This window comes from Brevibacterium sp. OS20 (assembly GCF_056837565.1).
Window position 1 is genome coordinate 3,388,155 of record NZ_CM166367.1, and the last position, 57,291, is coordinate 3,445,445.

Sequence of the window (57,291 nt, forward strand, 5' to 3'; positions counted from 1 at the left end):
TGGCTGTGACGACCAGTGCGTAGGCCGCTCCGGCCTTGATGCGGTTCATTTCGATGTTGCCGATGACGCTGGAGAAACGCTCGTAGATGCGACGCCGGACACTCGGCTGCTCAGCGGCCATCGTCACCAGTGAGCCGTCCTGCCTCACCCCGGCCCCCTGCGGGATCTCACCATTCGCGCCGACCTGTGGCGGGGTGAAGTCGAGCGAGGGGTCGAGACAGTCCGAGCGGTCGCCGCGCAGGACCTCCGTATAGACGTCGACGACTTCCTGGTCGAGGTCGCTCACACTGGCACTGCCGCTTTCGACTGCGGAGCGGGCATCGTCGGCAGAACGGGTATCATCGGTGGCGCTCGCTCCGTCGATTGGGCGTTCGCCATCCGCGGGAGCGGCATCGATGCCCGCCGCATTCGCGCACCTGTCCTCGTCAGACTGAGAATCGGTTTTGATGCGCGAAGTCAGCAAGCCATTGAGAATCCCACCGGTCTCCTCGTCGAGGCGACCTTTGAGGGTCCACGTTCCGTCCTTCGCCTGGCGCAGGTTGACAGCGAAGCTGTCCCGGTCTGCCGTTTCTTTCGGTTCCTGGCCGTCGGGATCGATCCAGCCCAGGATCTCTTCGAAGAGTGCATGGATATCGCAGACGCGAACCGCCTGAGCCTTTTCGACGAGCAGGCTTTCAGCCTTGATCTTGTCGTCCTCCGATACGTTCACAGGCAGGTTCTTCAAGCATTTGGAGATCGTCGACGCCTGGTTTGCCGAGAGCACTCCTTCACGAAGGGCAGCTGCGAGAATCGGAAACTGCGCCTCGATCGATTCCCCGCTCATGCTGGTCCGCTTTCCCAGGCACTCAGCGAGCTGAGTGCGGCGATAGGCCTCTTGTGCAGACAGGTTGAGCCGATGTTGGACCAGCGCCTTCGTCGTTTTCGCCCCGTAGTCGCGGGGCGTGCCGACACGTTCGAACACGGAGAGGGTCACGACCGACAGGGACTCCGTCAGACGGTTCAAGGTCTCAAGACCATCGAGAAGAGTCACCGCGTCATCGGGCCCCATGGGGCGAGTGAAGTCGTGGAGCCCGTCGAGCAGGCCCTGCAGAGCGCAGATGCTTTCTGTGACTTCCGGGGCTGCGTGCTTCAAGTCTGACCAGCGAAACTCGTCGAGCAGGGGATGCGTGTCAGCTTCTGAGTCATAGCGTTCGGCGAGTGCCTTGTGTCGCTCCGCGCGTTCTACCTCAGCGATACGTTCGGCTTCTTTCTGCGCCCGCTTCTTCGCCTCGTACCGCTCAACGTGGGCGTTCCACTCCGCTCTTTCACGCGCGAGTTCTTCGTCCTCTGCGCGAGCCTGCGGGTTCTTCTTCAGGAACTCCTCACGCTCCGCAGCTCGCTGTGTCTCACGTTCTTCGCGCTTTGCTTTCATCCACGCGCTTTGGCGTGCTTCGATCTCTCTGATGCATGCCTGGACCTCTGCCTCGGTCTCCGGCATCGTCGTCCTGCTCGACCAGGGCCCCTGCCCGGCGTGGATAACGCCACCCGGAAGAGCAGGCGCCGCTGCGTCAGCCTCGATAACAGCTGCTTGACTGCTGCCTTCCGCAGCTACGACTCCGTCGACGACTGCATCGCTGCCATCCTCGACGGCGTCATCCTGTCCGTCACCAGCTTGGTCGGCGACCGCCTCGCCGTCGGCCAGGTTGTCGGCGATCCCGTCGAATCTGTCGGCGAGAGGATGACCGGTCAGATCGAATCCGGCCTCAGCGAGCAGCTCCCGGTAAGTCGACCTGGAGGAGTCACTGTCGGCAGACCGGGCAGAAGAGCCGGCCGCAGTTGGAGGGAGGTCACTGGGCGGTGAACCTTGAAGGGGTGGTGCCTGCGAAGCCTTTCCCGCTTCGCAATCATCGTGCTCGTCGTACCTTCGGTCGGGGATGAGAGCCATCTTCTTCGTATCCGTTCATCATCGTTGATGTCTTCGGCTTGGCTCCATTCTAATCCAGGAATAGAACAGAGTCTATAGTTCTGTACGATTTATTTGAAATATTTTCCCTGTCTTGCTATTTTGTACTATTTGCACTGGTCAATGGGAGATCTCACTCGGAGTGCGATGTTTGACAATGATCGCTGGCGGCGACCAGAAGAAGGGGCTCTCACCTACGGTGTCGACGAAGTGGGCCGAGACTACTCCTCGCCACTGACGCGAGGACGCGGGGCCAGGGCCCCGCCACAGCCACGCAGGCAGCACCCCGCCGCAGCCACACAGGGCCAGGGTCCCGCCACAGCCACGCAGGCAGCACCCCGCCGCAGCCACGCAGGACCAGGACCCCGCCACAGCCACCCGGGCAGAACTCACGTCCCGCCACGGTCACGCTTGCGGAACTCACTTCCCGCCACAATCAAGCGCGCGCAACCGACGCCCCGTCGTATCAACGAGCGCCTGCGCCGGCCCACAGCTCCACTCAGCTCTTCATATGAACGCGCTGTCCTTCGGGTCCGAACAGGCTGAGATACTCGACCCCGCCGTCATCGGCTCCCCCGAACCAGTGCGGAGTGCGCGTATCGAACTCTGCGGCCTCTCCAGCACTGAGAACCATCGTCCGGTCGCCGAGGATGAGGGTCAGGCGACCGCGGATCACATACACCCATTCGAATCCGGGGTGAGTCTTCAGCGCACCGAGCTTCGGTGTCTGCCGACCGTCGACGATGTGCTTGAAGGCCTGTACTCCGATCGCTCCGCGGCTGAGCGGCAGGATCGTCTGATCGTGGAACTTCCGCGGGGAGATATGAATGCGCGGATCGCCGATCGGCGGAGTCCCCACAAGCTCATCGAGCGGGAGCCCATAGACCCCAGCCAGCGGCAGCAGCAGCTCCAAACTCGGCTTGCGCTTCCCGGATTCCAGGCGCGACAGTGTGCTCGTCGACATTCCGGCAAGCTCAGCCACCTCGTCGAGGGTGCGCCCCTGCTCCTGCCGCAGCCCTCGCAGGCGAGCGCCGACACCCGCCAAAGACTGCCGGATAGCCTCCTGCGCCTCAACCGGGGCGGACCCATCGGAGAGGATCTCCGACATCCGACCCGTCGCATGAGCGGCGCGCTCCCCTGACTCTCTTGGCTCTTCCATGCCCTCAGCATGACACAATTTGCTGTTTCTGCAAACACGTTTGCACTTTTATACGGGCTAGGAACACACTCGAATAGACGCCGACCATCCATCAGCACACAGGAGAATCATGACCACCCAAACTGCACCCGTAAACTCCCAGCCAACTGCGCCCGACTCGTCGGCCGAATCCGCGCAGGATTCCTTCGATGTCGCCGTCATCGGCGGTGGGGCAGGCGGCCTCGCCGCATCGATCGCCCTGGCCAGGTCTCTGCGATCCGTCGTCGTCATCGACGCAGGCCAGCTGCGCAATTCCTCAAGCGCACACGCGCACAACGTCCTCGGCCACGAAGGCATCAGGCCCCAGGATCTCGTGGCGAAAGGCCGCGCCGAGGCCAAAGAGTACGGCGTTGCCTTCATCGATGCGACCGTGCAGCAAGCACGCACGATCGATTCGGAACCCCACCCCGCCGAGGCGGCTCCGCGGTATCGATTCGAACTGACCACCTCGGCGGGGGTCGATGTCAGGGTCCGACGCATCATCATCGCCACCGGTTTGAGCGACGAACTTCCGGACATCCCGGGTCTCGCGGAAGGCTGGGGCGACACCGTCCTGCACTGCCCCTACTGCCACGGCTTCGAGGTGCGCGGGCAGCGCATCGGGGTCATCGGCACAACGGCCATGTCATACCACCAGGCGATGCTGTTCTCCCAGCTCAGCGACCACGTCAGCTTCATCCGGCACAACGCTCCCGCCCCTGATTCCGAACAGACGGCAATGCTCGATACGCTCGGCATCGAGTTCATCGATTCCACCGTCACCGAGGTGGCCCGCACCGAGTCCGACACCGTCGTTTCACTGGCGGCCGCCGAATCCGCGGACGGAGCGGAATCGCTTACCTTCGACGCGCTCACCGTCGGTGCGTATGGTCGAGCAAATGCCGACCTGTTCGCCCAGCTCGGAGGCGAGGTCGTCGCTCACCCGAGCGGGATGGGCACCTATATTCCGACGCAGATGGCCGGACAGACCGATGTGCCCGGCGTCTGGGCGGTCGGCAACAGCGCAGACGTGTCGGCGATGGTCGTGGCCAGCACAGCCAGCGGGGTGATGGCCGGCGCTCATGTCAACGCCGATCTCATCATGGAGCGGCTCCGCTGAGACGTGCACGCAGCGGACACATGTCAGCCCAGCGAGCCGGGTTGCGTGTGCGCTGCGGTCAAGCCCTCAGTGCGCGGCTTTGACGCACAGCACCGGGGCTTCGGCGTCGAGGATGACCTTCTGAATCGTCGACCCGAGCAGAAACTTCCCGACCGGGGTGCGCTTCCGGGTTCCGAGCACGATCAGTTCGGCTCCCACCTCGTTGGCGGTGTCGAGGATCTGTTCGGCCGGGTCGTACTCGCTGCCCAAGGTCAGTACGCGGAATTCGACGTCCGCCCTGGTCAGGTAGTTGTTGACCGATTTGAGCTCCCCTTCGCCGAGGCGGTAGGAGTCGCTGCGCTGCGCCGACCGTGACGCATTGACGACGACGAGCTCCTTGCCGTCCTTCTTCGCCTGCGCGATGCCGGCATCGAGAGCAGCGTGTCCGGCGGGATTGTTGACGTAACCGACGAGTACTGTCATTTTTCACCTTCGTTGGATTGAGCTGTACAGATCCGAGCGCGCAGGTCGGGAACCCACCGTCCCAGCATATCGAGCGATGCAGACTTGGGTCGGCGGGCGGCCCCGGCCGCACCGCCTCGGCGAGGGATCGCACCGTCTCCGCAGTGGCGGGAGCCTCCTCGGCGAGGGACGACTCCGTACCGGGAATGGACGGCACCGTCCCGGAGAAGTGCTGCGCCGCCTCGGCGAGGGGATGAGCTCACGACAGCTCTTCGGGATTGCGGAATCGGGTGCTCGTGCCCTTCGTCGAACGGTTCCAGAACCAGGTCACGGCCCACAGGACGACACCGATGCCGACGAGCGCCGCCGCGATCTGATACTGGATGAGCTCATCGAGACGGGCCCACGGACCGACGAGGAACACGCAGGTGATGACGCCGATCCACGGCAGAATCGTCGGTGCCTTGAAGTGTTCGGCATTGCCGGACTTGTCCTTGCGCAGGATGAGCACGGCGACGTTGACGACGGCGAACACTGCCAACAGCAGCAGCGAGGTGGTGCCGCCCAGGGACGCGGTCACCGTCTCGGGCAGGATCGTGGACACGAAGAAGATGAGCGCGAAGGCGATCAGCGTCGTGAAGATGATCGACACCCACGGCGAGCGGCGTCCGGCCAAGACCTTCGCGAACACGGGCGGGAGCACGTTCTGCTTGGCCATTCCGTAGAGCAGACGGCTGGCCATGAGCATGTTGATCAGGGCCGAGTTCGCAACGGCGAACATCGTCATGAATGGGAAGATCGTATCGATCGGCAGGCCCGGAGCACCCTCCCGGACGACCTCGAGCAGCGGCGTCTCGCTCTCGGTGAGCACGCCGATGGGCACTGCTGCGACGGTGACCAGGGAGACGAGGACGTAGATGATGCCGGTGATCGTCAGACCAGAGAGCATGATCTTCGGGAAGATCCGTGGATCCTTCGTCTCCTCGACCATGTTGACCGAATCCTCGAAGCCGACCATGGAGAAGAAGGCGAGCGCAGTGGCACCGGTGACCGCGAGGAAGACGCTCTTGTCGCCCTCGGTCTCGAAGATCATCACGCGTGAGAAGTCGGCGTCACCCGAACCGAGTGCGAAGAAGCCGACGACGATGACCAGCAGCAGACCGCTCAGCTCGATGAGGGTGAGGACGACGTTGAACCATACGCTCTCGCCGACTCCGCGGAGGTTGATGAGCGCGATGAGAGTGAGGAACGCCAGCGCAATCCACATCACCCCTGTGCCGGAGACGTCCCAACCGAAGCCAGCCACGAGGTTCGCCGCGAAGACATTCGACGCCGTCGATGCCGAGGTGATTCCGGAGCTGAGGACGGCGAAGGCGACGAGGAACGTCACGAAGTGGATTCCGAACGCCTTGTGCGTATAGAGCGCTGCACCCGCAGCCTGCGGATACTTCGTCACGAGTTCCATATAGGAGAAGGCGGTGATCAGCGCGATGAGGAAGGCGAGGATCACCGGTGCCCAACCGGCACCGCCGACCTGCCCAGCCACCTTGCCCGTCAGAGCATAGACGCCGGTTCCGAGGATGTCACCGACGATGAACAGAAGCAGCAGCTTCGGCCCCATGACCCGCTTGAGGGTCTCGGGCTGGTGTCCGTCACCGGGGTCGATTGTCGTCGTGGGTTCTTTGTCGCTCACGATTCCTCCGTGTCCAATGCGGCGGCTGTGCCGCATACCTGGCAACCCTGACTGTGGTCAGAGCCTCGCCTAGTATGCCTCAGTCACGAGCCTGACACACAAGCTTCAGTTCCGAACCACCGTGAGAAACGCGGAGAACAGGGCCTTCGAATCACGTTCGCTCTCCGGCCCGAGCTCCATCGCTTCTTCCAACAGGGTATCTTTATCGAACCCCAAAGTCTGCAGTTTCTCCGCATCCCAGCGCTCGATGTTCGCCCGCGTCGACTCCGGGTGGAACTGCGTCCCCCACGCCCTGCCGACCCGGAACGCCTGGAATTCGCAGGCCTCGCTCCTGGCGAGCAGGGTCGCCTCCTCGGGGAGGGCGACGATGCGGTCGACATGGCTTTCGACGAACGAGGTCCGTGGCCGGATCGCGGAGAACACCGGGTCCGCGGCCGCCTCGGCGGTGGTGTCGATCCTCGTGTATCCCTTCTCCGGCGCCCCGGTCCGAGCCTGCACATCGCCCCCGATGACGTGGGCGATGAGCTGCCCGCCGAGGCAGATCCCGAACTGCGGCAGATCCGTGGCCAGGGCATGGCGGACGAGTTCGGCCTCATCGGCCAACCACGGGGCCCGGTCCGTCTCATCGGGCATGTACCCGCCGCCGAGCATGATGAGCCCGTCATAGCCATCGAGCTCCGAGGGCCCGGGCAGGGGTGAGACCCCGCCGATGCGCAGATCGAACTCGACGTTCTCGCTGATCATCCACCGTGTCAGCAGCCCCGGCTGGGACTCGATGTCATTGACGATGACGAGCAGCCGCGTCATGATTCCGCCCCCGCCGAGGCGGCCGAACCATTGCCTGCGGACCCGACGTTGCCGCCGCCGTTCACCGTCGCCGAGGCGGCCGTGCCGTTGGCCGCGGAACCGGCGTTGGCCGCGGACGGTGCGTCGACCGCCGAGCCGAGGAACGCCGTGTACGCATCCTCGTGCGCGTCGAGGACGCGCATCGCATTGTCGAAGCCGATCTTGCGCAGGTCGGTCTGCGACCAGCCGCGCGAGGCGAGCTCGGCGAACAGGTTCGGATACTGGCCGGCATCACCGAGTCCGGTCGGCAGCTCATCGACTCCGCAGATGTCGCCGCCCAGTCCGATGTGGTCGATGCCGATCCGTTCGCGAACGTAATCGCAGTGGTCGGCGACCTGGGCCACGGTCACCTCGGGGGCGGTTCCCTGTTCTCCGGCGTCGACCCATTCGCGGCGGGCGTTCGAGACGAACGAGGGCACGAACGTCATCATCGCCACTCCCCCGTTGTCGGGCACGCGGTCCAAGACGTCGTCCGGGATGTTGCGCGGGTGCGGGTTGAGACCGTACGCGCAGGAGTGGGTGAAGAGGACCGGCAGGGTGCTCTGGTCCAGCGACTGGTGCATGACGGTGGGCGCGACGTGGGAGAGGTCGAGGATCATGCCGATCCGGTTCATCTCCGCCACGACCTCACGTCCGAAGACGCTCAAGCCGCCGTGGACCGGTTCGTCCGTGGCCGAGTCGGCCCAGGAATGAGTGGTCGACCACGTCAGAGTCATATAGCGGGCCCCGGCGCGGGCGTACGACCGCAGCACGGCGAGGGATTCGTCGATCTGCTGACCGCCTTCGACGCCCATGAGGGAGGCGACCTTGCCGGCTGCGCGAGCCGCACGGACGTCGGCGGCGGTACGGGCGAAGGCAAGTCGTTCGGGGTAGGCGGTGACGACACGCTGGACCGCGTCGATCTGCTCCCATGTGGCCGTGATCGCGTCGGCGCCGGTGATCGAGGAATGAACGTAGACGGACCAGTACTGCGCGGCCACGTGTCCGGCCGCCAGCTGATCCATCGTGGTGAACGGCGAGACGGCCGGGTCGTTGAGCCCCTCCACGCTGTAGTCGCGTTCCTCGCGCAGGTACCAGGCGAGGTCGTTGTGTCCGTCGAAGACGTCGACGGCGGGTGCGGATGCTGCGTCTGGTGCGGATTCGGTGTCGGGTCCGGTTGCGGAGGCTGTGTTGGGTGCGGTCATGGTCGGGTCCTTCCGGTCGGGCGGATTGGGTCGGTGCAGGGGTGCACGCACGGAACGGTACTCTCGCGATGGGGAGGTCGGCCGCCTCGGCGAGGTGGGGTCGGTTCGTTCATCATGCCAGCCCGGACAGGATCTGGGCCGACCACAGGCCGAGGAACGTGCCGAGGAACGTTCCCATCAGCGCGAACAGCACACCGACGGGGACGAGCTGTCGGTTGAAGGCTCCCGCGACGACCGGCGCCGAGGCGATTCCGCCGATGTTCGCGGTGCTGGCCACGGCGATGCTGAAGAGCTCGGTGCGGGTGAGCTTGGCGTAGATGAGCATGATGGCGATGTGGACGAGGAGGACGATGATGCCCGCCACCAGGTAGAGCGGCGCTTCGGCCAGGGAGGTGAAGTCCGAGCCCGAGGCGATGATGCCGATGATGAGGTAGAGCAGGATCGTCGCGAGCTCATTGGATCCGGCGGTCCTGCCGAACCGAGTCGATCCGATGGCCAGCCCGAGGACGCTGACGATGAGGATCGTCCACGCGGTGCCGTCGATGACCGCTCCGACCTCGGGCAGCAGTTCGCCGAGGCGGATCGCCAAGGCCGAGGCCAACAGTGCGAATCCGATGAGTCCGAAGATCGACGACAGCGTCATCGGCTTCTCCTCCTCGGCCGAGACTCTGTCGGTGAAATCGAGCTTCGACATATCGGCCTTCGTCCACTTGTCGAACTTGGCGGAGACTGTGACGGAGGAGAAGATGAGCAGCAGCCAGAAGGAGTAGAGCACTGTGTCGACGATGAGGACGTAGCCGAACACGTTCTCGGGTGCCTGGAGGACCTCCTGCACCGCGACCATGTTCGCCGAACCACCCGTCCACGAGGCGTTGAGAGCGCCGAGGGCCTTCCACGCTTCCGGGTCGAGACTGGAGTGCAGGATGAGGTAGCTGATGATGAAGCCGATGATGATGCTCGCCGCGGTCACCGCAAAGGTGAGCAGCAGTTTGGGCCCGAGCTTGATGATCTGCCGGATATCGCACTTGAACAGCATGAGCAGGATCATCGCGGGCAGCATCACCTCGCGCAGGGTGTCGCCGACCGCGGTGATGTCTCCACCGTCGTGGTCGAAGACGCCGAACGTGTTGAGCAGCGCCGCCACGATGTAGAGGATGACGAAGCCGGGCACATATTTGAAGAGCTTGAAGCGCCCGCTCCGGTCCGCGACGACGAGCGCTGCGGAAATCGCCAGAAGCAGGCTGATGAATAGAAAACCGTCCGTGATCACTAACGACACTTCCTCATTGAATACGTCCATCCCGGCAGAGGCAGAGCCGACGGCGCCGCAGCTGGCTGCGCCGCACGGCGCGGATGGCAGCAGCACCGGTTGGGCCAGTGGCAGAGCCACGGGCGGCACCGAGGATGCCTCCGGGATGGAGCAATGTGCAGTTGTCGATCGGATCCGGTCCGGTGAGGGCCCGGGCAATCGGGGTGGTCGAAGGCGCTGCCTAAGCGGTGACCTCGCGGTACTTCTTCGCGGCGTTGTTCACTGCTGTGATCAGCGCCTTCTGCGAGGATCCGTGGTAGCGGCGCTGGATGCGCTCTATCAGTCGACCAGGGTCCGTGATGTCGGCATCGACGAACAGGCTCCGAATGAAGTTCCGGGTCAGAGCCAACGTCGCCGTGCAGTCCACATCGAGGATTCGGTGGGTGTCCGGCTGGATCTCGAATGCCACGTAGAACAGACCGAACTGGTTGGTGATCGGGTTGTTCGACGGAGCCTTCGCTTCGCCTGTGAGGTAGATCGTATCGGACATCGCCCACCAGACTACCCCACGGCTCTCGGCGCCGAGACCGGTCCGAAAGCAGCCGGGGCGCTCCCAGAGCGGCCGCGAGTCGCCCGGCAGGCGACGACTGCCGCCGGGGACATTCGTCAGGCGAAAGGCGAGTTCCCATCGACGGCAGTCGAACGCAGTGGACGCTCAGAGGAACCGGTGGATCGCGTTGCCGGCCTGCCGCATGATCGGCATGACGTCGACGACGCGGTCGGTGCCCGGTTCCCAGTTCGCGAACACCGCATAGGCGACGCGACGCGTAGGCGTCATCACGATCCCGGCATCGGCCCGGATCGTCCCGTTCGTGCCGGTCTTGTTCCACACCCACACGTCCCGCTGGTAGTTGTAGTGAGCGAGCGGGTCCAGATCGAACGCCGAGGCGACCATCGAGGTGTCCGCGCCGGCTCCCAACCAGCGCCGGAAGACCTCGTTCGTCGACTCGTCCCAGAATTCGTCCTTGGCGTGCCTGGCCATGAAATCACTGAGCTCCGCGGCCGTGCCCGTCGACAGTGTCCGCGGCGCTTTGGCCGGGCGCGGCCAGCGCAGAAAGTCGTGCAGACCCGAGTTCCTGTACCCGAGCTTCTCCACCTGATCCGCAACATTCTCCAGCCCGACCCTGCGGATGAGCACGTTCGTGGCGAAGTTGTCGCTGAAAGCCCCGATGAGCAGAGCGACGTCGAAGATGCTCAGATCGTCCTGCTCCATGAGGTACCAGATCCCCGATTCGTCGACCCTCTCCGAAGGCCGCCGATGCAGGCGTTCCTCCAGGTCAAGCGTGCCGTCCTTGTACATCTGCAAGGCAGTGTGGAGGAGGAAGACCTTGCCCATGCTGGCGGTGTCGAGTTCGTCGTTCTCATTGTGGGCGAACACCCGTTCCCCACTGTCGACGTCGAAGGCCAGAGCGCTGAATCGCACTCCGGGCAGTCCATCGAATTTCAGTTCGCTCATCAGCGTGCTCCTGTCAGTCTCGTTTCGTTCATGTCTGCGCGCCCGCGATTCGTTCGCCTCACCGAGCCGGGCCATCGGCACGTGGTCGGCACCATCATGCCTGCCCACCCGCGTGATCCACCCACAGCCGCGGCCGTTCCCCGGGCTCCGCCTTGAGCGTGACGTCGACGCCGAGTGGGGCGCTCGGCGCATCGGGATCGTGGCCGAAGCCCATCTCAGACACGATCGGGATTCCCAGACCGCCGAGGTAGTCGATCATCAGCGCCTCCACCTCGTGGACGGGCGCGCAGTCCTCCCACGAGCCGAGCACCACCGCATCCGCCGAGGTGAACCACCCGCCGCGGACCAGCTGCACCATGAGATTGTCGAGCCGGTACAGCTCCTCGTCGACGTCTTCGAGCATGAGGATGCTCGGACCCCGATGCTCGCGTCGTTCCCGCACGTCGATGAGCTCGGGACTGCCCATCCCCGCGGCGATGAGACTGAGATTTCCCCCGCCGAGGCGGCCCCTCGCCGACCCCGGAACCAACGTCTGCGCCCGGCTGAGCGGGCGGGTCGCAGCGGTCTGCTCCGCCGCAGCGGTGCCCTCCGTCGAGGCCTCTGCGGGGAATCCGAGTTCGCGCCCGCCCCAGGGATGAAACAGCCACGAGGCCACCTCGTCGGGCACGACCGTCGAGTTCTTGAACGGGTCATTGCCGACCATCGGGCAGAACAGAGTCGCGACGCCGAGGTGGTGTTCCCAGGCCTGGTGGAGTGCGGTGATGTCCGAGGAGCCGGTGAGCAGCTTGGGACGGCCGTCCCTGCGCAGCATGTGCCGGCGCATGAGGTCGAAGTCGATGCCGTCGAGCAGGCGCATGGCTCCGAAGCCGCCACGCAGCGCGATCACCGCATCCGTGTCCGGATCGCACCACGCGTCGACGAGATCGGCCCGGCGCTCGGCGTCCGTGCCGGCCAGATACTTCACCCGCGGGTGCCGGCTGCGGACGTTGGCCCCCGGCACGACGTCGAAGCCCCAGGATTCCAGCTGGGCGATGGCCCGCTGCAGCGACTCCTCGTCGGTGGGTCCCGACGGCGCAATGAGGCGAACGGTGTCACCGGGCGACAGCGGCGCAGAATCGAGATATGGGCTCGGCTTACTCATTCCTCACCAGACTCTGACTTCCCAATCGGGGAACCGCGGCGAGCAGCTCCTGCGTGTACTCGTGCTGCGGATCGGACAGCACCCTGTCGACCTCACCGTATTCGACGATCTCCCCTCTCTTCATCACCGCCACCGTATCCGCGATGTTCCAGGCCAGGCCGAGGTCGTGGGTGATGATGAGCGCGCTCATCCCGAAGTTCTTCTTCAGCGCGAGGAACAGCGAAAGGATCTCCCCGCGCACCGAGGCATCCAGCGATGCCACCGGCTCATCGGCGATGAGCACCTGCGGGTCGAGAGCCAGAGCGCCGGCGATGACGACGCGCTGCCGCTGTCCGCCGGAGAGCTCCTGCGGAATCGACTCGAGATAGTCCTCGGCAGGGGTGAGCTCGGCGGCTTCGAGCGCGCCGATGACCCTCTCGTACTCCCGGTCCTTGATCCCCTGAACCTTCAGGCCCTCGACCACGGCCTCGTACACGCTGCGTTTGGGATTGAGCGATCCGGCCGGGTCCTGCAGAATCATCTGCACCTTCTGCCGAAATGCTCGCAGCTCCTTCGCCTTCTTCGGCAGAGCCTTGCCCGCGAACGACAGCTGCGAACCCGCTTCCACCTCCTGCAGACCGAGCAGCGACCGTGCCAGAGTCGTCTTCCCCGAGCCGGACTGGCCGACGACGGCGAGGATCTCCGCCTTCCGCAGCTGCAGGTCCACACCGCGCACCGCACGTTCACGACCCCGCCGGGTGTCGAAGGAGACACTGAGATCCTTCGCCTCGAGCACTACCTCATCCGTCATGGTGAATGGTTCGGCCCGGACCACCTCGGCGGGTTTGAGTGTTCGGGGATTCAGCCGGGATTCGGGGTCCCCGATCTGCGGAAACGCACCGGCCAGCTGCTTCGTGTAGTCCTCCTGCGGAGACAGGCACACTTCGTCGCTCGGTCCGTATTCGACGAGGCGGCCGTGACGCATGATCGCGAGTTTCGCGCACACGGCCGAGAGCACGGCGAGATCGTGGCTGATCATCAGCAGGGAGATTCCGCGTTCGGCGACGAGGCGGGCCAGGCCGGACAGGATCTGCTTCTGCACGATGACGTCGAGGGCAGTCGTCGGCTCGTCGGCGATGATGATATCGGGTTCACAGGCGAGCGCCATGGCGATCATGATGCGCTGTTTCTGCCCGCCGGAGAGCTCGTGCGGATATGCGCTCGACTTCGATGCCTCGAGGTTGACCTCGGCGAGGAGTTCGAACATCCGGTCGCGGCGCTTCTGCGGGGTCGTCCACGTGCCCTTCGAGTGATGTTCGAGGGCTTCGATGATCTGCTGCCCCACCTCGCGGACGGGGTTGAGAGAGTGCAGAGCTCCTTGGAAGACGATCGAGGCCTGCGCCCACCGGACCGCGCGGATCTGGCCGAAGCTCAGCTCCCGGATGTCCTGCCCGCCGAGGAGGACCCGCCCGTCGAGGCGAGCCGACTTCGGCAGCAGGCGCAGAGCCGACATGATCAGGGTCGACTTCCCCGACCCGGACTCCCCCGCGATGCCCAGGGTGGCACCGGCGGGCAGGTCGAGGCTGACGTCTTCCACGGCGACGACGTCGCCGCGGTCGGATGAGGAGCGGTAGGTGATCGAGACGTTCTCGAAATGAAGGTCGGTCATCAGCGGCTCCTCAGGGCAGGGTTGATGATGGCCTCGAATGCGCGCCCGACCATCGTGAAGGCGAGCACGACGAGCAGGATCGCCACACCCGGGGTGAGCACGTACCACCAGTAGCCGGAGGTCGCCGCGGACACGTCCATCGAGTTCTTCAGGATCGTGCCCCACGATTCCTTCGACGTGTCCCCGAGGCCGAGGAACGACAGCGTCGATTCGGCGATGATCGCCCCACCGACGGTCAGCGTCGTGTTCGCGAGCACGAGCGGCATCACCGCAGGCAGCAGGTGACGGAACAGGATGTGGGAATGTCCGGCACCGAGGATGCGCGCCCTTTCGATGTAGAGCCGAGATTCGACGCTCAACGTCTGCGAGCGCACGATCCGTGCGGTCGACGCCCATGAGGTCAGTCCGATGGCGACGACGATCGTGAAGACACCGCGCTCGAGCACGGAGGACAGCACGATCGCGAGAAGCAGGGACGGCAGGACGATGAAGAAGTCGACGATGCGCATGATGATGCCGCCGAACAGTCCCGTGAAGTGACCTGCGGCCAGGCCCATGATGGTGCCGATGATCATCGACATGACGGTCGCGGCGACGCCGACGAGGATCGACACGCGCGCTCCCCAGAGGATGCGCACCCACAGCTCCCGTCCCAGGTCATCGGTGCCCAAGGGGTGGTCGAGGCTCGGCGGGGCATAGCGCGGCACGTCGAGCTGCTTCGTGACATCGAGCATCGAGGCCGGGGCGATGAGCGGTGCGGCGATCGCGATGACGATGAAGAAGAGGAGCACGACGGCGCCGATGAGCGCCGGAACGTCGGAGCGGAAGAGCGCCCAGTTCTTCTTCGCGTTGTTCAGGCGGCGTTCGCGCACGAGCTTCGCGCCGTCGACGACAGGGATGGATCCCCGTGTTTCCGAACCACGCGGATTCGGTTCGTTCGATGAGGGGCCGGGGGCCGCCTCGGCGGGGGTGTTCGCGCTCATCAGGCCTTCCTGACGCGGGGATCGAGGAATCGGTAGACGATGTCGGCGGCAAGGTTCATCACGATGATGATCGCCGAGAACACGACGAAGGTGCCCTGCAGCAGCGGCAGGTCGGGGCCGCGGATGGCTTCGAAGGTGAGTTTGCCCAGTCCCGGCCACGAGAACACGGCTTCGACGGTGACGGCGCCGGCGATGAGCCCGCCGATGTGGAGGAAGACGACGGTGACGGTCGGCAGCAGCGCATTCGGCACGGCGTGACGGCGGCGGACCTCATCCTCGGTGAGTCCTTTTGCGCGGGCGGTCGTGAGGTAGTCCTCGTTCATCTCCTCGAGCAGGGAGGCGCGCATGATCATGAGGAACTGTGCGTAGACGACGGCGACGAGCGAGACGACGGGGAGGATGAGGTGTTTGATGACGTCGATGATTCCGGCCGGTGACCATGGGTCGAGGCCGGGGGTGATCATGCCGCCGGTGGGCAGCCATTGGAGGGTGCCGCCGAAGATCATGAGCAGGATGAGGCCGAGCCAGAACGTCGGCACGGACCAGAAGATCAGCGAGGTCGAGGAGGCGAGCTTGTCGAACAGGGTGTTGCGGCGCCAGGCCGAGATCTGTCCGAGCCACAGGCCCAGGACGATGGCGATGACGGCCGCGGTGGCGGTGAGCAGCAGCGTCGGGCCGAGGTATTCGCCGATGAGCGAGGACACGGATTTCCGGTACACGTAGGACTCGCCGAGGTCGCCGGTGACGATGCCGACGAGGTAGTCCCAGAACTGGACGATGACGGGTTTGTCGAGTCCGTACTGGCTGCGCAGTTCGGCGATCTGCGCCGGGGACATCGGCCGTTCCTTCGCGATCTTGAGCACGGGATCGCCGGGCAGCATCCGGAAGGCGAAGAAGCCGAGCACGATGACGAGGACCATCGAGGTCGCGGCCCCGCCGAGCTTGCGCAGGAAGTAACGGGCGAACGATCCGCCGGCCGGTGGTTCGTCCATATCGACGGTGGCGGGGTTCGCGTCGGCGGGGCTCCCGTCGGCGGTTGCCGCGGATCCCTTCGCCGAGGCGGGGCTGGGGTTCGTGGGGTCGGTGCCCGGGTTCGCCGTGCCCGGTCCTCGGTCAGGGCGATCCCCGGACTGGGGATCGTGGGTGGGTGTGCTCACTATGGTGCTCCAGATGGTGGGGACGGGCCCGTGGGCCCGGTTGCCGCGGGTGGTGCGGACTGGCCCGCGGGTCCGGGTGCCGCAGGTGGTGCGGATGGTGCGGCACCCGGACTGTGGGTGTGGGGACTATTCGCGGTCGTCGGACTTCTTGCGACGGCTGAGCAGCCAGCCGCCTCCGCCGAGGACGACGATGACCGCTGCCGCGATGCCGATCCAGCCTCCGGCGCCCATTCCGCCGCCGGTGGCTTCCTCTTCGCTGACGGGTTCGACCGAGGAATATCCCCAGTAGCCGACCTGGTTGGCGATGGCACCGCCGTCGCTGGGCTGTTTGGTGAAGTTGTCGAACCGGTCGGAGCGGTAGGCCTCGAGCTGGTTCGGGTACCACAGCGTCACCGAGGGGGCTTCCTCGTAGTGGATGGCCTGGGCCTTCTGCACGAGGTCCTGACGCTTGGCCGGGTCGAGCTCGACGTGCTGAGCCTGATAGAGCTTGTCGAATTCCTTGTTGCACCAGCCGTCTTGGCTGGTGCCGCCGTTGCCGTCGGCGTCGGGGCGCTGACCGCAGGTGTTGATGCTCAGCTGGTAGTCGGGATCGGGATTGATCGACCAGCCGGAGAAGTACATATCGTAGTCGCCCTTGGTGGTGCGTTCGGACACCGTGTCGACGTCAGAGGACTCGTTCTTCAGGTCGATGCCGATGTCCTTCATCCACGGTTTGAGGAACTTCGCGGTGCTCTGTTCGATCGGCGCGTCGGCGTCGGTGAGGAAGCGCAGCTGCAGCTTCTCACCGTCCTTCTCGCGGATGCCGCCGGATCCTTCCTTCCAGCCGGCGTCGTCGAGGAGCTTCTTCGCCTCGGCCACGTCGAATCCGCTGATGACGGAGTTGTCGGACTTGAGTGCCCAGTCCGGGTAGACGGCAGGAATGAAGCTCGTGGCCGGCTGCGCATAGTCCTGCATGACCTGTTTGCGCAGGGTCTCGGTGTCAATGCCGGCGCGGATTGCCTGGCGGACCTTCTTGTCCTTGAGCGCCTCATTGCCGGTGCCGAATTCCTTGCCTTTGGCGTCGGCGACGCCCGGGTTGATGGAGATTCCATTGAAGCGGCGGCCGTTGCCGTCGTTGAGTTCGACGTTGTCCGCGTTCTCCAGCGCCGTGAACTGGTCGGGGCTGAGCCCAGTGATGAAGTCGACTTCGCCGGAGCGGATCGCCTGCACCTGCGCATCTGAGTTCGTGTAGTAGCGGTACTGGATCTCGTCGAGCTTCGGCTTGCCGCGCCAGAAGTTCGGGTTCGCCTTGAGCGTGATCGACTTGTTCGCCTCGTAGCTCTCGAGCTGGAAGGGTCCCGAGCCGACGGACTTCTCATCGTTCTTGAATTCGCCGGGCTTGTCGATCTTCGACCAGACGTGCTCGGGCACGACGGGGATCTCTTGGCCGGGGTTGTTCGCCTGCGGCTTCTTCAGAGTGATCTTGACGGTGCCGTCGTCGGGGGCCTCGACCTTGTCGAAGTTTTCGACGAGGCTGCCGTTGGCCACCGCCATCTCTTCCTTCTCCATCATCTGGTTGTAGGTCCAGGCGACGTCTTTCGAGGTCAGCGGTTCACCGTCGGACCATTTCATGTCCGGACGGATCGTGTAGGTCCAGACCTTGCCCTCGGAGTCCGTGTTCCATTCGGTGGCGAGCCCCTCGGTGATCGAACCGTCCTTGGCGTCGTTGGCCACGAGGTTCTCGTACATGTACCGGAAGGTGTTCGTCGGCACGAGGTAGAAGGACGTGAACGGGTTGAAGGAGTCGATGAAACCGTCGGTGGCGATCCGCAGCACGTTCTCGGAGGCCGGAGCCTCCGAGGTGGCGGCCTGCGCCGGGGAGGCGGCCATCGATCCGGCAAGGGCGAGTGCTGCGACGCCGGCCAGGCACCGTTGCCAGCCTCTGCGCAGTGAGTGTGAAGTGAACATCTTCGTCTTTCTTCTCGTGCGGTGATTCACTTGTCCTCCCCCGACCCGGGTGAATCGGAGTGTTCTCCCGGGTCAGAGCAGATGTGTTCTCCATCACTCTACGTTCGAAGTGACGTGAAAACGGCACAACAACACACAAATATGCCAGCCGGTCACTGTGCAGATGCCACAGGCGGTTCGAAATCAGCTGCCGTGGGCAAGAGGTTCGGCAGCGGTTTCGCGATCGTCCGGGTTCAGCGCACGTCCGTCCGGGCTCAGCCCGCGGCTCGCCGGGTTCGGCCGGCGGCTCGCCGGGCTCAGCGGGCGCAGCTCGGTCTCGCCCGCCTCGGCGAGGATTTCAGCGATCGTCTGCCCGCGGCGGATGAGGCTGAACTCGATGCCGCCGTCAGGAGCAATGCGGTAGCCGAAGATCGGCACCCGCGGGAGCAGGTTGTAGGAGAACGGATTCGAGAAGTAATAGGCACCTGTCTCGGGCACGGCGACGAGGTCACCCGCGTCGAGACGCGGCAGCATCCGATCCCGGGCCAGGAGGTCGCCGGAGAAGCAGGCGGGTCCGGCGACGTCGGTCGGGACGACCTCGGTGTCGGCCTCTTCGGCGGTCTTGGGGTTCCCGTCCGAGGTGAACGGCAGGATCCGCAGGGGCCAGTCGTTCGGGGCATAAGCGGTGCGGGTGGCGACCTGGACGCCGGCCTGGGTCATGACGATGCGGCGCCCGCCGGTGGTCTTCGCGTATTCGACGCGGGTGAGGATGGTGCCGACCTTTGCGAGGAGGGCGCGGCCGAATTCGGTGACGATGTCGAAGCCGAACAGGCCCGGCACCTCCTCCTCGAGCACCGAGCGGTAGTCGGCGAAGGTCGGGGTGATGTCCTCACCGTCGAAGTTCACCGACAGTCCCCCGCCGATGTCGATGCGCGTGATCCGCCTGGTCGAGGCACGGGAGTTGATCTCCTCGGCGAGGTCGACGGCGGCGCGGATTCCGACGGCTGCTTTGTCGAGGGTGATGCCCTGCGAGCCGGAGTGGACGTGGATCTGGCTCAGCCATGGGCGAGCGAGGTAGGCCTCGATGAGGGCCTCGCGGGCACCCGGGTCGGCGAGGCCGATACCGAATTTCGAGGTTTCGGTGGCGGTGCTCAAGGCGCCGATCGCGCCCGTGCCCGACTGCGGATTGATGCGGATTCCGATCTTCGCCGAGGCGGGCGCGGCGTCTGTGACGGCCGTGCTGTTCCGATCCGCCAGGATCGTGTCGAGGCGGGAGAGTTCGTCGAAGTTGTCGACATTGATCGAGACGCCGAGGTCGACGGCCCGGCACAGTTCGGCCCAGGTCTTGGCCGGGGAGTCGAAGACGATGCGGTCGGGTGCGAACCCGGCCGAGAGGGCGAGTTCGAGTTCGCCGGGGCTGGCGACCTCGCAGCCGGCTCCCACCTCGGCGAACCGGCGCAGCAACGACGGCAGCGGCACCGCCTTGCACGCCACTGCGTGGAGCACCTCGCGATCTGATGCGAATGCCGAGGTCAGCCGGTCGAAGGCGGTGTCGACCCAATCAAGATCCATGAGTCCGAGCACAGCCGCCTCATCGGTCAGCGCCGGGACGGAGTCCGATTGCGCGGGTGCGGCATCCGGCTGCGCAGGAGCCGAATCCGACGGTGCGGAGGCGTGTGCCGACTGTGCCGGATCGGCTGAGCGGTGAGGCGACACACTGTTCTCTGCGATCATTCGGATTGCTCGGGCGCGACGGTTCGGAATCGCATGGTGGTGACTGGGCATAACGTCCTTTGTTCGAGATCTGTTGTCACTTTAGGACGGCTGACCTCGAAGAACGCACGATAATTCGCCAATGTTCGCGGGGGCTGATTGTAGGTTTCTCACGACCGGTCGTGAGCGAGCACGGAGAGTTCGAGCCAGAGCCGCTCGGCCGGTTCCGCCGTTGAGAGTCCGGTGATCTCCTCGATGCGGCCGAGGCGATGCCGCAGCGAATTCGTGTGCACATGAAGTCGGCGGGAGGCCTCGGCCGAGTTGCCGACCGTGGCGAAGTAGACGCGCAGGGTCTCGAGCAGGCTGCCGTTGTGCTGAGAGTCGTGAGCCGCCAGTGCCTGTGCCGGACCGAGTACTCCTGCGCCCGCCTGAGCCCGCTGGCCGGTGGGTGCTCGTCCGTCGGCCGGTCCGGGCCCTCCGCCGATCACGCGCTCATCTGCGGCCAGCAGCGTATCGGCGACCTGCAGACCCACGACCCTCGCTGCCACGTCGCGGATGGTCGCCCCGACGATTCGGCCGTGAGTACTCGGACTTGCGCGCGTACCCGAGTTCTTCTGTGGGGTCGGGTCCACGTCCTCGTCGTCCGCGCCAGGCCCCGCCTCGGTGACAGCCTGCACGGCGTCGACGACGTATGCGGCTTCGGTCCACGACCGGTGCACGGCATCGAGGCGGTCGACCGGGGTGCCGACTCCGAAGCACAGGGTCTCCGACTTCGGCAGGGACCTGCGCAGAGCGGCGATGACGTGATCGCGCACCTGTTCGGCGTTCATCGGCTCGCTCATCTGCACCAATGCCGCGAGGTGGACCCGCTCCCCGGTTCCGGATCGACCCATGCTGACATCTGCCGGGCCGACAGGGACAGAACTATGTCCGGCGTGTACGGCACCGGCAGAGCTCACGTGCGCGAGCACGGCATCGGCAAAGGCAGCCCGCAGATGGAACCGCAGGACGGGCTCTCGGTCGGGGGCCACCTCGGTGAAGGCAAGGACGCAGAAGCTGCCCGAGAACGGCAGCGACAGCAGGGTCGCCGACGGCCCGAGATCGGCCGAACCGGCGAGGATCCCGCCGAGAGCCTCCCGGCGGATGCGCTTCTCGAACGGTGACCGACGCAGGGTCCGAAGCATCACGGGCAGGGCCGCGCGGGCTGCGTCGCGCAGCACCTCGCGCAGCGGTTCGGGGTCGACCTCGGCCGGGTAGGCCGCCCAGATCGACCCGATGAGTTCGCCCTCGCTGCGCAGGGCGATGACCGATCGAGCCGGTGATGTGCCTTCGGCGGGACGTTCGACGACATCGGTGGAACGGCGGATCGTGTCGAGGAACCCGGATTCCTCGAGTTCGGCGATCCGCCAGTCGGGAATGGCCCCGGACAGGATCGTCTCGCGACGGATCTCATCGAGTTCGTCGCCGAGGTTCGCATGCGCGAGCACTCGCGAGGCCGGGTCCTCGATCGTGACCGACGCGCCCGTGGTTTCGGCGATGACGGCGGCCAGGGCGCTGAGGTCGTCGACATCAGGCCAGGCCAGGGCGCTCGTCGCCCCCTCGATGAGCTGTCGCAGATGGACGAGGATCTCCGACCACGTCACATGCGGCGATCGTTCGAGGAGGACCGGAGCCCGGCCCGCACTCCCCCGCAGATCGGCCTCGTCACCGAGGTGGCTGTGCGTTCCGGGCGGGACGACGAGAGCGGCGGCTCCCGCATAGTCGGTCAGCACGGAATCGAGCCCGGCAGGGCTGCGCACCGGCTCGGTGACGAGGACGACTGTGCCGTTCAAGGAGCCGTGGTCAGCCGCCTCGGGTGTCGAAGCCGTGCGTGCAGCGGTAAGCGGAGCCGTGCGTGGAGCAGTGAGCGCTGCGGCCGACGGCTCTGTGGAAGCGGCTGGCAGGTCGAAGCCGAATTCGACTCGCGCGACCGCGACGTCGTCGGCCACCTCCGTCAGCGGCAGGAGGAACCCCTCCGTGTCCCGGATCAGGCGGGACAGTCGCGGACTCGCGGTGTCGGTCATGCTCCCACTGTAGTCAACGACCGACAGTGGTCGGGAGGGTCCGCGTCAACGGAACCGGTCGCCTCGGTGGGGTGGGATGAACCGGACGGGTCGGCCGCCTCGGCGGGGTGGGGTTGAGTCGAATCAGCCAGCCGCCTCGACGGGGGCAGATCATTCCGGGGAGAAGAATTTGAACTGGAGGGCGCGGACGACGAGCTGGGCGAGATTGCGCGCCCCCAGCTTGAGACGCAGGTTGCGGGCGTGCGACTTCATGGTGGACATGGCCACCGATTGGTCGGCGGCGATCTCCTCGTAGCTGTGGCCCTGGCAGAGCAGGGTGAGCAGCTCCATCTCGCGGGCGGTCAGCTGCGGTGCCGAGTCGGGGGCGTCGGGCAGGGGATCTCCGCTGATGACGATGTCCTCGGCCAACCCTCTGAGCAGTTCGGGGCTCTCCCCCGCCGAGGCGGCCCGCACGATCGAGACGAGTTCCCTCTCCCCGGCCGTCTTGTTGATCACGGCGAGTGCGCCGGCTTCGAGCCCGCGAGCGATTCCCGGACCAGGCGATACGGTCGTCAGGAGCACAACACGGGCTTCGGGGTCGAGGTCCATGATCGCCGCCGTCGCATCGACGCCGCTCATTCCCGGCGGCATGTTGACGTCCATGAGGACGAGGTCGGGACGCTCGGCGTCGAAAGCGGCGATGGCCTCTTCGCCGGAGTGCACCGGGTCGAGGACATGGAAGGAACCCGCATCATCGAGCGCCGCTGCCACCGCTCGTGTCGTCCACGAATCGTCATCGACGACGAGCACGGAGGTGCGTGCGGCGGAGTCAGAGGTCATGTCGTGGTCGGCCTGCGGCATGGTCGTCTCCGGTCTCACGTGAGGGGCCGCCTCCGAGGTCCGGTGCGGGGCCGCGGTGGTGTGCGCGGCCGTGTGGGAGTGCGACGTCATCAGGCGTCGACCTTGTCCCGGCCGCCCTTCGTGCGGGTGCCATTGCTGTGGCTGCCGCTGCTGTGGCTGCCGTTGCTGAGGCGGTAGGTCTCCTCGCCCGAGAAATCGGAACCAGCTGTGTCCGTGCCCGTGGGTCGGTCGGGGACGTCGGTGGCGGCCGCCTCAGCAGAGATCGGCAAAGTACCTGTTGCCTCGGCGCTGGTGTCGAAGTCATCATCGACGACGTCGATCATGACCACATTCGAGGAAGACCGCACGGTATGCGATTTCGAGGAAGTCGGCGCGGACGGGGAGACGAAACGGACCGGCAGGGCCACCTCGACGACGGTTCTCCTCCGTTCATCCTCGTCCACCCGGCAGACGCCGCCCACGGCCGTGGCCCGGCGGGACAGCGACCTCGGCGCCTTGGTCAGGGCGGTCGGGGATTCGTTCGTGCTGCGGCAGAGCAGTTCGGCCCGGTCACCGCGCTCACCTCGCATTTCGACGGCGAGGGTGGCGGGGGTGCCCGGAACGGAGTGGCGGATGACATTCGTGGCGAGCTCGAGCATCACGGCCCGGAAATGGTGCGACAAGGTGCCTGTCGCGTGGGGCGGCAACGGGGCGAGCTCGGTGGTCAGCGGAACGGAACCGGCCGCACACCCATCCTCGATCGCGGTCGTCAGCTGCTCCGCCTCGGCGCGGAACCGGACCCGAGAGGTGGCGGAGTCCCCGGAGCAGGCCTCGGTCTCCCACCTGCTCAGGCTCGTCACCAGCTGTCGGAGCCGTTTCGTGGCCTCGGCGTTGACCAGCGCCAACTCGGCGAGGAGACGGTCCGCGGTCTCGGAATCGGTTTCCTTCGCCAGGGTGCGGATGATCGCGGATTCGGTGGTCAGCGAATGCGAGATGGTGTCGTGCATGTCACTGGTGAACCGGGCGCGCATGGCATCGAGTGACTTCTGGTGGTCGACGGCGGCGCGTTCGCGGCGGTCGATCTCACTGCGGATTCGAGCTTCGACGAAGGACGCACACAGGCCGAGGGTCGAGTAGGTCAGCCAGCCGTAGCCGAGGTCGGTGAACCCTTCGAAGCCGGCATCATAGGATCCGAGTCGGGTCGATGCGCCGAGGTAGACGGCCAGTCCGATGGTGCCCAGCGCGAAGCCGATCCAGCGGCGGCGGCTGATCAGGACCGCGGTGGCGAGGATGAGCGCCTCGGGGAACATGTTCTCCAGGTCCGGGTAGAGCATGGAGAACGCGATGCCCAGTCCGGTCGTCGCGATGACGATGCTCAGCGGCAGGAAGCCGGCTAAGACGATGAGTCCGTAGGCGAGGATGAGCAGGCCTGCGTAGCGGGGTTCGGTGATCTCGAACGACCCTGGCACCAGGATCGTCAGCCCCATGATGAGGGCCAGCAGACGGATCGGCAGATCGATGAAGCGAGGCCCCCGAAGGAAGTGCCACACTCGGGCCGGGACGCTCGCTGACGTGCCGGTCGCGCTGTCGATCTCTGAAGTCATGGCCTCTATTGTGCTACAACTGCCTCCCCCGAACTACCTGACGGCGGCCCAGCAACCTCGCGCGAGGTTGCTGGGCCGCCGTCAGGTAGTAATTGGGAGGAGGGTCAGCCGAGGAGTTCGGCGAGGGCTGCCTCGATGACGTCGAAGGCGTCGCCCAGAAGCTCGTCGGAGATCGTCAGCGGCGGCAGGAAGCGCAGGATGTTGCTGAAGGTTCCCGTGGTGAGCACGAGGACGCCGTTCTTCGCGCAGTAGTCCGCGATCTTCTTCACCAGATCCGCGTTCGGCTCGATCGAATCGTGCTCGACGAACTCGGCGGCGATCATGGCACCGCGGCCGCGGATGTCGCCGACCTCGGGGTACTTCGACTGCAGCTTCGTCAGGCGGTCGACGATGATCTCGCCGATGGCCAGGGCGCGCTCGGGCAGCCCGTCCTCTTCGTAAGAGGCGATGGCGCCGAGTGCTGCGGCACAGGCGGCGGGGTTGCCGCCGTAGGTTCCGCCGAGGCGGCCCGGTCCGACCGAGTCCATGATGTCCGCGCGACCGGTCACGGCCGACAGCGGCAGACCGCCCGCGATGCCCTTGGCCGTGGTGATGAGGTCGGGCACGATGCCCTCCCACTCGGAGGCGAACATCTTGCCGGTGCGGGCGAATCCGGCCTGCACCTCGTCGGCGACGAAGACGATGCCCTTCTCGCGGGCGTAGTCGACGAGCGTGGGCAGGAAGCCCTCGGCCGGGACGATGAAGCCGCCCTCACCCTGGATGGGTTCGATGACGATCGCGGCGACGTATTCGGAGCCGATCTGCTTCTCGATCATCGTGATGACGCGCTTGGCTGCGTCCTCACCGCTGATCTTCGTGCCGGCCGCATCGTTGTCGCGGTACGGGTAGGACATGGGTGCGCGGTAGACCTCACCGGCGAAGGGACCGAAGCCGGCCTTGTAGGGTGCTGCCTTCGCAGTCATCGCCATGGTCAGGTTGGTCCGACCGTGGTAAGCGTGGTCGAAGACGACGACGGCGTCGCGACCGGTGTGGGCGCGAGCGATCTTCACAGCGTTCTCGACGGCCTCGGCACCGGAGTTGAGCAGCACGGTGCGCTTCTCGTGGTCACCCGGAGTGAGGCGGTTGAGGGCTTCGGCGACCTCGACGTAGCTCTCGTACGGGTTGACCATGAAGCAGGTGTGGGTGAAGGCCTCGAGCTGGGCCTTCGCGGCCTCGACCACGCGGGGGTTCGCGTTGCCGGCCGTGGTCACGGCGATGCCCGAGCCGAGGTCGATGAGCTGGTTGCCGTCGGCGTCCTTGAGGATGCCGCCGCCGGCCGCGACCACGTAGGCGGGCAGGCTCGAACCGACACCGGTCGCCACGGCTGACTTGCGACGTTCCTCGATCTCACGGGACTTCGGTCCCGGAATCTCGGTGACGATCTTACGTTCCTGCGGCAGAGCTTCGCCGCCAATTTCCAAAGCTGTCATAAGGGGAAGAATAGGGGTTATCGACGCTTTTTGTCACTTACCGTCCGAGGGCTGAGCAGAACCGCCCGCGACGGAGAGACGAACGCGCGGATTCGGGCCAGTTCGGGTACGAAATCCGCAGCCGTTCATCGACCGTCGAATCCCCGAGTCGGACCGCCCACAACGAGGACAGAGGCAGCCCTGGCCGCACCCAAGATTCGCTGCAATCAGCGGTTCTGACCGCGGGCGTCGACGTCCCTGTTCCGTTCCGGAAGCAGGCGCTCGTGCTCGCGCATCGGCACGACGATCGTCTCCTGAGCACCGATGACGCGTTCGCCGTCGCCGATTTCGAAGCTCAGCTGCGCCTCGGGGGCGAGGTTCCGTTTGACTACGGCCAGACCGATCGGTCCGAGCTCCCAGTGCACGGTCACCGAGGTCAGAGTGCCAACTGATCGTTCGGACCCGCGGACCTCGGCAAGCACCTCGGTGCCGGGGTCCGGGGCGATGTGCCCGGACCCGTCGAGATGGACGAAGGTCAGACGCCTGGGCGGCTGACCGAGATTGTGGACGCGTGCCACCGCTTCCTGACCGCGGTAGCAGCCCTTGGCCAGGTGCACGGCCGTGCGCAGCAGGTCGAGTTCGCCGACGAGGGCCTTGTGATCGATTTCATTCCGGCCAGGTCGCCAGGCGGCGATCCGCAGGGCTTCCCAGGCGTCGAAGCCGGCCATGTCGAGGCTGTTCGCCGACAGGCCCTGCAGATCGGAGCGCTTGACGATGCCGATGACGAACGGAGTCTCGAGACCCGGATGGTCGGTTCCGGCGACATCGTGCCCGATGTCGATCTGCGCGTAGGAGGCCGAACCGCTTCCGATGTGCGGCCACGGATCGGACCAGGTCCGGGTGACGGGCAGGGTCTCCGGCAGAGCGGTGATGGCGCCGAAGCACTGATAGTCGTCGCTGAGATCCTCGATCTCGACGCGCATCATGAAGACCATCTTGCGCAGGAAGTCCAGTGTCGCGTCGGTGTTGAGGTCGCTGATCGCCCACAGCGCCTCACCGTCGTCGACGAGCTTCAGCCAGCCTTCGATGCGACCGTTCGGATCGAGCACGAGGGTTTCGGTGGACACTCCGGGGGCCAGGGTGTCGATCTTCTGCGTGGTGATCGAGTTCAGCCAGGTCAGACGGTCGGGTCCGCTCAGACGCAGCACGCGGAGATGAGCGAGGTCGACGAGACCGTCCTTCTCCTCGAGCACGCGCTGCTCTCGCAGAGGAGCTCCGTAGTGGATGGGAGTCTCGGCGAGGTCGCCGGCTCCGAGCACCGCGGTCGAGCTCAGTCCGCGGGCCAGCGACGAGCGCCGAACCGCCTCGGTGGGGGTGTCGGTGTTCTCCGGCGACGGCGAATCGTTGAAGTCAGAATTCGGCGACACGGGATCAGTCATCTTAAGACAGCTTCTTCAATCTGGCAGAGGAGTGGGAGGCGAGTTCGTGGCCCATGGCTGCCATGTCCCAGGCCCACATGAGTTCGCCGCCGACGAGGCCGTACATCCGCGTCGAGGCGGTGTACTCCTTCGCGGTCTTGGTCCTGGCCACCACGTCGGTGGCCAGATCGATGCGCGGTCCTTTGACGGTGCCGGCGTAGAGTTCCATGACTCCGTGCGGGTGGACGATCTCGGCTTCGATCTCGAAGGCGTCGTCGTTCGTGCGCAGGGTTTCGACCGCTGCGGCCGAGGTGAAGGACTGCTGTTCGGTCGGCACCATCATTCCCGGGCCGACGTCGCCGTCGTCGTGCTGACGCACGAGCTGCCAGATTCCGGTCTCGAGAGTCAGGGTCGACTCGAGATCACCGGACTCGCTGAGCAGCCACGCATGCGCGGTGTACTGGAGGAAGGGCGTGCCCTCGTGGACGACGAAGTCGATGCGCTGGCCGAACTGCTTCTCAGGAGTGTCCGCATAGCCGACGACACCGACGCCTTCCCACGACCCGATCAGCCAGGACAGAGGGACGAGCTCGGGATGGACCGAGGCATCGAGTTCGATCACCATCAGGGATCAGCGGTTGTCTTTGAACAGCGCCGTGACGACCTTGATCCCGACACCCAGGGCACCGAGAGCGGCAATGCCGACGAGGCTGGAGAAGACGATTTCGAGAGCAACAAGATTATCCATGCTCCCAGTCTACAGTTCCTGACAAAGTGATGTGCATTCAGCCCGGGTCAGGAAGCGACGCGTTCGAGTGCGTAGACGACGACTCCGCCGAGCGCGATCGGGGCGGCACCGAGGGCGAGCTGAACGGCGAAGCTCCGGGCCTTCTCGACGTTCTTCTTCACCTCGATGTTCTGTGAGGCCTCGAGGTTGGCGGCCTGGAACTTCGCATAGGCGACGAGCCCGAGCATCCGATCGACCGCTGCCACGAGCAGGCCCATGATGACACCGAGGACGAGCGCCATGGCCAAGGAGATCGCCTGTGCGAACACGAGCACCGACAGGATCCCCGCCACGGCCGTGGACATGGCGATGGCCAACGGCGAGGTGTAGATCGCCGGCCACGGCAGCGCGGTCATACACTGCGCCACGATGAGCGAGGCGAGGCCGATGACGATGGCCTCCTTGTCACCGGGGACGGTGATCGCCGCAACCCAGGTGCTCGCGGACAGGACGATGACGAGACCGGAGACCTGCGCGGACACGTTCGCCACCGCATAGGAGGCACCGATTCCGCGGGTGAGGTTCTGCACGAAGGTCCACAGCAGACCGAGTCCCGCGAGCACGGGCAGCCAGTCGAGGTAGGGAGCCGTTGAGTCCTGCCAGGCGGCGTAGAGTCCACCCACGCCGAAGAGGGCGAGCATGATCGACGTCGCCCGCGGCTGCGGGGAGTCCGTCAGACGCGGCCAGCCATAGGCGACGCCGAAGACGATGAGCCCGGTCGCCAGCAGGAACAGCGTATAGCCCCAGTACACGGAGGCACTGAGGGCCAACACCAGCACCAGGGCGACGGCTACTCGAATCCATCTGATCACAGCACTATCGTGCCTTATCCGGCGACACCCGCGGTAACCACCGGCGGCAGCGCGTCGGAGCTGCCCCGGCCGGGGCCTCGCTATACTCTTCCTCAGACGACGGGCGAGACGACGGGCGCCGAGGAGGTGGATGCAGCACATGCGGATTCTGCACATCTGCCCCACGGCCAGGCTCGACGCCCCGCTCGCTCCCGAATCCCTGCAGTACCTCGGTCACCAGATCGACCGCTGCGCCGCCGAGGACCTGCCCAGCCGCCGGGCCGAATCCGCCGCGGTCGACGTCGTCATCGCCGACGCCTGCCTCGATCTGTCCCTGGCCCCGCGCATCTCCGACCTGCTCGCCGAGGCGCGGATCACCGCCCCCGTCATCGTCGTCCTCGGGGAGGGCGGACTGGCGACCGCCTCGGCGAGATGGAACGTGTCCGACCTCATCCTCACCACTGCCGGCCCCGCCGAGGTGGAAGCGCGGCTGCGCGTGGCCCGTGACCGTCACGCCGCATCCTCGTCAACTCATTCCGGCAGCGGATTCCCCGGCGGATTGCATGCCGGGTCCGGCCGGCTCGGCGCGAAGGGCGACGCCGGGGGCCGGGGACCGGTTCGCACCGGACGCGGCCCCGTCGGCACCGCCCGAGGAGGCGGGCCCGGAACGTCTGGCCGCCTCGGTGACACGGGCGAGGAAATGTGGAATGCCGATGGCGAACCGATGGTCGTCGTCACCGGGGACCTGCGCATCGACGAGACCGCGTTCACCGCCGAGCTCGGCGGACGCAGCCTCGACCTCACCTACCGCGAGTTCGCCCTGCTGAAGTTCTTCGCCATGCACCCCGAACGCGTCTTCACCCGCGACGACATCCTGCTCGCCGTGTGGGGCGACGACTACTTCGGCGGCACCCGCACCGTTGACGTGCATGTTCGCCGCCTCCGTGCGAAACTCGGCAAAGACCTTGAGAACGCCATCCACACCGTGCGCAACGTCGGCTACCGGTTCAGCGCCGACAGCGTCACAGACACAGATTCAGAGGACGTGACGGCATGAGAATCCAGGCCAGCGGAGCAATCACCTCCACCCCGATCGACACCCTCACCGAGGATGAGCTGAAGTTCCTCGATGACGTGGCGGCCACCGATGGCGCCCCCGAGATCTCCGGCGGGCTCATGGCCGTCGCCACCGGTGAGGACACCGCCCACGAGGCGCAGACCGTCTCGAGCGTCTGGCGCGTATTTGCCGACGACGCAGACGGTTCCGGCCCCACCGATGCCGACCCCGCCGGCAAAGACACGACCGGCGAGCTCATCGGGTTCGGAATCCGCGCCCTGCAGGGGGATCGTCACGCCGCCGAGTTCCTCATCGCCCCCGACCATCGTCGTCAGGGCCTCGGCGAACAGCTGCTGAGAACGATCCTCGACGAAGAGCCCGAAGCCTGGTGCTGGTCGCACGGCGACCACCCGGCCGCGGCCCACCTCGCCCAGAAGCACGGCCTCGGCCGCGATCGAGTGCTCTATCAGATGCGCACCGACACCGGTCTGCGCCTCGACGGCCTCCCCGAGACGCAGAGCCCCGACGGGGTCGAGATCCGCTCCTTCGCTCCCGGCGACGAGGACGGCTGGCTGACCGTGAACAACGCCGCCTTCGACTGGCATCCCGAACAGGGCGGCCAGACCCGCGCCGATATCGATGCCGTCGTCACCGCTGCGGACTTCGACCCGACCACCTTCATCATCGCCGCCCGCGATGGCGAGGTCATCGGATTCCACCAGACGAAGATCACGGACACGGATGATGAGGGCCGCCTCGGCGAGGTCTATGTCGTCGGAGTCGATCCGCGCATCCACGCCAAGGGCGTGGGCAAGGCGCTGACGGTCGAGGGAATGCGGCGGATGGTGACCGCCGGCGCCGAGACGATCGAACTCTACGTCGAATCGGACAACGCCCCGGCGCTAGGCTTGTACGAGCGACTGGGTTTCCATGTCGCGGTCGCGCACGTGGCCTATGCACCGGCCTCCGCAAAGGTCACCGGCACTGATTCTGCGAGCACGGCGTCGACGGACGAGAAGGAGTAGAGCGTTGTACGACATCGCGGCTTCGGGTAAGGAGCTGGGACTGCCCGACCCGGCTGATCGCTTCCTCGATCGTGAACTCAGCTGGCTGGCCTTCAACGAACGCGTCCTCGATCTCGCCTCGGATCCGGAGATCCCGCTGCTCGAACGCGTCCGATTCCTCTCGATCTTCGCGACCAACCTCGACGAGTTCTTCATGGTCCGCGTCGCCGGTCTCAAACGCCGCATCAACACCGGTCTCGCCGTGCCCAGCGTCACCGGCCGCATGCCCGCGCAGGTCATGCACGATATCGGGGTGCGCGCATTCGAGCTGATGAGCCGGCATGCCGCCCTGCTCAAGGACGATATCGGTCCCCGCCTCGACGCGGAATCGATCACGAAGGTCCAGGTCGAGGACCTCACCGAGGATGAGCGGCACCGTGTCGACGAATTCTTCTTCGGCCACGTCTACCCCGTCCTCACCCCGCTGGCCGTCGATCCGGCCCACCCGTTCCCGTATATCTCGGGTCTCTCGCTCAACCTCGGCGTGCTCCTGCGGTCGCCGGAGACGGGCAAGGAGTTCTTCGCCCGCGTCAAGGTTCCCCCGCGCCTGCCGCGGTTCTTCAATGTCGCCGAGGCGACCGACCGCCCCGCCGGGCGCGACGTCCCGGCCCGCTTCGTCGCCCTCGAGGACATCATCGCCGAACACCTCGGGACCCTGTTCGACGGTATGGAGATCGTCCACCATTCGACCTTCCGCGTGACCCGCAATGAGGACCTCGAGGTCGAAGAGGACGATGCGGAGAACCTCCTCAAGGCTCTGGAGAAGGAGCTGCTGCGCAGGCGTTTCGGTCCGGCCGTGCGGATGGAGATCACAGAGAACATCCACCCCCGCGTCCTCGAGATGCTCAAGGACGAACTGGGCATCCACGACTCGGAGATCTACCACCTGCCGAGCCCGCTGGACCTGTCCGGCATGTCCGATATCGCCGATGTGCCACGCGATGACCTGCACTATCCGAAGATGGTTCCACAGATGAACAAGGACCTGTCGCTGCGGGAATCCAGCGACCAGGTCGACGTCTTCGACGCGGTGGCCAGCCGGGACATCCTCCTGCACCACCCCTACGATTCGTTCTCCACGAGCGTGCAGGCTTTCCTCGAACAGGCGGCGTCGGACAAGAACGTGCTCGCGATCAAGCAGACGCTCTACCGCACCTCCGGGGATTCGCCGATCATCGACGCCCTCGTCGATGCCGCACAGGCCGGCATCCAGGTGCTCGCCGTCGTCGAGATCAAGGCCCGGTTCGACGAGGAGGCCAACATCACCTGGGCCCGCAAGCTCGAGCGCGCCGGCGTCCATGTCGTCTACGGAATCGTCGGGCTCAAGACCCATGCGAAGCTCTCCCTCGTCGTCCGTCAGGAGGCTGACGGGCTGGCCCGGTACTGTCACGTCGGCACCGGCAACTACCACCCGAAGACCGCCCGCGGCTATGAGGACTTCGGGCTGCTGACACGTGATCGGGCCGTCGCCGATGATCTGACGAAGCTGTTCAACCAGCTCTCCGGCTATGCGCCGAAGTCCGAATATTCACGGTTCCTCGTCGCCCCCAGCAATGTGCGCACCGGACTCATCGACCTCATCGACTCCGAGATCGCGATCGCACAGTCCGGCGGAGCGGGGCAGGTGCGGATCAAGGTCAACTCGATCGTCGACGAAGCCATCATCGACGCCCTCTACCGGGCATCCCAGGCCGGGGTCGCCGTCGAAGTCTTCGTCCGCGGAATCTGCGCTCTGCGCCCGGGCATCGAAGGTCTGAGCGAGAACATCACCGTGCGTTCCGTGCTCGGACGCTTCCTCGAACACTCCCGCGCCTTCGTCTTCGGCAACAACGGCGACCCGATCGTCTACATCGGTTCGGCAGATATGATGCACCGCAACCTCGACCGTCGAGTCGAAGCGCTCGTGCAGATCGTCGATGACGGTCACCGGGCGGAGATCATCGAACTCTTCGATCTCGTCTTCGCCCCGACCACCTCGGCATTCGATCTGTCCGGTGACGGCAGATGGACCCGGCGGACTCACGACGACGAGGGCAGCATCCTCGCCGACTATCAGACGGAGCTCATCCGTCGGCACCGGAAGCGTCGGCGAATCGGGGATGAGGCGTGAGCCGGTCCGAGGTCGCCTCGGCACAGGCGTCATCGCGCGTCACCGCCGATGTCCTTGCCGCCGGGGCGGTCTGCTGGAGATACGGTTCGAAAGGCCTCGAGGTGGTGCTCATCCACCGCCCGAAGTACAACGACTGGTCGTGGCCCAAGGGCAAGGTCGATCCGGGTGAGACCCTGCCGGAGGCTGCGATCCGCGAGGTCAAGGAGGAGACGGGGTTCGACATCCACCTCGGCATCCCCTTGCCGTCGGCCGAGTACACGGTCGGCAAGAACACGCTGAAGAAGGTGTTCTACTGGTCGGCCGAGGTCAAGGACGAAGCGGACTTCGCCCCGGTGAACAAGCGAGAGGTCGACACCGCCGGCTGGTTCCCTGTCGACAAGGCCCGGTCGAAGCTGACGTCCTTCGCGGACCGGGAACAGCTCGACGCGCTGGAGAAGTTCGCTGAGACGGACGCACTGCGGGCGTGGCCGCTCATCCTCGTCCGCCACGGGAAGGCGTTCCCACGTGCGAAGTGGTACGAGACAGAGCATGTGCGGCCTCTGCTCAAGCTCGGCACCCGACAGGCCATGGCATTGACCGGGCTGCTGGGAGCCTGGGGCGTGCGCAAGCTCGTCTCGAGTCCGTGGAAGCGCTGCATGGCGACGCTGACTCCGCTGTCGGCGGCGACGGGCAAGTCGATCAAGAAGGTGTCGACGCTCAGCGAGAAGGCCACCGCTGCGAACCCGGACAAGACCGCCCGCTATATCGAGAAGCTGCTGGCGAAGGGCAAACCAGTCATCTACTGCACGCACCGGCCGGTGCTGCCGACGATCTTCTCCGTCTACGCGGCTCATGCCCCGAAACGGGTAGAGGCGAAGCTGCCGAAGGACGATCCGTACCTCAAGCCCGGTGAGGTCCTCATCGCCTATGTGCGCCCCGGTCCGGTGCCGCGCATCGTCGAGATCGAACGCGTCCGCCCCATCGACAGCTGACCGAGGCGCACGACCCGCCAGCGAGCCGATTCTCAAGGTCGAGCATGCGTACTGGGCGGCCCGCCTCGGCGAACTTACACACGTACGGAACGGGCCGCCTCGGCGAGCGAATGCCGGTCCCGACAATGATCCTTTCATGAAACCGACGAAGTCTGTGATCGAGCACTCACAGCGGTTCCAACCCTTCGCCCCTCATTCACCTTCCATTCACGTTTCAACTCCTTGCACTTCACGCGTGATCCTTAGCGTGGATGACGAGCAATCGAGAACTCTCGAGCTGTGTCCACAAACATGAAAGGCATCTTCGTGAAGATGAAGCATCTCGCCCCCTCCGCTGCGATCCTCGCGGTCGGCGCCATCACCCTCTCGGCTTGCGGTGGCGGACAGTCCGCCACCGGCGAAGAGGCATCCGGCGGCAGCAGTGACCTGCAGGGCACCCTGACCGGCATCGGCGCCTCCTCGCAGAAGGCCGCGATGGATGCCTGGACAGCGGACTTCACCTCGCAGAACTCCGGCGTGACCGTCAACTACTCCCCCGACGGATCGGGTGCCGGCCGTGAACAGTTCCTCGCCGGCAACGCGCAGTTCGCCGGATCCGACGCCCACCTCGACGATGACGAGGTCAAGGCCGGAAAGGAAGCCTGCGGCGCCGACGGAGCCTACGAGTTCCCCGTCTACATCTCCCCCATCGCCGTGACCTTCAACGTCAAGGGCGTCGACGAGCTCAACCTCTCCCCCGAAACGATCGCGAAGATCTTCAAGGGCGACATCACCAACTGGAACGACAAGGCCATCAAGGCCGACAACCCGGATGCCGAGCTTCCGGACCTCAAGATCACCGCCGTTCACCGCGCCGATGACTCGGGCACCACCGAGAACTTCGCCGAGTACCTCAAGGCCACCGCCGAGAAGGACTGGGACGCCGAGGTCGACGGCAACTTCCCGAAGGAGTACGGCGGCGAGGCCGCTCAGGGCACCGACGGTGTCATCCAGACCGTCTCCGACACCGACGGAGCCATCGGCTACGCGGATGCCTCGGCCGTCGGTGAGCTCTCCACCGCCAAGGTCAAGGTCGGCGACGAGTTCGTCGAGCTCTCCCCGGAAGCCGCGACCAAGGTCGTCGACGCATCCGAGAAGGTCGAAGGCCGCAGCGAAGGCGACCTCGCCTTCGACCTGGCCCGCGACACCACCGAGTCCGGCGCCTACCCGATCGTGCTCGTCTCCTACCACCTCGTCTGCTCGTCCTACAAGGACCAGGAGACCGTGGACATGGTCAAGGCATGGGAGAAGTTCGTGGTCTCGGAAGAGGGACAGAAGTCCGCTGCCGATTCCGCCGGGTCCGCACCGCTGTCGGACGACCTGCGCAAGCAGATCGAAGAAGTCATCGACTCGATCAAGGTCGAAGGCTGATTTCAGTCTCTGACCTGGAGATATAGCCAGTCGGGAGCGGCGCAGAAGCCCTGCGCCGCTTTTCCGCGCCTGTGGAACCACCCCGGTTTCACCACAAGTCACATGAGGAGTACTTGTGCCGATCAGCACACAGACCACTGAGTCAGGCCCCACAGGGCCCGGCTCCACGCCCGAATCCGGGCAGAAGCCGCCGCAGAGTCCGGCAACTCGGCAGCAGAAGGCCGTCGTCCGACCCGGCGACCGCATCTTCTCGGCCGCCACGCTCATCGCCGGCATCCTGATCCTGGTGATCCTCGCCGGAGTCGCCCTGTTCCTTCTCGCACAGTCGAAGGACACCATCACCGCGCAGATCAGCGACCCCTCCCAGATCACCGGCGGCAAGGGCTTCTTCTCCTACGTCTGGCCGCTGGTCATCGGCACGCTCATCTCCGCGGCCATCGCACTGATCGTCGCGACTCCCTTCTCGCTGGGCATCGCGCTGTTCACCACCCACATGGCCCCGCGCAAGCTCGCTCCGGTGCTCGGCTACGTCATCGACCTGCTCGCCGCCATCCCCTCGGTCGTCTACGGCCTGTGGGGCATCGCTCTGGCCGGCAACCTCACCGGCTTCTACCTGTGGCTGTCGAAGTGGTTCGGCTGGATTCCGATCTTCGCTCCGGCCGCCGACGGCTCCGTGTCGCAGACGGGCCGCACACTGCTCACCGCCTCGCTCGTGCTCTCGATCATGATCCTGCCGATCATCACCTCGCTGACCCGCGAGATCTTCCTCCAGACCCCGCGCCTGCAGGAAGAGGCGGCGCTGGCGCTCGGCGCCACCCGCTGGGAGATGATCCGCATGGCCGTGCTGCCGTTCGGCAAGTCGGGAATCGTCTCGGCCACGATGCTCGGCCTCGGCCGCGCCCTCGGTGAGACCATGGCCGTGGCCATGATCCTCTCGCCCGGCGTCCTCACCGCCTCGCTCGTCGTCAGCGGCAACCAGACCATCGCCTCCGAGATCGCGCAGAACTTCCCCGAGGCCGCGGGACTGCGCCTGTCCGAGCTCATCACCGTCGGCCTCGTGCTCTTCGTCATCACCCTGCTGGTGAACATGGGAGCCCGCGCCATCGTCGCCCGCACCTCGGTGAAGGGAAGTTGAGACCAATGACCACCATGAACACCACCACCGAGGCGGCCGTGTCGAAACCGGCGAAGCTCACCTCCAAACAGCTCCCGAAGGCCACCCCGTGGATCGTCGCCGTCGCCTCGATCCTCGTGGCGATCGTCATCAGCTTCATCGCCTTCGGCGGCTTCAACATCCCCGTCGTGGCCGTCCTCGCCGGCCTCATCAACGCGATCGCCGTGTTCGCGGTCTCCGCGTCCTACGAAGGCCGCCGCAAGGCCGTCGACCGGATCGCGACCACCATCGTCACCTCGACGTTCGTCCTCGCATGCGTTCCCCTCATCTCGCTGCTGTGGCTGACCGTGTCCAAGGGCGGGGCCGCCATCAGCGGTGACCTGCTCACCCGCACCATGCTCGGCATGAAGGGCGTCCTCGATCAGCAGTACGTCGCCGGTGAGGCCACTCTGGCCGGCGGCTTCTACCACGCCATCGTCGGCACCGTGCTCATCACACTCGCCGCCTGCGTGATCTCGATTCCGATCGGCGTCCTCACCGCCATCTACCTCGTCGAATACTCGAACAAGAACCGCCTGGGCAAGGCGATCACCTTCCTCGTCGACGTGATGACCGGTATTCCCTCGATCGTCGCCGGTCTCTTCGCCTTCGCACTGTTCTCCACGATTGCCAACGTGCTCCTGCCCGGCGCGGCCGGAATCGCGAAGACCGGCTTCACCGCGGCCGTGGCGCTGTCGGTGCTGATGATCCCGATCGTCGTGCGCAATACGGAGGAGATCCTCCGCTTGGTGCCGATGGACCTGCGCGAGGCTTCCTACGCACTCGGCGTGCCGAAGTGGAAGACGATCGTGAAGATCGTTCTGCCCACCTCGGTGTCGGGAATCCTCTCCGGTGTCACCATCGCCATCGCCCGCGTCATCGGTGAGACGGCACCCATCATGGTCACCGCCGGGTTCGCCAAGACGCTCAACTGGAACCTCTTCTCCGGTTGGATGTCGACGCTGCCGACGTTCATCTACGACTCGCAGCTGCGCCCGGTCTCGCCGGGAGCCGCCGCCCTGGCCAGCTCGGAACGCGCCTGGGCCGCAGCCCTTGTGCTCGTCGCCCTCGTCATGGTGCTCAACCTGCTCGCCCGCATCATCGCGAAGGTGCTCGCACCGAAGGCCGGACGCTGACCGGCGACTGCCCACAGACCTCCAGACTCACCCATTTCCACGGATAGGAAACACAATGTCCAAGCAGATCGACATCAAGGATCTCGACATCTTCTACGGCGACTTCCGCGCCGTCGACGGAGTGCAGATGCAGATCAAGCCGCGCTCCGTCACCGCCTTCATCGGGCCCTCCGGCTGCGGCAAGTCCACGGTGCTGCGCACGCTGAACCGCATGCACGAAGTCATCCCCGGCGCCAGCGTCTCCGGTGAGGTCCTCATGGACGGCAATGACATCTACGGCGCCGGCGTCGACCCGGTCAACGTCCGCCGCGAGGTGGGCATGGTCTTCCAGCGGGCGAACCCGTTCCCGACGATGAGCATCAAGGAGAACGTGCTCGCCGGTGTGCGCCTGAACAACAAGCGCCTGTCGAAGACCGAGGCCGACGATCTCACCGAACGTGCCCTGCGCGGCGCGAACCTCTGGAACGAGGTCAAGGACCGCCTCAACCTGCCCGGTTCGGGTCTCTCCGGCGGTCAGCAGCAGCGTCTGTGCATCGCCCGCGCAATCGCCGTCGAACCCGAGGTCCTGCTCATGGACGAGCCGTGCTCGGCTCTCGACCCGATTTCGACCCTGGCGATCGAGGACCTCATCAACGACCTCAAGGACAAGTACACGGTCGTCATCGTCACGCACAACATGCAGCAGGCCGCTCGTGTGTCCGACAAGACCGCGTTCTTCAACATCGCCGGCACCGGCAAGCCCGGAAAGCTCATCGAGTTCAACGAGACCTCGACGATCTTCTCGAACCCGGACAAGGAAGAGACCGAGAACTACATCTCCGGTCGCTTCGGATGATTTGAAGGCTCGCCCAAACGGCGGGCGCCCCTCGGGGCGGGTGCCGTCTCGGCGGCGCATGCCTCTATAATCGGCGGCGCATGCCTCTATAAGTGGTCGTTCTGGTCACGCTCTGCTCAGCGGAACGTGACCAGAACGACCACTTTGCGTTGGCAGGTCCGCCGGACGCGACTTCGGGCGGTAGGGCACTCGCGCAGAGTCGCCTCGGGGATCGCGCAGGGCGCTGGCAGGTCGGTCGTCACGTCACCCTGAACGCGCGCAGTGAGTTGCCTCCGCAGACGACCTCATGGTCTTCCCGACAACACATCGGCGATATATCGTTACATATCGTCAGGGCAGTGAACTTCGTGCAATCAGCGGGGTACTGCGGTGTCATCAGACCAGGGAGGTCATCATGAACGAGCCATTCACCCACGGAAGCTCCCATCACCGAGGCGGCGACCGGGGCAGCGCTAGCATCTGGGAGGCGTTCGAGCAGCTGCGCTCATCCTTCGCCCCCAAACAGCCTGCCCGCATGAACCGCGGTGACGTCCGTGCCGGAATCCTCTCGCTGCTGGCAGAGGCCCCGATGCACGGATACCAGATCATCCAGGAGATCGAGGAACGCAGCGGCGGCAGCTGGAAGCCCAGCCCCGGGTCGGTCTATCCGACGCTGCAGCTGCTCACGGACGAGGGTCTCATCAATGCGGAGCCGTCGAGCGGACGCAAGACCTATTCCCTCACCGAGGCGGGACGCGAGCACGTCGAGGCCGACTCCGATTCCGCCGCCCCGTGGGAATCGGTCGGCAGGAGAGAGACTCCGCGCGCGGCCACACTGGCCAAGGCCGGGGTCGAGTTGGCACAGGCCGCCGCTCAGGTCGGACGTTCGGGCAGCAAGGAGCAGGTCGCAGAGGCGGTCACCGAGCTGGAAGAGACCAAACGCAGGCTGTATTCGATCCTCGCTCGGGACTGAGCGATGTCGACGGGAGCCGAACAGAGAAACGTGAGTCCGGATGAGCTCGGCCGAGAAGCCGGTGAGCACAGCGGAGCAGACACTGTCGGCCCTGGCCAGGGTCTTCCCGACCGGAAGCGAGCGCTGCGGTCCCGGTCGTCCCGGATCCTGCGCTTTGCCGCGGCCCAGATGGCCATGGCCTGGTGGTTCGAGCTCGTCCTGCCTCGCATCGGTCTGGGTCGCCTGGCCGCCCGACGACGAGTGGAGCGCTGGCAGTCGACCGCCAGGAAGTTCAGGGCGCTGGCGATCGATCTCGGCGGGCTGATGATCAAGGTGGGCCAGTTCCTCTCCTCCCGCATGGATGTCCTCCCGCCCGAGGTCGCCGCAGAGCTGGCAGACCTGCAGGACGAAGTATCGCCGGTTCCCTTCGACGGGATCAGGCCCCTCGCCGAGGCGCAGCTGGGTATGCGACTCACCACCGCCTTCGCCACTTTCGACCCCCGACCGCTGGCCGCGGCATCACTGGGCCAGGCTCATTCGGCCACCCTGACTCCGGATGTGGCCGCCGAGCTCGGATTCACCGAGGTGGTCGTCAAGGTCCAGCGCCCCGGCATCGCCGACGTCGTCGAGGTGGATCTGCGAACACTGCGCCGGATCGCAGGGTGGCTCTCCCGCGTCGGGTTCATCGCCAGCCGGGTCGATATGCCGGGGCTGGTCGAGGAGTTCGCCCATGTCAGCCTCGAGGAGATCGACTACCTCCACGAGGCGGCGAATGCGGAACAGTTCACCACCGAAGCCGCACGCTTCGCGGACGATGCCGAGCGTTCGGCATCGGGTTCGCCCGGTCCGACGCAGGCCCCGCGAATCGTCTGGGGGCAGACCACGACCCAGGTTCTCACCATGGAGGATGTCTCGGCGATCAAGATCAACGATGTCGCGGCGCTGCGCCGGGCAGGGATCGATCCACGCGAGGTGGCTTCGGCGTTCGCGCACACGATGTTCGATCAGCTCTTCCGCGGCGGCTTCTTCCACGCCGATCCCCATCCCGGCAACATCTTCGTCACTCCCGACCGAACTGGAGCGGTCGAACGCTCGGGTGTCTCTCCGGCGTCCGAGCACATGGGTGGCTCACCGCCGACAGGGGAAACGCACACCTCGACCGGGCATCCCGCCTCGGCGGGGGTCGGCTGGCACCTGACCTTCGTCGACTTCGGAATGATGGGCCACGTTCCTGAGGATCTGCGCTCGGGGCTGCGTGAACTCATCATCGCCGTGGCCACCAGGGATTCCCACCGCCTGGTCACGAGCGTCGAACTCATCGGGGTGCTGCTCGACGGCGCGGACACCGCGGAGCTCGAACGCGCACTGACCGAGCTCTTCTCCCGGTTCGGCGGGATGGGATTCGCTCAGCTGCGCGAGGTCGACGAAAAGGAGCTGCGGGCCTTCTCCAGGGACTTCGAATCGGTGGTCCGCGACCTTCCGGTCCAATTGCCGGAGAACCTCTTCCTCATCATCCGTGCGCTCGCCATGGTCTCTGGTCTGTGCAGCTCACTCGATCCCCGGTTCAACATCTGGGAGGTCGTCGAACCCTATGCACGCGGCCTCATCAGCGACTCACCGGGAGGAGTCGCCGGCTCGGCGACGAAGGAGGCGCTCAACCTCGTGCGTCTGACCCTGAGCCTGCCCGGACGCCTCGACGCACTGGTCACGAAGGTCGAAGACGGCGAGCTCACGGTGTCGACGCCGAAGCTCGATCGTCGGGTGGAAGGGCTCGAACAGCTGGCGCGCGGCGTGATCTCGGCCGTTCTATTCACCGGCTTCGTCATCGGCGGGTCGATCCTGCTGCCGGTGATGACGGTTGGCGGCGTTCTGCTGCTCATCGCCTCGGCACCCGCGCTTCTCCACGCCCTGGTCACTCTGCTGCGACACCGACGGGCAGACCGGCGGAACCGTCGTAGGTGAGGAGTCGGCGGAACCGTCGCAGACGAGGGAGCGGCGACAAGCTGTTCGAGGACGACGCGGCGTTGCCTCCTAGCCGGCCGCTGGTTCGTCGCGGGGAGCACGGAAGGCCGAGGCGAAATCGACCAGCAGGGATTCGTCGCCGTCGACCGTGATCGCCCCTTCCTCTCGTGCGGCTTCGGCTGCGCCATCGGCAAGCAGGTCGCGCAGCCCGGGACCTTCGATCCTCAGGTCAGCTTCTGCCTGGGCCCCTTCCGCAGCCTCCACACCGCGCTCGCTCACGGTCGCATGAGCCGTCGCGGGGCCGGCAGTGATTTCGACTGTGAAGGGTCGGACTCGGGCGTCGGTGCGCGCGGTCAGCAAAGCCGCGGCCAGAGAGGAGTCCGTCGGAACCTCGCCCTCGCGGGGCTCAGCCATCCGCCGTGCACCCCAGCGGCCGAGCTCAATGAGCACCGGACTAAGATCCGAACCGTAGTCGCTGAGGCGGTAGACGACGTTGCGTCCGTCGATGCCGCGCTCGATGATCTCGGCGGCCTCAAGTTCGCGCAACCGCGTGGTCAGCAGGTTCGAGGGGATGCCGGGATTTCCCTGTCGAAGCTCGTTGAAGCGCTTCGGACCGACGAGGAGGTCGCGGAGGATGATGAGCGACCACCGTTCCCCCAGCACCTCGGCTGCCCGAGCCAGACCGCAGAATTGTCCGTACGACTTCATGGTTGACAGCATAGCAATATCAGTTCACTATTGAAACCATAGTTCACTTTCTGAACTTTCTGGGCTGCGGAACCACAGCCCTCAGGAAACGCAACGGCCCGCACGACAACTCGATGAGGAGATCACCATGTCCCGCACTGTCATCGCCGCACTGTTCCAGTCACTCGACGGGATCGCATCCGATCCGTTCAACTTCCAATTCGATTCCTTCGACCAGGAGATGGGCGAGTGGATGACCACGGCCATCGGCGGCGTCGACGACTGCCTCCTCGGCCGTGTCACCTATCAGGAGTGGGAGGGCTACTGGCCGAACCACACAAAAGGCGAGGACGCACCGTTCGCCGACTTCATCAACTCGACTCCCAAGCACATCGCCTCGACAACGCTGTCGCAGGCCGATCTCAGCTGGGAGAACTCGACTCTCATCCAGGGCGAGCTCGTCGACTTCGTCCGCGAGCTCAAAGCCGGCGACGGCGGCAAGATCGCTGTCGAGGGATCGATGTCGATCGTCCGTCAGCTCGTCGAAGCGAACCTCGTCGACGAGCTGACGGTGGCCATCCACCCGGTCGTCGCCGGCAGCGGACGGTCCCTCTTCGAGGGTGGAACGACGACTCGCTTGGAGCTCAAGGACGTGCAGCGGACCAGCAAGGGCAACCTGCTGGCCACCTACGGGCCGTTCCCCGGCTGATCCAGCGGGTGGATCCACCTCGAGATCGTCCGCTTATTCGAGGTGGATCCGCCCGCAGGAGACATCGAAGATTCGAAAAGACAGCTCAGACATCGCCGGACGCACCCGCCTCGGCAGCCAGCCGACGTTCCCGGTAGGCGAAGGTCGCCCAGCCGAGCGCCACGGCCCAGAGCGGGAAGAGCAGCGTCGGCCCGATCGTCACCCACCAGCTGTCGGCGAAGATTTCGGGGGTCCCCGAGAAGATTGTGCGCACCAGGCCGACTCCGCCGGTGAAGATCGCCAGCGACACGATCGTCGCGGGAATCGTCGCCAGAGTGATCGGCACTCGCTTTCCGCCCAGAGGACCAAGCCATGTTGGCAGCCGCTCTCCCCATCTCTGGATGAGACCGAGGGTGAGCAGGATTCCACCGATGGCGGCCAAGGCGAGCGCGAGTCCCGAATGCCAGAGTCCGACACGCTGGCCTTCGTCGTAGAGACCTTCACTCAGGCCGAAGGGAATTCCCACGGCCCAGAGGACCCGCGTCAGGGCATAGAAGCCCGGCACGATGACCGCCACGACGACGGCGATCTTCGCGCTTGCGGTGACCGACGTCGATCTCCCCACGCGTCCGGTACCGTCAACGTTTGCACGCCTGTGACCGGCGGCGGAATCCTCAACATGAACGGTCTCGGTCGAATGACGATGACTGTCCTCGTGAATCCGACGACTGGTCTTCTCCGCACCGGCCCACACGATGATCCACAACAGCGGACCAAGCAGCATGACTCCCTGCCAGATCACCGGAGCCGGGATTGGTGGGAACTGCAGGCTGAGCGCATAGCCGAGGTAGGCCAGCAGCAAGGTGTCGGTGAGCATGACCGTGACCACGGCGGCGAAGGCCAGAACGACAACCCCGAGAACGCGTGCCCCGCCTCTGTCGAAAAGCCGCTGCCGCAGGCGGGTCGCGGTGAGCAGGGCCGCCGAGCCGACAAAGCTGAGCAGGGAGACGGAGCCGATGATGAGACCCGCGAACGGTCCCGGGAGTGCGGCGATCATCGACGTGAACGTCCACTCCTCGGATCCGGCCAGGGGTGAGGCGACGATCCCCAACCCCCAGAGGACCGACATGACGAGAAGGAAGAGCGACCACGCCGAGGCGGCGGCCAGTCCTGCGCGAACGGTGAGATCGGATTGTGGTGACGGATGGTTGACTATGTGAGTGAGCTGTTTCTGTGTCATGACTCCAGGCTCGTCCCCGAAGGCCCGCCGGGGGCTCCCCCACAAGGGTGAATCCGGTTCCCGAGAGGGTGAATGCACACTGGGCGGGTGAACGGCCCTCCCGCCTGCTCACTTTGGGGTCAGGTCTCGACGAACCCCGATTCGAAAGCCTTGATCACCGCTTGTGTCCTGTCACGGGCACCGAGCTTCGACAGCAGCGAACTGACATAGGTCTTCACCGTCTCCGCCCCGAGGAACATCTCCCCGGCGATCTCGGCGTTGCTCATTCCTCTCGACATGAGGGTGAGGACTTCCTGTTCCCGCCTGCTCAGCCCAGCAGAACTCACCACATCGACAGCTCGGTGAGACCGTGCTGCCATGTCCCGGATCTTCTGCGGATAGAGCAGCGCATCTCCCCCGGCCACGATATGCACCGCCCGGACGAGTTCGGACGGCTGAGCGCGTTTGAGGACGAAGCCGTCAGCGCCCACGCGCAGAGCTTCGAAGACGTAGTCATCGCTGTCGAAGGTCGTGAGGATGAGCACCCGAGGCGGCTCCTGCCTGCTCATAAGCAGCCGCGTTGCCTCCAATCCGTCGAGGTGGGGCATGTGCACATCCATCACCACGACATCAGGATCCAGCCGAGTCACCAGATCGAGTGCTTCCGTCCCGTCATCGCCCTCCCCGACGACCTCGAGTCCCGGGTCGGAGTCGATGATCGCGGCCAGACCCGCACGCACGAGAGGCTCGTCATCGATGAGGATCACCGAAATGGTCATGGCATCTGTCCCTCCGAATACGGCAGTCTCACCTGCAGAATCCATTGTCCGTTCTCGATTCCCCAGTCGGCGCTCCCACCGAACAGAGCAGCCCTCTCACCGATGCCGACGAGTCCGCGTGACTGCCTCGCCGAGGCGGCCGCCCCCTTCGCACCGGCAATCCCCTTCGCATCGCCCGCCGCTTTCGCGTCAGCCGCCGCCTTCCCCTCGGCCCGTCCCTTCTCCGATGAGCCGAGCACCGGGCCGGTGGCCGCGCCGGCATTGCGCGTGACCACTTGTACGCAGTCGGCGCCGATGTCGACGGCCACATCGAGGCCGGGCGTCGTTGCGTGCCGCAGCGAGTTCGTCACCGCCTCGCGCACGATCCGGTGGAGTTCGTGGACCACGGTCGGCGGCAGTCCGGTGGCATCCCCGCTGACCGTCAGTCGGGTGGGGTGCCCGATCGCACGGGCTTCCTCGGCCAATCGGGTGATATCGAGCATTGTTCGCCGAGGCGGCCCCGCACTTCCGCTGTCACCGTCCCCCGCGAGCTCTCCGCCCTCCACTGCTTCGCTCTCGGCGCCATCGAGGGCATCGGCACCATCGATGGCATCAGCAACGCCAAGGGCGTCGGCGTCGCCTGCGGTGCTTTCATCGCTGACTGCGCCGTCGGCCTCCGCACGCAGCAGGGCGAGGACATGGTCCAACTCGGCCACCGCCTCACGGCTGGTGCGAGCGATCTCGTCGACGGCCGCCTCGGCGAGTATCTGATCCTGGTGCAGGGCACGTTTGGCCACAGCTGCCTGCATCATCGTCACGGTCAGGGCATGACCGATCGAGTCGTGGACTTCGCGGGCGAGGACGGTGCGACGGAACCGACGGACTCGCTCGGCCCCGGCGAGCTCAGCCCGGTCAGCGGCCGAGGGGCCGAGCAGGATCTGTGCGTAGTGAGGCAGGAAGTAGCCTTCGGCGATGATCGTGGCCGTGAGGAGAAGCAGGATCACGGGTGCGAGGATCTGCACGAGCCCGGCGGACAGGACGACGACGGACTCGGCACCGGTGCCGGCCGACGGATCGGCATTTCCGGCCGGCGATCCAGCAGTCGCCCCGGCTGGGGAGCCCGCAATGCCGAGGAGTCCGTTCGACAGTTCCGAGGCCTGCTGTGGGTCCGCAACCATCAGGAGCACGGAAGGAAGGACCACGACGACCGTGATCAGGAGCAGGGCACCGGCGAAGGCGTGGCCGAAGTAGAACAGGGCACCGCGGAGGCGATCGGACCAGGTCGGCCGCCTCGGCGGGATGGGGATGGACAGTTCGAGGAGCTGCTCGGCCAGGGTCCGTTCGAGTGCGCGGATGACGGCAAGGAACGCGGGTATGCACAACAGCACGAAGACGACGGCGCTGAAGGCGAGCATGCTGAACGCCAGAGACCGGTCGCTGACCTCGTTCCACGCGGAGACGGCCCAGATGATGACCGCAATATAGGGCACGGCGATGACCCCGCCGATCAGAAGGACCAGCAGTCTGCGCCACAGCTTCGCCGCCCAAGCTCCCATTGCCACCAGACTACAGCGGCGGGCCGACATGAGACGGCGGCCGGAAAGTTTCGCCCGTCGGCCATCCGAATCGGCATCTGCTCCGAATCACCGATACCAGCTATCTTTGGGAAAGGATCGTCATGAATATCTCGATGTCGTCACAGTCGCCCGCCGCTGCACGCGGTGCGCGTTCGCAGGTGCAGATGGTCTCCGGGCTCTTCGGCGCAGTGTTCCTGCTCGTGGGGATCCTCGGCTTCGTCCCGGGCATCACCGCGAATCTCGGCTCGATCAGCTTCGCCGGACACCACACCGACGCTGCACTGCTCGGCCTCTTCCAGGTCACGGTGCTCCACAACATCGTCCACCTGCTCTTCGGAGTCGTCGGGATGCTCGGACTCCGCTCACGTGCGCTGGCGAAGAACTACCTCGTCGTCGGCGGAATCATCTATGCGGTGCTGTGGATCTACGGAATGGTGATTCCGATGGAGTCGATGGGCAACTTCGTCGGGCTCAACACCGCCGACAACTGGCTGCACTTTGTCCTCGCCGCGGCCATGATCACCACCGGCTTCGTATTCGGGCGGAAGCCTCGGGGCTGATTGGTCGGCACCGATGTCAGCGATTTCGTCAGAGCCGAGCCCGGGCGCCTCGCGCTCCCGGGCTCGGCTCCGGCGTCAGCGAACAGCAGGAACCGGGTGGCCTGTCAGAGCCCGACGGAGGCCTTGACGATCCACCCGAGCACCACGGCCAACAGCGCGGCGGCCGGGATCGTCAGGAGCCAGACGGCGAACATCGGCACGAAGTACCGGGCTCTGGCGTGGCCCTTGCGCCCGGCGTATTGGGTGCCGAGGATCGATGAGCCGAGGACGAAGGTCAGCGACACCGGAACCCGCATGATCAGAGCTGCGGTGTACATGAGGATCGTGGCCGCGCCATCGGCGATGGAGGATTTGAGGGGATCGAGGCGGACCATGCGCACGGAAAGTGTCTGGACCACTCGCCACCCGCTCAATCCGGTGCCCAGAGCCAGAGCCGCGGCGATGAGGAGGCGCACCGGCCAAGAGATGTCGACCACGGAGAGGACATCGTGCTGCTGCGTGTCGACGGCGAGAATGGCGACCATGACGAGGGCCGCGATCTTCTGCGCGTCCTGGACCCCGTGGACAAGCGACAGGGCCGCCGTGAGCACGGAGTCGACCATGCGCGCACCCCGGAAAAGCGGCTTGGGCGGAGTGGAGGCGAGCGACTTCGACAGGATGAGCGTGAGCACCCACGCGAGAATGAACCCGAGGATCGGTGAGAGCACCAGCGGCCACACCACTGAGTCCATCGCTTCACCGGTGTTGACGGAGAAGCCGAACACGATTCCCGCGCCGAGCAGACCGCCGATGAGACAGTGGGTCGACGACACAGGCAGCGCGAGATAGTAGGTGAACAGGCTCCACGTCGTCGCTGCGACGAAGGCGATCAGCAAGGTGGTCAGGATGAGGTCTGTCGAACCGGAGAAGAGCACGATCTGGTTGGCCACGACGATGGCGATTCCCTCACCGAGGAGCGCACCGATGAAGTTGAAGATGACGGCCAGGCTGAGCGCCCAGCCGGGTCGCATCGCTCGCCCGACGACCGCGTTGCCGACGGTCAGTGCGGCATCGTGGAATCCGTTCGAGCCGGCGAAGATCACCGCGGCGATGACGACTGCCGCCAAGAGCAGCTCCACGGACTACGACTCCTTGATCGCGATGGCTGCGACGACCTTGCCGAGTTCGGTGAACCCGTGGGCGGCCCGGACGAAGGCCTGCCCGAGTTGGGACACGGCCGCCATATACGTCAGTCCCCGTTTGGAGTTCGGCACCGCGTCCGACATCCGCCACTGCAGGCTCTCGACTTGGTAGGTCAGTCGGTTGATCGCGTCGACGTAGTCCCACTGGTCGAGCTTGCCCGGCAGTCGGGTGATCATCCGCGAGGTGTGGTCCGTCTGATTCGACAGCACGGCCAGGGTCTCGGGGACGCCGGAGGGCAGCGGGTCGAAGGCTCCGGAGGCGAGTACGTAGCCGACTCCGTGCAGCCGGTGGCAGATATCGCGCATGTGGTGGCTGAGCAGGTAGAGGTCGTTGCGGTCGAACGGGGTGATGTAGTTCTCGCGCAGTGCGCGGAGCATCGCGCCCATGTCCTCATCGGCCCTGTCCCCGATCTCGCGGAGGCGGTCGGCGACGTCGCGGCGTTCGCTGATTTCGATTCCGGAGAGTTCGGCGAGCACCAGGTTGCACTGCCGCATCTGTGAGACGAGATCGGACAGCCGCTCATAGAACACCTTGTCCTGCGGTACCCGCTTGAGCCGCATGCGCTCCTCCTGCCCGGGGCCCGGACAAGCCGGACGAATATGCATGATGCCTCAATGATATGTGCCGGACGCTGAACCGAGAGCGCCTCTCGGCGGAAGGCCGCTCGGAGCGGCTGAATTTGGAGCCCGGGGCTTCAGCGATCCAGCGTCCGGTGGCCCGAAGGCCACCCCCTACGATACTCGTTCATGCTCATGAATCCACCGCCGAGGCGGCTCTTCGTCCGTTGAGAATCTCACAGTCGATGTCGTGGTCGGGCGGGAATATCCGGTCCCTACGGGGACCACGCTCATTCGGTCGGGCGGGGCCGCCTCGGCGAGGGGATTGCCGGCGAGCTGAGGATCAGTCGAGGCCGCCTCGGCGATGGGCGACCGCGGCGTCGGACAGGTCTTGGGAGAGCTGGCGCAGGCGGACGGCGGTGTCGTGGTCGTCGGCGCCTGCCGCGCAGATGCCGACGAAGGCGGAGGCGCGCAGCAGCGCAATGACGACGTCACCGCGGAAGGCGCCGACGAGGATCTCGTCGATGGCGTGGGCCACTTCGTCGGGTCCGGCGGGCAGTTCGACGCCGGCGAGGATCTCGTCGTAGCCGATGCCCTCGGTGACGCGGCGTTGGCCGTCGGAGAACATCTCGGCGAGTTCGCGAGGTGCGGACTTGATCCATTGGCGCAGGGCGTAGAGGCGCCACAGTGCGCCGGGTGCGGAGACGGCGGGAGCGGCTGACCACATCTCGGCGATGATCTCGAAGCCGATGTCATCGGCGAGTTCGACGAAGCGCCTGGTGGCAGCCTCGTCGCGGTTTCCCTCTGCATCGCCGAGCAGCAGTGCCGCGGTGGCGTGCGAGGTCTCCGAACGGGCGACGGGATCGTCGACGGCACCGACGGAGTCGAGGTCGGCCAGGGGAACGGGACGGTGGAATGCGCGCTGTGACATGGTCAGGGCAGTTTAGTCCCTGTCAGGGTGCGCGGACTAGGACGTGGAGCACATTCGGGCTTTCGCCGCACGGTCAGGTTCTGCTCCCGGGACTCACAACGGACGCTATTAAACTTGGGTCTGATTCGTGACTGCGACCGGCAGTCGCGAGTGACCGAAACGAGGAGGAACTCTCGTGGCAAAATCATCAGTGGCGAAGAAGGGTCTCGACAAGGCTGCGAAGTTGGCAGTCAATGACGATGGGACCCTCAATCCCCGCGCCCAGTCGATGTTGTCGCGTCTGCTGTCCGTGCAGCGGCCCGTCGCCCTGGCTTATGTGCGCAGTCTGCGCCGCCGGCATCCGGACGCGACCCCCGAAGAGCTCATCACGATCATTCGCCGGCACTATCTGACCCTGACGACCTCGGGCGGAGCCGCGGTCGGTGCGACCGCCGCCGTTCCGGGGTTGGGCACGACGGCCGCGCTGGGTGTCGCCAGCGTCGAGACCGCTGGCTTCCTGGAAGGCACTGCACTGTTTGCGCAGGCCATCGCAGAGATCCACGGACTGCCGGTGGCCGATGCCAAGCGGGCGAACGCCCTGGTGCTCGGCCTCATGCTGGGCAAGGACGGGAAGAACCTCATCCAGAAGTTCGGCAAGCAGAACGGCGGCGTGGAGTCGATGTTCGGCAGCTGGGGCGCCACCGTGACCAAGCAGCTTCCGGCCCCGCTGGTCGATCTGCTCGTGCGCAAGCTGCGCAAGACCTTCATCCGCAAGTTCGCCGCCCGTGCTGGCGGATCGCTGGTCGGTCGGCTGCTGCCCTTCGGCGTCGGCGCTGTCATCGGTGCCGTGGTGAATGCGCAGATGGCGCGGAAGGTCGCTGGGGAATCGAAGGAGGCCTTCGGTGCTGCGCCGACGGTCTTCCCCATCGAGACCGACCCCGAGTACGTTGCGCCGAAGAAGGATCGGAAGCTGCTCGCGGGCCTGAGCAATATCCGTGCCCTGCTCGGGAAGGTCAAGAAGAACAAGGCCATCGAGTCCGACGTCATCGAGCCCACGGATCCCGAAGAACTCGAGGCCCCTGACGGTCTGCCTCGTACGTACACCGCTGAGGATCGGCGCGGACTGGAGAAGTGAGCCGCGGAGCTTCGTCGGGAGGAAGTCGACGGACTCCCTCCCGACGGCGGTTCCTGGTTTGAGTAATTCGGGCGCGAACCTCTACTATTGGTTCGTCTCCATCATGCGTCAACAGGCCTGTGTACTGCGCTTGTGATGGGGCGGGGCCTCTAGCTCAGTTGGTAGAGCAGCGGACTTTTAATCCGCGGGTCGTGGGTTCGATCCCCACGGGGCCCACCTAGCCTGACCAGGCATGATACATGGCACCCCCGAAGCTGCGAGCTTCGGGGGTGCATCATTTTCAGCAGATTTTCAGCAGACGATTCAGTTCTCCCACCGACCGCGGACGGTCGAGAAGGGTTGTACCGGAACTGGCACAGGATGTTGCCTGACGAACACCCCCTGCGGGCCGGCAACCGCATAGAGTCGGAGTCATCGACCGGTCAGCAGCGAGAAGGATACGCACAATGAGTTCGAACTACCGCGCCCAAGCTGGGCTTGCCGTCAACGGCCCTGGTCCTTGGCGCAACCGCAGTCCGCTGACCCCGGCGCCATTGGTTCGGCGCTGGTGGGCGAGGGTCCTCGACGCGATCTTCGTCCTCTTCTGCACCGGTACGGTCGTCGGTGTCGCCATTGCCCTCGCCGGGATCAAAATCATCTCGCTCGATGCTGCTACTGGAGTTGCTCTCGCCAGCTATCCGTTGATGGCACTGGTGTTCGGAGCCCTCTACGGCTGCACCGTCTCCCCCGGCCAGGCGCTGTGCGGAGTCGTCACGCTCAAGCACAGCGGCAGACGCGTCGGATTCTGGAGGGGCACGACGCGCTATCTGGCGATCGCGTTCTTCCCGATCACGGTCGTTCTCCTCATCTGGACGATCTTCGACGCACCGACGCTGGACCTGGATCCGATCGACGTCTATTACCGCAGGGCTCCACAGGTCTGGTAGATCCGGCTCTCGGGTACGGATCACCGTCGTCGCGCGATGATGAGTCCGCGGAACGCTCCCTGGTTGGCTGCGACCTCGGCATTGGGCATTGACGTCGCAGCACCTGACCTGCGTGTTGCGATGAGCGCGTCGTCTTCACCGAGGAGGGTGTCGGTGAAGTACCTGTCGACCGCCTGCCACTCGTCGGCTGCCGGGTAGCGGTTAGCCGGTGCGGAGGATTCGCTTTCGCTCATGCCTTCATTCTTGCGCATCGGTCGGCAGTGCTCCCCGCGAGTGCTGACTCGGTCCGCACCTCACCCCGAGGCCAGAGTCTGTGTCCCGACGACGCCGAGCAGCTCCAAACGACCCGCTGTCTCGGTGCCTTCGAGAGGCAAGAAGACAAGCAGCGAGATGTCATCGTCGGGAGTGAGAAGCACCTCGCACCGGAAATCGAGTCGACCGACGTCCTTGTGGGCGATCGCTTTGATGTCGGAATGGCGAACCGCGACGTCGTGCCGCTCCCACAGTCCGGCGAACTCCTCGCTGATGTCGATGAGGTCGGCGATGAACTCCCGCACGCGCCGGTCACCCGACCGCTTGGCGTATGTCGCCCGCAGATCGCTCACATGTGTCGCCGAGATCCTGTCCCAGTCCTCTTCGGGCATCGGCCGTGACTCCGGGTCCTCGAACCACTTCCAGATCAGATTCCTCTCACGTCCCGGCTCCTCCGGCAGATCGCCGAACAGAGCACGCCCCGTCGGGTTCCGCCAGACGACCTCGCCGAGGTCGGTGACAATGACGGCCGGCACATCGACGAGCCGATTCGCCACGGCGATGAGCCCGGGCCGAATATGCCCGTCCGAACTGCGCGGCGGGACCGGGTGTCCTGCGAGATGCAGCAGGTGATCGCGCTGGTCCCGGTCGCACTGCAGCGCACGGGCGACGGCGCTGACGACTCCGGCCGACGGCGTCGCTCCTCTGCCCTGTTCGAGGCGGGAGTAGTAGTCGACGGAGACGCCCGCGAGCATCGCCACTTCCTCACGTCTGAGTCCCGGCGTGCGCCGGCGAACCGTGGTGCCCACACCGACGTCTTCGGGTCGCAGGCTCTCGCGGCGACGGCGGAGGAAATCGGCGAGGCCCGAACGATCAGTCATCGCCCCATTATCTGCCTGCTGCCCGACAGTAGCCAGGGACAACTTGTCCCTGGACCGACAGTGCATTCTCACCGGCGCTCAATGCGAGCAGACTCATTGACATGACTATTGAAAACAACTCGCAGACCATCGACCATCGCCGACTGGGCACCGCAGGACCCATCGTCACATCGCCCGGCCTCGGCGCAATGAGTATGTCCGGTGCCTACGGCCCGACCTCTGACGCTGAGGGAATCGCCGCCATCCACACCTACCTCGACGCCGGAGGCACCCTCATCGACACCGGCGATTTCTACGGAGCAGGCCACAACGAGATGCTCATCGGCCGTGCGCTGAGCCAGCGCAGCCGTGACGACGTCATCCTCTCGGTCAAGTTCGGGGCCGTGCTCTCACCTGACGGATCCTTCATCGGCTTCGACTCGCGCCCCGATGCAATCCGAAACTCCTTTGCCTACTCGCTGCGACGTCTCGGCGCAGATCATGTCGACGTCTACCGGCCGGCACGCCTTGACCCGAATATCCCTATCGAAGAGACCGTGGGGGCTATCGCCGAACTCGTCGAGGCCGGGTACGTCCGGTCGATCGGATTGAGCGAGGTCAGTGCGGAGACGATCCGCAGGGCGGCAACGGTCGCTCCGATCAGCGACCTGCAGATCGAGTACTCGCTGCTCACCCGTTCCATCGAGTCCAATGGGATCCTGGCCGCCTGCCGCGAGCTCGGAATCGGCATCACTGCTTACGGGGCGCTGGCGAAGGGACTGTTCGCGGGCAAGACCGGCGGGAATCGAGCGATGTTCCCCCGCTTCCAAGGGGAGAACCTCGAACACAACGAAACGATCATATCGGCATTGGGTTCGGTCGCCTCGGCGAAGGGGATCACGCTGCCCCAGCTGGCGATCGCCTGGGTCGCAGCACAGGGTGAGGACATCGTCCCCGTCGTCGGTTCGCGCACCGTCCAGCAGGTACGAGCGACACTGAGCAGCACCGAGGTGGAGCTGAGTTCAGTTGATCTCGCAGAGATCGACGAGGTCCTCTCCAGAACCGAGGTACGTGGCGATCGCTACCCGAGTGCGCTTATGGCGCAGCTGGACAGCGAACGCTGATCAGCTCAGGCGTGTCACTCGATCGAGCGACCGCCGAAGACCTGCTGCAGCGGGATCGAATTGTCCTGCCACGGAGTGAGGATCCACGCGACGAGGTAAGCGCCGATTCCGAGTACGGGGAGGAGGAACGAGGCGAGGACGATGAGCCGCATGATCCAGACGTTGATGCCGGTTACCTCGGCGAGGCCCCCGGCAATACCGCCGAGGATGCGGTCGGGACCGCGACGGAAACCGATTCTGCGGATGGAGTCGAATAGTGAGTTCATGTCGTCGACTCTACGGATCTGCCGTCACCGCGGCACTAGTGCTGACCGTCGAGGCCGATTGAGGAAAACCGGAATCCGCGCCGATCCAATAACGCCGCTTCGGCGGTCCGTCACTGTTTTCGCGCACGTCTTCGAGGACTCCCCCGCACCGTTCGATCACGCTTGCCGAGGCGATGTTCGTGTCATCGCACGTGACGAGCACGCTCTCGACTCCGGCCGATCGCAGACGTTCGACCGAGCGGGACAGGATCTGCTGGGCGTATCCTCGGCGACGGAATTCCGGGGCGACTGCATATCCGACGTGCCCGCCGAGATCGAACAGGAAGTCGTTGAGTTCGTATCGGATGGAGGTGCGACCCACGGGCCGCCCGTCCACCTCGGCGACGAGGAATTCCGCGCGCACTCGTCCCGGTGGGAGATCGATTCCGCGGGCCTCGCGCTCGTGGGTGGCGATGATGTCGTCCCATGTGCCCTCGGCTTGGAGGAATGCGAAGTCGTCGGCCCGCAGCTGCTCATGGAAGTCCCTCATCACCGTTTCATCGGCGGGATTCAAGGGTCGCAGTTGGAGGATCTGGCTCATCGTGCTCCTTCGAATGCCGGTTCCTCGCGTCGTGCGAAATCCGGGGCGTGTTCGGCAGTGACGCCGACGCCGAGGATGCGCGCCGGGATGCGGGTGAGTGCGGGGAAGGTCCTCAGCAGCCATTCCAACGGCGCCGGCGGGCGGATGGGCCGGTGCCCGTGAACGGCGGGTTCGACCATCCGATGGATGCCCGCCTGCAGGAGTTCGACGGCACGAGTGGTCGGGAGTCGTCTCAGCTGCAGTCGCCGCAGCTCGGCGGTCCCCACCGACCCGGCACGCAGCGGCTCGGCGAGAATCCGGGCGACGGCGATTCCGTCCTGCACCGCGAGGTTGACTCCGACCCCGCCGAGCGGACTCATCGCGTGTGCGGAATCGCCGATGCACAGCAGGCCGTCGACGAACCACTGCTCGGCCTCATTGCGGCGGACGTCGAGAAGCTTCACGTCATCGAAGTCGATCCGGCCGACGTCCGCGGCGAGTTGCGGATAGGTCTCCGCGACGGCATCACGCAACTCATCGATTCCCTCGGCGCGCAATCGCGCGTCCGCGCCTTTCGGGATGAGGCGGGCGATCTGCACGTGCCCGTCGCGCGGAATGGCGACGAAGACCTTTCCGTTCCCACCTCGTGGGGCCACGGAATCGGGCAGCACCGCCTCGGTGTCGATGCGGAACCACCACACATCGATCGTCGACGGCAGTTCCCTCACGGACAACCCTGCCTCGGCGCGCGCCTTCGACCATCTGCCGTCGGCGGCGATGACAAGTGGTGCGCGGAGTTCGAGGGTGGCCGGGGTGGGAACGTCGGTGGCGGGTTCAGCACGTTTCCCGTGGGGAACGTCGGTATCTTCGGACTGTGGGGCCGCCTCGGCGACGGTCGAATTCCGGGCACGGAGACCGACCACACGGTCTCCGTCCCAGATCAACGAGGCGGCCTCGACGCCCATCCGCAGGTCGAAGTTCGAGTCGTTCTCGCCCGCTTTTGCGAGCAGGTTGAGGAAGTCCCACTGGGGCGCGATCGTCATGAACGGATGGGGCAGGTTGAGCCGCGTGAAATCGGCGAGCAGAATGTCCTGGCCGCCTCGCCCGGTCAGGGTCACTCCTTCTACGCGGCGATGAGCAATGCGGGCGAACTCGTGGTAAAGGCCGAGTTCGTCAAGCAGTCGCAGAGTGGACGGGTGGATGGTGTCGCCGCGGAAGTCGCGGAAGAAGTCCTCGTGCTTCTCGAGCACCACGACCTTCACTCCGCCACGGGCGAGCAGCAGGCCGGCCACGATTCCAGCAGGCCCGCCTCCGCCGATGATGCAGTCGAAATGCTCGGTGTCGGTGCGGGCAGTGTGTGGGGTGTCGGTGTCGGTGCGGGCAGTGTGTGGGGTGTCGGTGTCGGTGCGGGCAGTGTGTGGGGTGTCGGTGTCGGTGCGGGCAGTGTGTGGGGTGTCGGTGTCGGCCATGACACTCTCCTCGGCTCGACGGCACCGCGGCTCCGGGAACCGGCGGCACCGTTGACTCTGTGAACGCTGGGGCTCAGTTCCCAGCGTAGACCTCGCACCGGGCGACGGAAATAGGGTATGCGCTCCGGCCAGCCGACCGACCGCCTCGGCGACGGAGGTGACAACTGGTTCAAAGTGCAGGAGAGGAGCCTGAAATCCGGGCACTCACACTTTGAACCAGTTGATTTGCCGGCACCTGGTCAGTTGGAGCGTCCGCCGGCCATCTTCTCGGTGACGTCGAAGCGTTCGCGGTAGCGGCCGGTGAGCAGGCACCACTGCGAGTACAGCGCGGTCGAGGAATTGAATACGAGCAGCGTGAGCGGATAGAGCAGCCACTGCAGCCACATCGTCACGCGGCGTTCGCGCGGGACGTGGATCGGCCGAGGGGGCAGCAGCGCGTTGAACACGATGATGGAGACGATGAGTCCGATCATGCCGATCTGCTGAATGATGCCCACGGTCATCGGCATGCGCTCGACCAACGAGGATGCCTGCCCCGTCTGCGTGGCCACGACGAAGGGGATCCACCCGCCGATGGCGATGATGATCGAGATCGAGGCGAGACTGACGTGCCCTTCGAGCAGGGAGAAGAACCGGAGCACTCCCGGCCAGAACGGTACGCGGGCTCCTGGGGCGAAGACGCGCACTCCGACATAGGGCACGTCGGAGGCACCGTACGACCAGCGGCTGAGCTGTTTGAACTGGGCGACCATCGTGGCCTTGAACGTTCCTGCCTGCACAGCGTCCTGGAAGATCGGGACGTGGATGGGTACGACCCGGTAGTCCCCGTCGAAGTGGAACCAGCTGCGCCAGTACTGGTGACCGTCCTCGACGATGGTCCGCTTCGACCAGAAGCCCATGTCGACCAGAGCGGTCAGCGGCTGCGCGTGGGAGGCGAAGTTGCGCAGTGCGAGCCTGCGGACAGTGGTCGTGAGATTCCAGAAGCAGTTCGCGCTGGCGACTACTCGCGATGGTGCGGGCACGTCCCAGATGTTCGTGATGTAGAGACTGATCGGCTGGAACGACAGACGCTCCCGGTCCGGCGCGGTCGCATATTCGTAGGCGACACAGTCGAAGTAGGACTCGTGCGGGATGTTGTCGCAGTCGAGGCTCGTGACGATCACCAGGCGTGGGTCGATGGCCTCGTCACGGACCCATTCGGCCAGGTGGTATCCGGCGTACGTGATGTTCGCTCCCTTGCCGGCGATCTCGTCGGGCAATCCGGCCG

Annotated in this window: 52 protein-coding genes and 1 tRNA gene (2 of these 53 running past the window's edge); 18 read left to right on the top strand and 35 right to left on the bottom strand. The window is 65.5% G+C overall.

Annotated elements, in window-relative coordinates; all coding sequences use genetic code 11:
• Positions 1-1,477, bottom strand: the 5' portion of a protein-coding gene (locus ACVZTU_RS15180; RefSeq protein ID WP_482400761.1) for a DUF222 domain-containing protein. Its footprint begins 476 nt before the window's first position; only the first 1,477 of its 1,953 coding nucleotides appear in the window; it begins with the start codon at positions 1,475-1,477; its stop codon lies beyond the left edge, outside the window.
• A 90-nt stretch (positions 1,478-1,567) separates the two neighbouring features.
• Here ACVZTU_RS15180 and ACVZTU_RS15185 point away from each other — a divergent pair, with 90 nt between their 5' ends.
• Positions 1,568-1,840, top strand: a complete 273-nt coding sequence (locus ACVZTU_RS15185) for a hypothetical protein (RefSeq protein ID WP_180345573.1) — start codon at positions 1,568-1,570, stop codon at positions 1,838-1,840.
• A 601-nt stretch (positions 1,841-2,441) separates the two neighbouring features.
• Here the strand turns inward: ACVZTU_RS15185 and ACVZTU_RS15190 are convergent.
• Complete coding sequence (locus tag ACVZTU_RS15190) at positions 2,442-3,101, bottom strand: helix-turn-helix domain-containing protein (protein ID WP_229663978.1); 660 nt, start codon at positions 3,099-3,101, stop codon at positions 2,442-2,444.
• Between the two features lie 109 nt (positions 3,102-3,210).
• Between ACVZTU_RS15190 and ACVZTU_RS15195 the strand changes: the two genes are divergently transcribed.
• Positions 3,211-4,239 carry an NAD(P)/FAD-dependent oxidoreductase gene (locus tag ACVZTU_RS15195; protein WP_139468106.1) on the top strand — a complete coding sequence of 343 codons (1,029 nt, stop codon included), beginning with the start codon at positions 3,211-3,213 and terminating at the stop codon, positions 4,237-4,239.
• Positions 4,240-4,305: 66 nt separating this feature from the next.
• On the opposite strand, the gene ACVZTU_RS15200 is transcribed toward ACVZTU_RS15195, so the two are convergent.
• The 20 genes from ACVZTU_RS15200 to ACVZTU_RS15295 all read right to left on the bottom strand — a co-directional run bounded on the left by ACVZTU_RS15200 (position 4,306) and on the right by ACVZTU_RS15295 (position 28,687).
• Entirely contained in the window at positions 4,306-4,701 is a 396-nt protein-coding gene (locus tag ACVZTU_RS15200; protein WP_101543775.1) for a universal stress protein, read from the bottom strand.
• Positions 4,702-4,939: 238 nt separating this feature from the next.
• The gene (locus tag ACVZTU_RS15205; RefSeq protein WP_229663977.1) at positions 4,940-6,373 is read right to left on the bottom strand and encodes an APC family permease; all 1,434 of its coding nucleotides are present in this window, start codon (positions 6,371-6,373) and stop codon (positions 4,940-4,942) included.
• 105 nt (positions 6,374-6,478) lie between these two features.
• Positions 6,479-7,180, bottom strand: a complete 702-nt coding sequence (locus ACVZTU_RS15210) for a type 1 glutamine amidotransferase (RefSeq protein ID WP_139468105.1) — start codon at positions 7,178-7,180, stop codon at positions 6,479-6,481.
• Complete coding sequence (locus ACVZTU_RS15215) at positions 7,177-8,403, bottom strand: dipeptidase (RefSeq protein ID WP_482400762.1); 1,227 nt, start codon at positions 8,401-8,403, stop codon at positions 7,177-7,179. Before ACVZTU_RS15215 ends, ACVZTU_RS15210 begins: the two co-directional genes overlap by 4 nt.
• 112 nt (positions 8,404-8,515) lie before the next feature.
• Positions 8,516-9,673, bottom strand: a complete 1,158-nt coding sequence (locus ACVZTU_RS15220; protein ID WP_482401759.1) for a DUF819 family protein — start codon at positions 9,671-9,673, stop codon at positions 8,516-8,518.
• Between the two features lie 220 nt (positions 9,674-9,893).
• Positions 9,894-10,202 carry a DUF3870 domain-containing protein gene (locus ACVZTU_RS15225; protein ID WP_139468103.1) on the bottom strand — a complete coding sequence of 103 codons (309 nt, stop codon included), beginning with the start codon at positions 10,200-10,202 and terminating at the stop codon, positions 9,894-9,896.
• A gap of 165 nt (positions 10,203-10,367) precedes the next feature.
• On the bottom strand, positions 10,368-11,168 hold the full coding sequence (locus ACVZTU_RS15230; RefSeq protein ID WP_139468102.1) for a serine hydrolase: 801 nt from the start codon (positions 11,166-11,168) through the stop codon (positions 10,368-10,370).
• 94 nt (positions 11,169-11,262) lie between these two features.
• On the bottom strand, positions 11,263-12,309 hold the full coding sequence (locus ACVZTU_RS15235) for a S66 peptidase family protein (protein ID WP_139468101.1): 1,047 nt from the start codon (positions 12,307-12,309) through the stop codon (positions 11,263-11,265).
• Positions 12,302-13,957 carry an ATP-binding cassette domain-containing protein gene (locus tag ACVZTU_RS15240; protein ID WP_139468100.1) on the bottom strand — a complete coding sequence of 552 codons (1,656 nt, stop codon included), beginning with the start codon at positions 13,955-13,957 and terminating at the stop codon, positions 12,302-12,304. Before ACVZTU_RS15240 ends, ACVZTU_RS15235 begins: the two co-directional genes overlap by 8 nt.
• Positions 13,957-14,940, bottom strand: a complete 984-nt coding sequence (locus ACVZTU_RS15245) for an ABC transporter permease (RefSeq protein ID WP_139468099.1) — start codon at positions 14,938-14,940, stop codon at positions 13,957-13,959. Before ACVZTU_RS15245 ends, ACVZTU_RS15240 begins: the two co-directional genes overlap by 1 nt.
• Positions 14,940-16,097 (bottom strand): ABC transporter permease, encoded by a 1,158-nt coding sequence (locus tag ACVZTU_RS15250; protein WP_482400763.1) that lies wholly within the window; start codon positions 16,095-16,097, stop codon positions 14,940-14,942. The genes ACVZTU_RS15245 and ACVZTU_RS15250 overlap by 1 nt, the downstream gene beginning before the upstream one ends.
• Before the next feature lie 126 nt (positions 16,098-16,223).
• Positions 16,224-18,044 (bottom strand): ABC transporter substrate-binding protein, encoded by a 1,821-nt coding sequence (locus tag ACVZTU_RS15255; protein WP_139468098.1) that lies wholly within the window; start codon positions 18,042-18,044, stop codon positions 16,224-16,226.
• A 183-nt stretch (positions 18,045-18,227) separates the two neighbouring features.
• Entirely contained in the window at positions 18,228-19,757 is a 1,530-nt protein-coding gene (locus tag ACVZTU_RS15260; protein ID WP_248283902.1) for a type III PLP-dependent enzyme domain-containing protein, read from the bottom strand.
• Between the two features lie 149 nt (positions 19,758-19,906).
• Positions 19,907-21,799 carry a PucR family transcriptional regulator gene (locus tag ACVZTU_RS15265; protein ID WP_482400764.1) on the bottom strand — a complete coding sequence of 631 codons (1,893 nt, stop codon included), beginning with the start codon at positions 21,797-21,799 and terminating at the stop codon, positions 19,907-19,909.
• Positions 21,800-21,949: 150 nt separating this feature from the next.
• Entirely contained in the window at positions 21,950-22,729 is a 780-nt protein-coding gene (locus tag ACVZTU_RS15270) for a response regulator transcription factor (protein ID WP_229663972.1), read from the bottom strand.
• On the bottom strand, positions 22,729-24,222 hold the full coding sequence (locus ACVZTU_RS15275; RefSeq protein ID WP_482400765.1) for a sensor histidine kinase: 1,494 nt from the start codon (positions 24,220-24,222) through the stop codon (positions 22,729-22,731). Before ACVZTU_RS15275 ends, ACVZTU_RS15270 begins: the two co-directional genes overlap by 1 nt.
• Before the next feature lie 104 nt (positions 24,223-24,326).
• The gene (gene gabT / locus ACVZTU_RS15280) at positions 24,327-25,691 is read right to left on the bottom strand and encodes a 4-aminobutyrate--2-oxoglutarate transaminase (protein WP_172171569.1); all 1,365 of its coding nucleotides are present in this window, start codon (positions 25,689-25,691) and stop codon (positions 24,327-24,329) included.
• A 206-nt stretch (positions 25,692-25,897) separates the two neighbouring features.
• A complete protein-coding gene (gene ygfZ / locus ACVZTU_RS15285; RefSeq protein WP_482400766.1) occupies positions 25,898-27,109 on the bottom strand; it encodes a CAF17-like 4Fe-4S cluster assembly/insertion protein YgfZ in 1,212 nt (403 codons plus the stop codon).
• 1 nt (position 27,110) lies between these two features.
• On the bottom strand, positions 27,111-27,713 hold the full coding sequence (locus ACVZTU_RS15290) for a heme-binding beta-barrel domain-containing protein (protein WP_482400767.1): 603 nt from the start codon (positions 27,711-27,713) through the stop codon (positions 27,111-27,113).
• 170 nt (positions 27,714-27,883) lie between these two features.
• Positions 27,884-28,687 (bottom strand): ammonia permease, encoded by an 804-nt coding sequence (locus tag ACVZTU_RS15295; RefSeq protein WP_229663971.1) that lies wholly within the window; start codon positions 28,685-28,687, stop codon positions 27,884-27,886.
• A gap of 130 nt (positions 28,688-28,817) precedes the next feature.
• On the opposite strand from ACVZTU_RS15295, the gene ACVZTU_RS15300 reads away from it, so the two are divergent.
• The 10 genes from ACVZTU_RS15300 (at position 28,818) to ACVZTU_RS15345 (ending at position 41,295) form a co-directional block, all read left to right on the top strand.
• Complete coding sequence (locus ACVZTU_RS15300) at positions 28,818-29,723, top strand: winged helix-turn-helix domain-containing protein (protein ID WP_229663970.1); 906 nt, start codon at positions 28,818-28,820, stop codon at positions 29,721-29,723.
• Complete coding sequence (gene mshD, locus ACVZTU_RS15305; protein ID WP_139468093.1) at positions 29,720-30,748, top strand: mycothiol synthase; 1,029 nt, start codon at positions 29,720-29,722, stop codon at positions 30,746-30,748. The genes ACVZTU_RS15300 and mshD overlap by 4 nt, the downstream gene beginning before the upstream one ends.
• Before the next feature lie 4 nt (positions 30,749-30,752).
• Positions 30,753-32,897, top strand: a complete 2,145-nt coding sequence (locus ACVZTU_RS15310) for an RNA degradosome polyphosphate kinase (protein WP_229663969.1) — start codon at positions 30,753-30,755, stop codon at positions 32,895-32,897.
• On the top strand, positions 32,894-33,868 hold the full coding sequence (locus ACVZTU_RS15315; protein ID WP_139468091.1) for an NUDIX hydrolase: 975 nt from the start codon (positions 32,894-32,896) through the stop codon (positions 33,866-33,868). Before ACVZTU_RS15310 ends, ACVZTU_RS15315 begins: the two co-directional genes overlap by 4 nt.
• Positions 33,869-34,174: 306 nt before the next feature.
• Positions 34,175-35,278, top strand: coding sequence for a phosphate ABC transporter substrate-binding protein PstS (gene pstS, locus ACVZTU_RS15320; protein ID WP_139468277.1), 1,104 nt, complete (start codon positions 34,175-34,177; stop codon positions 35,276-35,278).
• Positions 35,279-35,522: 244 nt separating this feature from the next.
• A complete protein-coding gene (pstC, locus tag ACVZTU_RS15325; protein ID WP_101544086.1) occupies positions 35,523-36,413 on the top strand; it encodes a phosphate ABC transporter permease subunit PstC in 891 nt (296 codons plus the stop codon).
• A 14-nt stretch (positions 36,414-36,427) separates the two neighbouring features.
• Positions 36,428-37,567: a phosphate ABC transporter permease PstA gene (gene pstA / locus ACVZTU_RS15330; RefSeq protein WP_139468090.1), complete on the top strand. Its 1,140-nt coding sequence runs from the start codon at positions 36,428-36,430 to the stop codon at positions 37,565-37,567.
• A 55-nt stretch (positions 37,568-37,622) separates the two neighbouring features.
• Entirely contained in the window at positions 37,623-38,402 is a 780-nt protein-coding gene (pstB, locus tag ACVZTU_RS15335; protein WP_101543804.1) for a phosphate ABC transporter ATP-binding protein PstB, read from the top strand.
• Between the two features lie 394 nt (positions 38,403-38,796).
• Positions 38,797-39,354 (top strand): PadR family transcriptional regulator, encoded by a 558-nt coding sequence (locus ACVZTU_RS15340; protein WP_139468088.1) that lies wholly within the window; start codon positions 38,797-38,799, stop codon positions 39,352-39,354.
• 168 nt (positions 39,355-39,522) lie between these two features.
• Positions 39,523-41,295, top strand: coding sequence for an ABC1 kinase family protein (locus ACVZTU_RS15345; RefSeq protein WP_229663994.1), 1,773 nt, complete (start codon positions 39,523-39,525; stop codon positions 41,293-41,295).
• Positions 41,296-41,364: 69 nt separating this feature from the next.
• Here ACVZTU_RS15345 and ACVZTU_RS15350 read toward each other — a convergent pair whose 3' ends face one another.
• Positions 41,365-42,003, bottom strand: a complete 639-nt coding sequence (locus ACVZTU_RS15350; RefSeq protein ID WP_139468086.1) for a winged helix-turn-helix transcriptional regulator — start codon at positions 42,001-42,003, stop codon at positions 41,365-41,367.
• A gap of 127 nt (positions 42,004-42,130) precedes the next feature.
• On the opposite strand from ACVZTU_RS15350, the gene ACVZTU_RS15355 reads away from it, so the two are divergent.
• Entirely contained in the window at positions 42,131-42,691 is a 561-nt protein-coding gene (locus ACVZTU_RS15355; protein WP_139468085.1) for a dihydrofolate reductase family protein, read from the top strand.
• A gap of 85 nt (positions 42,692-42,776) precedes the next feature.
• Here ACVZTU_RS15355 and ACVZTU_RS15360 read toward each other — a convergent pair whose 3' ends face one another.
• The 3 genes from ACVZTU_RS15360 to ACVZTU_RS15370 form a co-directional block, all read right to left on the bottom strand.
• Positions 42,777-43,910, bottom strand: a complete 1,134-nt coding sequence (locus tag ACVZTU_RS15360; RefSeq protein ID WP_482400768.1) for a hypothetical protein — start codon at positions 43,908-43,910, stop codon at positions 42,777-42,779.
• Between the two features lie 119 nt (positions 43,911-44,029).
• The gene (locus ACVZTU_RS15365; RefSeq protein ID WP_181270783.1) at positions 44,030-44,668 is read right to left on the bottom strand and encodes a response regulator transcription factor; all 639 of its coding nucleotides are present in this window, start codon (positions 44,666-44,668) and stop codon (positions 44,030-44,032) included.
• On the bottom strand, positions 44,665-46,203 hold the full coding sequence (locus ACVZTU_RS15370) for a sensor histidine kinase (RefSeq protein WP_259357368.1): 1,539 nt from the start codon (positions 46,201-46,203) through the stop codon (positions 44,665-44,667). The genes ACVZTU_RS15365 and ACVZTU_RS15370 overlap by 4 nt, the downstream gene beginning before the upstream one ends.
• Before the next feature lie 122 nt (positions 46,204-46,325).
• Here ACVZTU_RS15370 and ACVZTU_RS15375 point away from each other — a divergent pair, with 122 nt between their 5' ends.
• Positions 46,326-46,784 carry a DUF4383 domain-containing protein gene (locus tag ACVZTU_RS15375; RefSeq protein ID WP_229663967.1) on the top strand — a complete coding sequence of 153 codons (459 nt, stop codon included), beginning with the start codon at positions 46,326-46,328 and terminating at the stop codon, positions 46,782-46,784.
• Positions 46,785-46,888: 104 nt separating this feature from the next.
• Here the strand turns inward: ACVZTU_RS15375 and ACVZTU_RS15380 are convergent, their stop codons facing one another.
• The 3 genes from ACVZTU_RS15380 to ACVZTU_RS15390 all read right to left on the bottom strand — a co-directional run bounded on the left by ACVZTU_RS15380 (position 46,889) and on the right by ACVZTU_RS15390 (position 49,454).
• On the bottom strand, positions 46,889-47,902 hold the full coding sequence (locus ACVZTU_RS15380; RefSeq protein WP_181270785.1) for an inorganic phosphate transporter: 1,014 nt from the start codon (positions 47,900-47,902) through the stop codon (positions 46,889-46,891).
• Positions 47,903-47,905: 3 nt separating this feature from the next.
• Positions 47,906-48,526, bottom strand: a complete 621-nt coding sequence (locus ACVZTU_RS15385; RefSeq protein ID WP_101543807.1) for a DUF47 domain-containing protein — start codon at positions 48,524-48,526, stop codon at positions 47,906-47,908.
• A 340-nt stretch (positions 48,527-48,866) separates the two neighbouring features.
• A complete protein-coding gene (locus tag ACVZTU_RS15390; RefSeq protein WP_229663966.1) occupies positions 48,867-49,454 on the bottom strand; it encodes a hypothetical protein in 588 nt (195 codons plus the stop codon).
• A gap of 175 nt (positions 49,455-49,629) precedes the next feature.
• On the opposite strand from ACVZTU_RS15390, the gene ACVZTU_RS15395 reads away from it, so the two are divergent.
• The 3 genes from ACVZTU_RS15395 (at position 49,630) to ACVZTU_RS15405 (ending at position 51,494) form a co-directional block, all read left to right on the top strand.
• The gene (locus ACVZTU_RS15395) at positions 49,630-50,568 is read left to right on the top strand and encodes a hypothetical protein (protein WP_434591657.1); all 939 of its coding nucleotides are present in this window, start codon (positions 49,630-49,632) and stop codon (positions 50,566-50,568) included.
• Positions 50,569-50,711: 143 nt separating this feature from the next.
• A tRNA-Lys gene (locus ACVZTU_RS15400) sits at positions 50,712-50,784 on the top strand.
• A gap of 230 nt (positions 50,785-51,014) precedes the next feature.
• Positions 51,015-51,494 (top strand): RDD family protein, encoded by a 480-nt coding sequence (locus ACVZTU_RS15405; RefSeq protein WP_434591660.1) that lies wholly within the window; start codon positions 51,015-51,017, stop codon positions 51,492-51,494.
• A gap of 20 nt (positions 51,495-51,514) precedes the next feature.
• Here the strand turns inward: ACVZTU_RS15405 and ACVZTU_RS15410 are convergent, their stop codons facing one another.
• Positions 51,515-51,727 (bottom strand): hypothetical protein, encoded by a 213-nt coding sequence (locus ACVZTU_RS15410; protein WP_039209588.1) that lies wholly within the window; start codon positions 51,725-51,727, stop codon positions 51,515-51,517.
• A gap of 60 nt (positions 51,728-51,787) precedes the next feature.
• Complete coding sequence (locus ACVZTU_RS15415) at positions 51,788-52,627, bottom strand: helix-turn-helix transcriptional regulator (protein ID WP_482400769.1); 840 nt, start codon at positions 52,625-52,627, stop codon at positions 51,788-51,790.
• 101 nt (positions 52,628-52,728) lie between these two features.
• Between ACVZTU_RS15415 and ACVZTU_RS15420 the strand changes: the two genes are divergently transcribed.
• Positions 52,729-53,730 carry an aldo/keto reductase gene (locus ACVZTU_RS15420; RefSeq protein WP_434591666.1) on the top strand — a complete coding sequence of 334 codons (1,002 nt, stop codon included), beginning with the start codon at positions 52,729-52,731 and terminating at the stop codon, positions 53,728-53,730.
• Positions 53,731-53,744: 14 nt separating this feature from the next.
• Here ACVZTU_RS15420 and ACVZTU_RS15425 read toward each other — a convergent pair whose 3' ends face one another.
• From ACVZTU_RS15425 to ACVZTU_RS15440, 4 genes are all read right to left on the bottom strand, one after another.
• Positions 53,745-53,996, bottom strand: coding sequence for a PspC domain-containing protein (locus ACVZTU_RS15425; protein ID WP_139468021.1), 252 nt, complete (start codon positions 53,994-53,996; stop codon positions 53,745-53,747).
• Between the two features lie 10 nt (positions 53,997-54,006).
• Positions 54,007-54,576 carry a GNAT family N-acetyltransferase gene (locus tag ACVZTU_RS15430; protein ID WP_482400770.1) on the bottom strand — a complete coding sequence of 190 codons (570 nt, stop codon included), beginning with the start codon at positions 54,574-54,576 and terminating at the stop codon, positions 54,007-54,009.
• Positions 54,573-56,024, bottom strand: a complete 1,452-nt coding sequence (locus tag ACVZTU_RS15435; protein WP_482400771.1) for an FAD-dependent oxidoreductase — start codon at positions 56,022-56,024, stop codon at positions 54,573-54,575. The genes ACVZTU_RS15430 and ACVZTU_RS15435 overlap by 4 nt, the downstream gene beginning before the upstream one ends.
• 239 nt (positions 56,025-56,263) lie before the next feature.
• Positions 56,264-57,291 carry the 3' portion of a glycosyltransferase family protein gene (locus ACVZTU_RS15440; protein WP_482400772.1) on the bottom strand. 580 nt of this gene lie beyond the right edge of the window, so the window shows 1,028 of its 1,608 coding nt (coding positions 581-1,608); its start codon lies beyond the right edge, outside the window — the gene reads right to left on this strand; it ends in the stop codon at positions 56,264-56,266.

Coding starts and splice junctions, on each gene's coding strand:
- ACVZTU_RS15260 (WP_248283902.1), bottom strand. CDS start 19,757: ATGATCGCAGAGAACAGTGTGTCGCCTCACCGCTCAGCCGATCCGGCA.
- ACVZTU_RS15215 (WP_482400762.1), bottom strand. CDS start 8,403: ATGACCGCACCCAACACAGCCTCCGCAACCGGACCCGACACCGAATCC.
- ACVZTU_RS15410 (WP_039209588.1), bottom strand. CDS start 51,727: ATGAGCGAAAGCGAATCCTCCGCACCGGCTAACCGCTACCCGGCAGCC.
- ACVZTU_RS15270 (WP_229663972.1), bottom strand. CDS start 22,729: ATGACGTCGCACTCCCACACGGCCGCGCACACCACCGCGGCCCCGCAC.
- ACVZTU_RS15405 (WP_434591660.1), top strand. CDS start 51,015: ATGAGTTCGAACTACCGCGCCCAAGCTGGGCTTGCCGTCAACGGCCCT.
- ACVZTU_RS15355 (WP_139468085.1), top strand. CDS start 42,131: ATGTCCCGCACTGTCATCGCCGCACTGTTCCAGTCACTCGACGGGATC.
- pstA (WP_139468090.1), top strand. CDS start 36,428: ATGAACACCACCACCGAGGCGGCCGTGTCGAAACCGGCGAAGCTCACC.
- ACVZTU_RS15350 (WP_139468086.1), bottom strand. CDS start 42,003: ATGAAGTCGTACGGACAATTCTGCGGTCTGGCTCGGGCAGCCGAGGTG.
- ACVZTU_RS15300 (WP_229663970.1), top strand. CDS start 28,818: ATGCAGCACATGCGGATTCTGCACATCTGCCCCACGGCCAGGCTCGAC.
- ACVZTU_RS15360 (WP_482400768.1), bottom strand. CDS start 43,910: ATGACACAGAAACAGCTCACTCACATAGTCAACCATCCGTCACCACAA.
- ACVZTU_RS15415 (WP_482400769.1), bottom strand. CDS start 52,627: ATGACTGATCGTTCGGGCCTCGCCGATTTCCTCCGCCGTCGCCGCGAG.
- ACVZTU_RS15290 (WP_482400767.1), bottom strand. CDS start 27,713: ATGGTGATCGAACTCGATGCCTCGGTCCATCCCGAGCTCGTCCCTCTG.
- ACVZTU_RS15190 (WP_229663978.1), bottom strand. CDS start 3,101: ATGGAAGAGCCAAGAGAGTCAGGGGAGCGCGCCGCTCATGCGACGGGT.
- gabT (WP_172171569.1), bottom strand. CDS start 25,691: ATGACAGCTTTGGAAATTGGCGGCGAAGCTCTGCCGCAGGAACGTAAG.
- ACVZTU_RS15370 (WP_259357368.1), bottom strand. CDS start 46,203: ATGGGAGCTTGGGCGGCGAAGCTGTGGCGCAGACTGCTGGTCCTTCTG.
- ACVZTU_RS15345 (WP_229663994.1), top strand. CDS start 39,523: ATGGCCATGGCCTGGTGGTTCGAGCTCGTCCTGCCTCGCATCGGTCTG.
- ACVZTU_RS15210 (WP_139468105.1), bottom strand. CDS start 7,180: ATGACGCGGCTGCTCGTCATCGTCAATGACATCGAGTCCCAGCCGGGG.
- ACVZTU_RS15225 (WP_139468103.1), bottom strand. CDS start 10,202: ATGTCCGATACGATCTACCTCACAGGCGAAGCGAAGGCTCCGTCGAAC.
- mshD (WP_139468093.1), top strand. CDS start 29,720: ATGAGAATCCAGGCCAGCGGAGCAATCACCTCCACCCCGATCGACACC.
- ACVZTU_RS15435 (WP_482400771.1), bottom strand. CDS start 56,024: ATGGCCGACACCGACACCCCACACACTGCCCGCACCGACACCGACACC.
- ACVZTU_RS15275 (WP_482400765.1), bottom strand. CDS start 24,222: ATGACTTCAGAGATCGACAGCGCGACCGGCACGTCAGCGAGCGTCCCG.
- ACVZTU_RS15390 (WP_229663966.1), bottom strand. CDS start 49,454: ATGTCACAGCGCGCATTCCACCGTCCCGTTCCCCTGGCCGACCTCGAC.
- ACVZTU_RS15385 (WP_101543807.1), bottom strand. CDS start 48,526: ATGCGGCTCAAGCGGGTACCGCAGGACAAGGTGTTCTATGAGCGGCTG.
- ACVZTU_RS15375 (WP_229663967.1), top strand. CDS start 46,326: ATGAATATCTCGATGTCGTCACAGTCGCCCGCCGCTGCACGCGGTGCG.
- ACVZTU_RS15235 (WP_139468101.1), bottom strand. CDS start 12,309: ATGAGTAAGCCGAGCCCATATCTCGATTCTGCGCCGCTGTCGCCCGGT.
- ACVZTU_RS15430 (WP_482400770.1), bottom strand. CDS start 54,576: ATGAGCCAGATCCTCCAACTGCGACCCTTGAATCCCGCCGATGAAACG.
- ACVZTU_RS15200 (WP_101543775.1), bottom strand. CDS start 4,701: ATGACAGTACTCGTCGGTTACGTCAACAATCCCGCCGGACACGCTGCT.
- ACVZTU_RS15425 (WP_139468021.1), bottom strand. CDS start 53,996: ATGAACTCACTATTCGACTCCATCCGCAGAATCGGTTTCCGTCGCGGT.
- ACVZTU_RS15245 (WP_139468099.1), bottom strand. CDS start 14,940: ATGAGCGCGAACACCCCCGCCGAGGCGGCCCCCGGCCCCTCATCGAAC.
- ygfZ (WP_482400766.1), bottom strand. CDS start 27,109: ATGACTGATCCCGTGTCGCCGAATTCTGACTTCAACGATTCGCCGTCG.
- ACVZTU_RS15420 (WP_434591666.1), top strand. CDS start 52,729: ATGACTATTGAAAACAACTCGCAGACCATCGACCATCGCCGACTGGGC.
- ACVZTU_RS15230 (WP_139468102.1), bottom strand. CDS start 11,168: ATGAGCGAACTGAAATTCGATGGACTGCCCGGAGTGCGATTCAGCGCT.
- pstB (WP_101543804.1), top strand. CDS start 37,623: ATGTCCAAGCAGATCGACATCAAGGATCTCGACATCTTCTACGGCGAC.
- ACVZTU_RS15255 (WP_139468098.1), bottom strand. CDS start 18,044: ATGTTCACTTCACACTCACTGCGCAGAGGCTGGCAACGGTGCCTGGCC.
- ACVZTU_RS15265 (WP_482400764.1), bottom strand. CDS start 21,799: ATGACCGACACCGCGAGTCCGCGACTGTCCCGCCTGATCCGGGACACG.
- ACVZTU_RS15195 (WP_139468106.1), top strand. CDS start 3,211: ATGACCACCCAAACTGCACCCGTAAACTCCCAGCCAACTGCGCCCGAC.
- ACVZTU_RS15340 (WP_139468088.1), top strand. CDS start 38,797: ATGAACGAGCCATTCACCCACGGAAGCTCCCATCACCGAGGCGGCGAC.
- ACVZTU_RS15240 (WP_139468100.1), bottom strand. CDS start 13,957: ATGACCGACCTTCATTTCGAGAACGTCTCGATCACCTACCGCTCCTCA.
- ACVZTU_RS15365 (WP_181270783.1), bottom strand. CDS start 44,668: ATGACCATTTCGGTGATCCTCATCGATGACGAGCCTCTCGTGCGTGCG.